This window comes from Aeromonas sp. ASNIH5, from assembly GCF_002902865.1.
In the GTDB taxonomy this organism is placed as follows: domain Bacteria; phylum Pseudomonadota; class Gammaproteobacteria; order Enterobacterales; family Aeromonadaceae; genus Aeromonas; species Aeromonas caviae.
In genome coordinates this window covers 3683553-3739339 of the sequence record NZ_CP026122.1, presented here as the reverse complement: position 1 = coordinate 3739339, position 55787 = coordinate 3683553, and the positions used below count along the sequence as shown (strand labels likewise).

At 61.6% G+C, this 55787-nt stretch carries 55 protein-coding genes and 2 pseudogenes (2 of these 57 cut by a window edge); 19 read left to right on the top strand and 38 right to left on the bottom strand.

Going from position 1 to position 55787, the window contains the following annotated elements:
- Both C2U30_RS17620 and glnK read right to left on the bottom strand, forming a co-directional pair.
- Window positions 1-230 carry the 5' end (the start) of a Fe(3+) ABC transporter substrate-binding protein gene (locus C2U30_RS17620; protein ID WP_039039971.1) on the bottom strand. 778 nt of this gene lie to the left of the window's left edge, so the window shows 230 of its 1008 coding nt (coding positions 1-230); its start codon is at window positions 228-230; its stop codon lies off the left edge, out of view.
- Between the two features lie 228 nt (window positions 231-458).
- Window positions 459-797: a P-II family nitrogen regulator gene (gene glnK / locus C2U30_RS17615; RefSeq protein ID WP_005332325.1), complete on the bottom strand. Its 339-nt coding sequence runs from the start codon at window positions 795-797 to the stop codon at window positions 459-461.
- 201 nt (window positions 798-998) lie between these two features.
- On the opposite strand from glnK, the gene arfB reads away from it, so the two are divergent.
- Window positions 999-1415: an alternative ribosome rescue aminoacyl-tRNA hydrolase ArfB gene (arfB, locus tag C2U30_RS17610; protein ID WP_010673067.1), complete on the top strand. Its 417-nt coding sequence runs from the start codon at window positions 999-1001 to the stop codon at window positions 1413-1415.
- A 26-nt stretch (window positions 1416-1441) separates the two neighbouring features.
- Complete coding sequence (locus C2U30_RS17605; RefSeq protein ID WP_010673066.1) at window positions 1442-1936, top strand: methylated-DNA--[protein]-cysteine S-methyltransferase; 495 nt, start codon at window positions 1442-1444, stop codon at window positions 1934-1936.
- 607 nt (window positions 1937-2543) lie between these two features.
- Here the strand turns inward: C2U30_RS17605 and C2U30_RS17595 are convergent.
- The 7 genes from C2U30_RS17595 to C2U30_RS17565 form a co-directional block, all read right to left on the bottom strand.
- Complete coding sequence (locus tag C2U30_RS17595) at window positions 2544-3740, bottom strand: NupC/NupG family nucleoside CNT transporter (protein WP_103244195.1); 1197 nt, start codon at window positions 3738-3740, stop codon at window positions 2544-2546.
- A gap of 182 nt (window positions 3741-3922) precedes the next feature.
- Window positions 3923-4858 carry a LysR family transcriptional regulator gene (locus C2U30_RS17590; RefSeq protein ID WP_199767384.1) on the bottom strand — a complete coding sequence of 312 codons (936 nt, stop codon included), beginning with the start codon at window positions 4856-4858 and terminating at the stop codon, window positions 3923-3925.
- Between the two features lie 82 nt (window positions 4859-4940).
- On the bottom strand, window positions 4941-5477 hold the full coding sequence (locus C2U30_RS17585) for a glutathione peroxidase (RefSeq protein WP_010673063.1): 537 nt from the start codon (window positions 5475-5477) through the stop codon (window positions 4941-4943).
- Window positions 5478-5536: 59 nt separating this feature from the next.
- Window positions 5537-6100 carry an NnrU family protein gene (locus C2U30_RS17580; protein WP_103244193.1) on the bottom strand — a complete coding sequence of 188 codons (564 nt, stop codon included), beginning with the start codon at window positions 6098-6100 and terminating at the stop codon, window positions 5537-5539.
- Between the two features lie 261 nt (window positions 6101-6361).
- Window positions 6362-7495: a glycerate kinase gene (locus C2U30_RS17575; RefSeq protein WP_042882141.1), complete on the bottom strand. Its 1134-nt coding sequence runs from the start codon at window positions 7493-7495 to the stop codon at window positions 6362-6364.
- Window positions 7496-7504: 9 nt separating this feature from the next.
- Entirely contained in the window at window positions 7505-8767 is a 1263-nt protein-coding gene (locus C2U30_RS17570; RefSeq protein ID WP_039039966.1) for a GntP family permease, read from the bottom strand.
- Between the two features lie 119 nt (window positions 8768-8886).
- On the bottom strand, window positions 8887-10002 hold the full coding sequence (locus C2U30_RS17565; protein ID WP_039039965.1) for a sugar diacid recognition domain-containing protein: 1116 nt from the start codon (window positions 10000-10002) through the stop codon (window positions 8887-8889).
- 206 nt (window positions 10003-10208) lie between these two features.
- On the opposite strand from C2U30_RS17565, the gene C2U30_RS17560 reads away from it, so the two are divergent.
- From C2U30_RS17560 to C2U30_RS17550, 3 genes are all read left to right on the top strand, one after another.
- Window positions 10209-10583 (top strand): YacL family protein, encoded by a 375-nt coding sequence (locus C2U30_RS17560; protein WP_039039964.1) that lies wholly within the window; start codon window positions 10209-10211, stop codon window positions 10581-10583.
- Window positions 10584-10632: 49 nt separating this feature from the next.
- Window positions 10633-10923, top strand: coding sequence for a hypothetical protein (locus tag C2U30_RS17555; RefSeq protein WP_039039963.1), 291 nt, complete (start codon window positions 10633-10635; stop codon window positions 10921-10923).
- 161 nt (window positions 10924-11084) lie between these two features.
- Window positions 11085-11915: a CPBP family intramembrane glutamic endopeptidase gene (locus C2U30_RS17550; RefSeq protein WP_103244192.1), complete on the top strand. Its 831-nt coding sequence runs from the start codon at window positions 11085-11087 to the stop codon at window positions 11913-11915.
- A gap of 34 nt (window positions 11916-11949) precedes the next feature.
- Here the strand turns inward: C2U30_RS17550 and C2U30_RS17545 are convergent, their stop codons facing one another.
- The 6 genes from C2U30_RS17545 to C2U30_RS17520 form a co-directional block, all read right to left on the bottom strand.
- A complete protein-coding gene (locus C2U30_RS17545) occupies window positions 11950-13152 on the bottom strand; it encodes an ISL3-like element ISAeme19 family transposase (protein ID WP_076611394.1) in 1203 nt (400 codons plus the stop codon).
- A gap of 150 nt (window positions 13153-13302) precedes the next feature.
- Entirely contained in the window at window positions 13303-13722 is a 420-nt protein-coding gene (locus C2U30_RS17540) for a DUF4426 domain-containing protein (RefSeq protein WP_029313762.1), read from the bottom strand.
- Between the two features lie 18 nt (window positions 13723-13740).
- Window positions 13741-14040, bottom strand: a complete 300-nt coding sequence (gene yggU, locus C2U30_RS17535) for a DUF167 family protein YggU (RefSeq protein WP_010673054.1) — start codon at window positions 14038-14040, stop codon at window positions 13741-13743.
- On the bottom strand, window positions 14040-14591 hold the full coding sequence (locus C2U30_RS17530; protein ID WP_010673053.1) for a YggT family protein: 552 nt from the start codon (window positions 14589-14591) through the stop codon (window positions 14040-14042). Before C2U30_RS17530 ends, yggU begins: the two co-directional genes overlap by 1 nt.
- Before the next feature lie 23 nt (window positions 14592-14614).
- The gene (proC, locus tag C2U30_RS17525) at window positions 14615-15439 is read right to left on the bottom strand and encodes a pyrroline-5-carboxylate reductase (RefSeq protein WP_041210938.1); all 825 of its coding nucleotides are present in this window, start codon (window positions 15437-15439) and stop codon (window positions 14615-14617) included.
- A gap of 122 nt (window positions 15440-15561) precedes the next feature.
- Window positions 15562-16263: a YggS family pyridoxal phosphate-dependent enzyme gene (locus C2U30_RS17520; RefSeq protein ID WP_042864460.1), complete on the bottom strand. Its 702-nt coding sequence runs from the start codon at window positions 16261-16263 to the stop codon at window positions 15562-15564.
- A 39-nt stretch (window positions 16264-16302) separates the two neighbouring features.
- On the opposite strand from C2U30_RS17520, the gene tapT reads away from it, so the two are divergent.
- The 3 genes from tapT to yaaA are packed head-to-tail and all read left to right on the top strand — an operon-like array spanning window position 16303 to window position 19276.
- On the top strand, window positions 16303-17337 hold the full coding sequence (tapT, locus tag C2U30_RS17515) for a type IVa pilus ATPase TapT (RefSeq protein WP_103244191.1): 1035 nt from the start codon (window positions 16303-16305) through the stop codon (window positions 17335-17337).
- Window positions 17338-17360: 23 nt separating this feature from the next.
- On the top strand, window positions 17361-18470 hold the full coding sequence (locus tag C2U30_RS17510; protein ID WP_041214461.1) for a PilT/PilU family type 4a pilus ATPase: 1110 nt from the start codon (window positions 17361-17363) through the stop codon (window positions 18468-18470).
- A gap of 32 nt (window positions 18471-18502) precedes the next feature.
- Entirely contained in the window at window positions 18503-19276 is a 774-nt protein-coding gene (gene yaaA / locus C2U30_RS17505) for a peroxide stress protein YaaA (RefSeq protein WP_103244190.1), read from the top strand.
- A 187-nt stretch (window positions 19277-19463) separates the two neighbouring features.
- Here yaaA and srmB read toward each other — a convergent pair whose 3' ends face one another.
- A complete protein-coding gene (gene srmB, locus C2U30_RS17500; protein ID WP_041210934.1) occupies window positions 19464-20684 on the bottom strand; it encodes an ATP-dependent RNA helicase SrmB in 1221 nt (406 codons plus the stop codon).
- Window positions 20685-20811: 127 nt separating this feature from the next.
- On the opposite strand from srmB, the gene C2U30_RS17495 reads away from it, so the two are divergent.
- Window positions 20812-21522: a tRNA1(Val) (adenine(37)-N6)-methyltransferase gene (locus C2U30_RS17495; protein ID WP_043153021.1), complete on the top strand. Its 711-nt coding sequence runs from the start codon at window positions 20812-20814 to the stop codon at window positions 21520-21522.
- Window positions 21523-21757: 235 nt separating this feature from the next.
- Window positions 21758-23020, top strand: coding sequence for a branched-chain amino acid transport system II carrier protein (gene brnQ, locus C2U30_RS17490; RefSeq protein WP_233720955.1), 1263 nt, complete (start codon window positions 21758-21760; stop codon window positions 23018-23020).
- 89 nt (window positions 23021-23109) lie between these two features.
- Here brnQ and C2U30_RS17485 read toward each other — a convergent pair whose 3' ends face one another.
- From C2U30_RS17485 to zur, 3 genes are read right to left on the bottom strand one after another with little or no spacing between them, the layout of a single operon-like run.
- Entirely contained in the window at window positions 23110-23337 is a 228-nt protein-coding gene (locus C2U30_RS17485) for a hypothetical protein (RefSeq protein ID WP_103244189.1), read from the bottom strand.
- Between the two features lie 5 nt (window positions 23338-23342).
- Window positions 23343-23804: a chemotaxis protein CheX gene (locus tag C2U30_RS17480; RefSeq protein WP_010673043.1), complete on the bottom strand. Its 462-nt coding sequence runs from the start codon at window positions 23802-23804 to the stop codon at window positions 23343-23345.
- Entirely contained in the window at window positions 23794-24252 is a 459-nt protein-coding gene (gene zur / locus C2U30_RS17475) for a zinc uptake transcriptional repressor Zur (RefSeq protein ID WP_039039955.1), read from the bottom strand. Before zur ends, C2U30_RS17480 begins: the two co-directional genes overlap by 11 nt.
- Before the next feature lie 136 nt (window positions 24253-24388).
- Here zur and dusA point away from each other — a divergent pair, with 136 nt between their 5' ends.
- Entirely contained in the window at window positions 24389-25375 is a 987-nt protein-coding gene (gene dusA, locus C2U30_RS17470) for a tRNA dihydrouridine(20/20a) synthase DusA (RefSeq protein WP_103244188.1), read from the top strand.
- 2 nt (window positions 25376-25377) lie between these two features.
- The gene (locus C2U30_RS17465) at window positions 25378-25527 is read left to right on the top strand and encodes a hypothetical protein (protein WP_080944170.1); all 150 of its coding nucleotides are present in this window, start codon (window positions 25378-25380) and stop codon (window positions 25525-25527) included.
- A gap of 83 nt (window positions 25528-25610) precedes the next feature.
- On the opposite strand, the gene C2U30_RS17460 is transcribed toward C2U30_RS17465, so the two are convergent.
- Complete coding sequence (locus C2U30_RS17460; RefSeq protein ID WP_029313758.1) at window positions 25611-26036, bottom strand: hypothetical protein; 426 nt, start codon at window positions 26034-26036, stop codon at window positions 25611-25613.
- A gap of 113 nt (window positions 26037-26149) precedes the next feature.
- The gene (hupA, locus tag C2U30_RS17455) at window positions 26150-26422 is read right to left on the bottom strand and encodes a nucleoid-associated protein HU-alpha (protein WP_005305063.1); all 273 of its coding nucleotides are present in this window, start codon (window positions 26420-26422) and stop codon (window positions 26150-26152) included.
- 338 nt (window positions 26423-26760) lie between these two features.
- Here hupA and C2U30_RS17450 point away from each other — a divergent pair, with 338 nt between their 5' ends.
- Together C2U30_RS17450 and C2U30_RS17445 are read left to right on the top strand one after the other, a co-directional pair.
- Window positions 26761-27243 (top strand): Rsd/AlgQ family anti-sigma factor, encoded by a 483-nt coding sequence (locus tag C2U30_RS17450; protein ID WP_029313757.1) that lies wholly within the window; start codon window positions 26761-26763, stop codon window positions 27241-27243.
- 102 nt (window positions 27244-27345) lie between these two features.
- Window positions 27346-27732 (top strand): PilZ domain-containing protein, encoded by a 387-nt coding sequence (locus tag C2U30_RS17445; RefSeq protein ID WP_029313755.1) that lies wholly within the window; start codon window positions 27346-27348, stop codon window positions 27730-27732.
- Between the two features lie 53 nt (window positions 27733-27785).
- Here C2U30_RS17445 and radA read toward each other — a convergent pair whose 3' ends face one another.
- Complete coding sequence (gene radA / locus C2U30_RS17440; RefSeq protein WP_010673036.1) at window positions 27786-29150, bottom strand: DNA repair protein RadA; 1365 nt, start codon at window positions 29148-29150, stop codon at window positions 27786-27788.
- 100 nt (window positions 29151-29250) lie between these two features.
- On the opposite strand from radA, the gene C2U30_RS17435 reads away from it, so the two are divergent.
- Complete coding sequence (locus tag C2U30_RS17435) at window positions 29251-31626, top strand: PilZ domain-containing protein (protein WP_103244187.1); 2376 nt, start codon at window positions 29251-29253, stop codon at window positions 31624-31626.
- Window positions 31627-31682: 56 nt separating this feature from the next.
- Here the strand turns inward: C2U30_RS17435 and C2U30_RS17430 are convergent, their stop codons facing one another.
- Together C2U30_RS17430 and serB are read right to left on the bottom strand one after the other, a co-directional pair.
- Complete coding sequence (locus tag C2U30_RS17430) at window positions 31683-32588, bottom strand: alpha/beta fold hydrolase (protein ID WP_041214455.1); 906 nt, start codon at window positions 32586-32588, stop codon at window positions 31683-31685.
- A gap of 28 nt (window positions 32589-32616) precedes the next feature.
- Window positions 32617-33621, bottom strand: coding sequence for a phosphoserine phosphatase SerB (serB, locus tag C2U30_RS17425; protein ID WP_103244186.1), 1005 nt, complete (start codon window positions 33619-33621; stop codon window positions 32617-32619).
- 193 nt (window positions 33622-33814) lie between these two features.
- Between serB and C2U30_RS17420 the strand changes: the two genes are divergently transcribed.
- Together C2U30_RS17420 and C2U30_RS23125 are read left to right on the top strand one after the other, a co-directional pair.
- Complete coding sequence (locus tag C2U30_RS17420) at window positions 33815-34423, top strand: AhpA/YtjB family protein (RefSeq protein WP_010673032.1); 609 nt, start codon at window positions 33815-33817, stop codon at window positions 34421-34423.
- A 66-nt stretch (window positions 34424-34489) separates the two neighbouring features.
- Window positions 34490-36736 (top strand): annotated as a pseudogene (locus C2U30_RS23125) (PAS domain S-box protein).
- Between the two features lie 64 nt (window positions 36737-36800).
- Here the strand turns inward: C2U30_RS23125 and deoD are convergent.
- The 7 genes from deoD to C2U30_RS17380 form a co-directional block, all read right to left on the bottom strand.
- Window positions 36801-37517, bottom strand: coding sequence for a purine-nucleoside phosphorylase (deoD, locus tag C2U30_RS17410; RefSeq protein ID WP_005341325.1), 717 nt, complete (start codon window positions 37515-37517; stop codon window positions 36801-36803).
- A 133-nt stretch (window positions 37518-37650) separates the two neighbouring features.
- Entirely contained in the window at window positions 37651-38859 is a 1209-nt protein-coding gene (locus C2U30_RS17405) for a phosphopentomutase (protein WP_039039948.1), read from the bottom strand.
- A 14-nt stretch (window positions 38860-38873) separates the two neighbouring features.
- Window positions 38874-40205 carry a thymidine phosphorylase gene (deoA, locus tag C2U30_RS17400; protein ID WP_103244185.1) on the bottom strand — a complete coding sequence of 444 codons (1332 nt, stop codon included), beginning with the start codon at window positions 40203-40205 and terminating at the stop codon, window positions 38874-38876.
- 82 nt (window positions 40206-40287) lie between these two features.
- A complete protein-coding gene (gene deoC / locus C2U30_RS17395) occupies window positions 40288-41061 on the bottom strand; it encodes a deoxyribose-phosphate aldolase (RefSeq protein WP_039039946.1) in 774 nt (257 codons plus the stop codon).
- 387 nt (window positions 41062-41448) lie between these two features.
- Window positions 41449-41619 carry a XapX domain-containing protein gene (locus C2U30_RS17390; protein WP_010673027.1) on the bottom strand — a complete coding sequence of 57 codons (171 nt, stop codon included), beginning with the start codon at window positions 41617-41619 and terminating at the stop codon, window positions 41449-41451.
- Between the two features lie 123 nt (window positions 41620-41742).
- A complete protein-coding gene (locus C2U30_RS17385; protein WP_045523157.1) occupies window positions 41743-43017 on the bottom strand; it encodes a NupC/NupG family nucleoside CNT transporter in 1275 nt (424 codons plus the stop codon).
- Between the two features lie 213 nt (window positions 43018-43230).
- Complete coding sequence (locus tag C2U30_RS17380; protein ID WP_010673025.1) at window positions 43231-44019, bottom strand: TatD family hydrolase; 789 nt, start codon at window positions 44017-44019, stop codon at window positions 43231-43233.
- 40 nt (window positions 44020-44059) lie between these two features.
- On the opposite strand from C2U30_RS17380, the pseudogene tppF reads away from it, so the two are divergent.
- A pseudogene (gene tppF / locus C2U30_RS17375) lies at window positions 44060-44675 on the top strand (type IVa pilus pseudopilin TppF).
- Here tppF and C2U30_RS22810 read toward each other — a convergent pair.
- The 4 genes from C2U30_RS22810 to amt all read right to left on the bottom strand — a co-directional run bounded on the left by C2U30_RS22810 (window position 44644) and on the right by amt (window position 48604).
- Window positions 44644-44814: a DUF5363 family protein gene (locus C2U30_RS22810; protein WP_164882078.1), complete on the bottom strand. Its 171-nt coding sequence runs from the start codon at window positions 44812-44814 to the stop codon at window positions 44644-44646. The pseudogene tppF and the gene C2U30_RS22810 sit on opposite strands and share 32 nt — an antisense overlap.
- Before the next feature lie 81 nt (window positions 44815-44895).
- On the bottom strand, window positions 44896-45405 hold the full coding sequence (locus tag C2U30_RS17370; protein WP_182958967.1) for a GNAT family N-acetyltransferase: 510 nt from the start codon (window positions 45403-45405) through the stop codon (window positions 44896-44898).
- A gap of 187 nt (window positions 45406-45592) precedes the next feature.
- Complete coding sequence (gene rlmD, locus C2U30_RS17365) at window positions 45593-46945, bottom strand: 23S rRNA (uracil(1939)-C(5))-methyltransferase RlmD (protein ID WP_045523151.1); 1353 nt, start codon at window positions 46943-46945, stop codon at window positions 45593-45595.
- 231 nt (window positions 46946-47176) lie between these two features.
- Window positions 47177-48604 (bottom strand): ammonium transporter, encoded by a 1428-nt coding sequence (gene amt / locus C2U30_RS17360; RefSeq protein WP_010673021.1) that lies wholly within the window; start codon window positions 48602-48604, stop codon window positions 47177-47179.
- Window positions 48605-49137: 533 nt separating this feature from the next.
- On the opposite strand from amt, the gene C2U30_RS17355 reads away from it, so the two are divergent.
- Window positions 49138-49506 carry a VOC family protein gene (locus C2U30_RS17355; RefSeq protein WP_045523149.1) on the top strand — a complete coding sequence of 123 codons (369 nt, stop codon included), beginning with the start codon at window positions 49138-49140 and terminating at the stop codon, window positions 49504-49506.
- Between the two features lie 671 nt (window positions 49507-50177).
- Here the strand turns inward: C2U30_RS17355 and brxL are convergent.
- The 3 genes in view from brxL to C2U30_RS17340 are tightly spaced (at most 5 nt apart) and all read right to left on the bottom strand, a layout consistent with a single transcriptional unit that may run on beyond the window.
- Window positions 50178-52268, bottom strand: a complete 2091-nt coding sequence (brxL, locus tag C2U30_RS17350) for a BREX system Lon protease-like protein BrxL (RefSeq protein ID WP_103244184.1) — start codon at window positions 52266-52268, stop codon at window positions 50178-50180.
- 5 nt (window positions 52269-52273) lie between these two features.
- Window positions 52274-54802: a PglZ domain-containing protein gene (locus C2U30_RS17345; protein WP_103244183.1), complete on the bottom strand. Its 2529-nt coding sequence runs from the start codon at window positions 54800-54802 to the stop codon at window positions 52274-52276.
- Window positions 54799-55787, bottom strand: the 3' portion of a protein-coding gene (locus C2U30_RS17340) for a DUF262 domain-containing protein (RefSeq protein ID WP_103244182.1). The gene runs 820 nt beyond the window's last position; the window shows 989 of its 1809 coding nt (coding positions 821-1809); the start codon falls outside the window, past its right edge; its stop codon occupies window positions 54799-54801. The genes C2U30_RS17345 and C2U30_RS17340 overlap by 4 nt, the downstream gene beginning before the upstream one ends.

The window sequence follows — 55787 nt, the reverse complement described above, 5'->3', positions numbered from 1 at the left end:
GTCAGCATCAGATCTGCCGGAGAGAGCTTGCCTTCCCGTTCCAGACGCTCGTTCAGCCCCTCTTTGGCAAACACCACATTGACCTTGATCCCGGTCTCCTTCTCGAACTGCTGGATGATGGGCTTGATCAGCTCATCCTGACGGTTCGAATAGACGTTTACCTCCTGGGCGGCGAACGCCGACTGGGCGACAAGCGTGGAGAAAGCCAGTGCCAACATCTTCATTTTCATCATCCGTTCCTTGTCTGCGTAAAGAGTGATAACCATTTTCGTTTGCATTCTGCATGAATCGGGAGGAGAGGATCAAGGCGGTTTGCTGGGTTGGAACGATCTATTTAATCAGCGGCCAAACAAAAAGACCGGATGGAATCCCATCCGGTCTTTCGACGACCACCCATTCACACTGTCGGCAGAACCTGCCCGGACCTTTGCCCGACCCGGCCGGGCAAAGGAGCGTACTCAGAGCGCCTCGTCGTCGCTCTCACCAGTACGAATACGCACCGCTTGCAGCAGGTCATAGACGAAAATCTTGCCGTCACCGATCTTGCCGGTATAGGCCGCCTTGCAGATGGCCTCGATCACCCCTTCGACGTTCTCGTCTGCGGTGGCGATCTCCAGCTTCACCTTCGGCAGAAAGTCGACCTGGTACTCGGCTCCCCGGTATAATTCGGTGTGCCCCTTCTGGCGACCAAAACCCTTCACTTCGGAGACGGTCAGGCCTTCCACCCCCAGGTTGGCGATGGCCTCGCGCACGTCGTCCAACTTGAAAGGTTTGATAATCGCAGTAATCAGCTTCATCTGGTTGCTCCCAATCCATGGTATGTCACGAATGGGTCATCAATTCTTGTGCCAAGTATTTTTATCGTTTATTTTCATATAGATAGACATGACACTCTGAGCCGGAAAGGCTCAGGATCACCAAGGAAGCGCATCTCGCCCCATAATGAGGCACCAAGCTGCACCAGACTCCCTTGATGCACCAAATGAGAGCATCACCCCATGTTAGTCATCTCCAACAGCGTGATCATCCCCTGGCATGAACTGCAATTCCAGACCATGCGGGCCCAGGGCAATGGCGGCCAGCACGTCAACAAGACCGACTCCGCCGTCTGGCTGCGCTTCGATTATCGCGACTCCCCCAGCCTGCCGCCGCTCTACAAGGAGGGACTGGAGCGGCTCAGCGACAGCCGGGTTCACGACGGCTTCATCCAGATCAGGGTCGAGACCCATCGCAGCCAGGACATGAATCGCAAGGAGGCCATGAGCCGCCTGACCGAGCTGCTGAAAAAAGCCGCGTGGCGCCCCAAGGCCCGCCACGCCACCAAGCCGACCCGCAGCTCCCAACGCAAGCGGGTCGATGCCAAGAAACGCAAGGGAGAGATCAAATCCACCCGCGGCAAGCCCGTGCTGGAGTGACCTGCCACAACCCCGAGGACAAGAGAATGCAGTACAGCTTTTGTGAATGTGCCAAGGGGCCCCTGCTCATCGCCATCGATGGGGCCGGGCTGCGCCACGTGGAATTCATGCAAGGGGAGCGCCCCGTCCTGCCGCAACCGGAGTGGCAGCGGGATGATGTCGCCCTGGCCCCTTTTGTCGAGCAGTTTGCCGCCTACTTTGCCGGCCGCCTGCGGCGCTTCGATCTCCCCCTGGCCGCCACGGGCACACCATTCCAGCAGGCCGTGTGGCAGGCGTTGTGCGACATTCCCTACGGCGAGACCGTCAGCTACCTCCAGATTGCAGAGGCCATCGGCAACCCCAGGGCGGTGCGGGCGGTGGGCGCCGCCAACGGCCGCAATCCCCTCAGCATCATAGTGCCCTGCCACAGGGTCATAGGGCGCAGCGGTGAACTGACCGGCTACGGGGGAGGCATCCCCATCAAGCGCTGGTTGCTGGCACTGGAGCAGGAGACCGCAGACCACTTCGCGCTGACTCCATGAAAGGGTGCGCCTCCTGTCAAATGCGGGTTGCGGGTGCAGGCACCACAGACCGCAGGCCACTCGCGCGGATCCTCTGACGAGCGGCATCTTCATCACATACGAGTTGCTGGGCCCAACAGCAGACCGCAGGCGGCGTTGCACTGCCCATGACGGACAGCATCCCCATCACATGCTGGTTGCTTGCCATCTGGCAGTATGGTTGCGTGATGTGTTGAGCCTGCACCGGGATAATCTGCCGCCGGATCCGCCCCATGGCAGGAGCATGCCCACCGCCCCGATTCATCTTTCCTTTGAGCCGCACAGCAAAATAAATCACTGATTATTTATTTTATTTCAGCATCAATCATTTAAAAATCACATTTCGGTAGCATTTTGAAAATGAACACAGTATGAAGACTCGCCTCAGAAGCGCTTCAGAGAGCATCAGGCATCATGGCTTCACACTTGGATGGGACGGCTCATCCCTCATTCAGGTGGCACCCATGTGACGCTTCCAATCTGTCTTTTCCCCGCGCCTCCCCAGAGGCGCTTTTTTTTGCCTGCAAGCGGGTGCAAAAAAGCCCGCCGAAGCGGGCAATGATTGGAAGGTGCTGACTTCCAGGGTCTATCAGAGGGCGAGGAACAAGCCTGCCAGGGAGGCGCTCATCAGGTTTGCCAGCACCCCCGCCAGGATGGCGCGCATGCCATAGCGGGCGATGAAGGACTTGCGCTCCGGCACCATGGCCCCCAGGCCGCCGATGAGGATCGCCATGGAAGAGATATTGGCGAAACCGCACAGGGCGAAGGTGACGATGGCCTTGCTCGACTCGTTCAAGGTCTGATCCTGCACCAGGGCGATGAAGGCGACGAACTCGTTGATGACGATCTTGGTGCCGATCAGGGCACCAGCCGCCTGGGCCTGATCCCAGGGAACGCCGATGAGCCAGGAAACGGGGGCAAACAGCCAGCCCAGGATGATCTGGAAGCTCAGCTCCAGCCCCACCAGGTCGCCGGCCCAGCCCAGCAGGCCGTTGAGCAGGGCGATTACGCCGACGAAGGCCAGCAGGGTCGCCCCCACGGCGACGGCGATGTTGAGACCCGCCATGGCACCATCGGCGGCCGCTTCAATGACGTTGGTGGCGCGGGGGATCTCCACGTCTTCGTGGTGATCTTCCTCTTGCGCGGCGGGCGGCACCAGGATCTTGGCCATGGCAAGCCCGGCAGGGGCGGACATGAAGGCCGCCGCAATCAGGTATTTCAGCTCGACCCCGATGCTGGCGTAGCCCACCAGGGTGCCGCCAGCTACCGAGGCCAGCCCGCAGCTCATCACCGCAAAGAACTGGGAATCGGACATCCTGGAGAGATAGGGTTTGACCACCAGCGGCGCTTCCACCATGCCGACAAAGATGTTGGCGGTGGCAGAGAGGCTCTCGGCGCGGCCGGTGCCCAGCAATTTCTGCAGGCCGCCGCCGAGCAGGGCGATCACTTTGGGCATCAGGCCGATGTGATAGAGGATGGCGATCAGCGCGGAGAAGAAGATGATCATCGGCAGCACGTTGAAGGCGAAGATGAAACCGAGTTTGAACTTGGCCAGATCCCCGAACAGGAAGGCAATCCCCTCCTGGCCGTAGCCGATGACGCTGCTGACGCTCTCGCTGACACCGTTCAAGACCTGCTGACCGGCGGGCAGCCAGAGCACCAGGGCGGCGAAGAGCACTTGCAGGCAGAGAGCAAAGCCCACTGTTCGCAACGGGATACGACGACGATTATCAGAGCAGAGTGCGGCCAGGGCCAGGATGCTCAGGATACCAAGCAGGGCAATCATGGGGATTCCATCCAGTGAGGCTGAAGATGGGCGCGGATTCTGCTCCCCTCCCCTCACCGCCGCAACCCTGCCGGGTTACAACCCTGTTAGCAAAAACGTTTGCACGATATCGGTTGCGCCAACTGACTGATTTGACACAACTTTGAAATCGCACTCACGCCAGTGTTCTTGTATGGAAACGATTATTCCTCAGTGCCGGACAATTTCCCCCCGAGCCAGGGTGCGAGTCGCTGCGCCCAGTAGGGCCCGGGTCCGAAGCTCTCCTTGAGGAAGTCGATGAAGAGGCGGATCTTGGGATCCAGATGCTCTCGCCTGGCATAGACGGCGTGCACCGCCATCTTCTGGTTCGGTTGCCACTGGGGCAGCAGAGGGATGAGCTGACCAGATTGCAGCTCCTTGTCCAGCAGGTAGTTGGCCACATAGGCGATGCCGAGCCCGGCCAGGGCGGCGTCCCGCACCGCTTCCGCCAGATCCACCCGATAGTTGCCCGCCACCTGCACCGTCTGGCGCTCCTTGCCCTGGCGAAATGACCACTCGTGGTAGCGCCGCTCCCGGCTCTGGTAGGTGATGCAATTGTGATGGGCCAGATCCCTGGGGTGCAGTGGCGTGCCGTGACTCAGCAGATAATCCGGCGAGGCCACCAGCACGAAACCGATGTCTGCCAGTCGCTGCCCGACCAGGGACTCGGGTTTGTCCTCGTAGGTGGTGATCCAGAGATCCAGCCCCTCATCCACCAGATTGGTGCGGTGATCGAACAGGGACACCTCCAGCTCCAGATCCGGATAACGTGCCTGAAACGCCTTGAGGCGCGGGATCACGTGCAATCGCCCGAAGGATTGACCAACCCCCAGATGGAGCACGCCGCTCACCTTGCCACGGCGCTCCGCCACCATGGATTCCGCCTCCAGCGCCACCACCACCAGAGCGCGGCAGTGGCGGGCATACTCCAGACCCAGTTCGGTGAGCCCGAAACGGCGGGTAGTGCGCTGTACCAGCTGGGCGCCGAGCGCGGTTTCCAGCAGGGCGAGTTGCTTGCTGATGTGGGATTTGGAAACCCCGAGGCGGCGCGCAGCCGCAGAGATGCCCTGTTCACGAACCAGGGCATCGAAGATCACCATTTGGGGAAGACGTTGCAGCACGGTGTCACCGGAGTGGATGGCGGGGCCGCATTATTCCAGAGCGGCCCGCCATGGGGTAGGGTCAGTGCCCCAGGGCATCGATGATCTGCTGTTTGAGAGGATCATCCGACGGATTCTGGTTGGCACCATAGCTCGCAATCAGCTTGCCGTCCCGCCCGACCAGGTACTTGTGGAAGTTCCAGTTGGGCGCATCACCGTCGGCAGCAGCGGCCAGCCCCTTGAACAGCGGCACCGCATCCGAACCCCGCACCGCCACCCGGTTGAACATGGGGAAGGTCACCCCGTAGTCCCGGCGGCATACCTCGGCGGTTTTGTTCTCGTTGCCCGCCTCCTGCCAGAAATCGTTGGAGGGGAAGCCCAGCACCATCAGTCCCTTCTCCTTGTAGCCCTGATAGAGGGCTTCCAGATCCCGGAACTGACCGCTGTAACCGCAGTAGGAGGCGGTGTTGACCACCAGCACCACCTTGCCCTCGGTCAACTGGCAGAGGTTGTGGCGCTGGGTGCTGTTGAGCTCCCGCATCTCCACGTTGAAGTAATCGGGGCAGGCGGCAGAGACCGCGCCCGAGCCGAGCATCAGCAGCAGGGTGAACCATTTCATCGACGTGACTCCCATTGTTTTGTCCATCATACGCAAGACCCCGGAATCTGGTTCAGGGATCAGAGCAGGGGGATCCCGGTCAGCCAGCCGTGTCCCCAGAAGATAAGCAGAGCCGTGAGCGCCAGCCCCGCCCCCAGACTGATCCCCGTCCCCTGCCAGGTGGCGGCGGCACGGGGGTGACGACCCCACTCCCGCATCGAAATCCAGACGATGCTGATGAGTGCCCAGAGACCGAGCCCGCCAAACAGCACCAGGGAACGCGCCTCGCTGTTCACCGCCAGATGGGCCCCCGACCAGAGCAGCACCCCGAGCAGCTGGGGATGCACCAGCCAACGGCGGAAATGATTGGCCCCCTGCCCCGCACACAGCAGTACAAGGGCGATCGGCATGATCCCCATCACCAGGGTGGGCCCCCAGACAGGCAGAAAATAGAGGGGCATGGGACTGGCACTGCGCCAGCCTGCGAGGATGCAGCCGATGGCGACGAACACCAGCAGCGAGAAGAGCCCCTTGTAGCGGTTCTCCCCCAGCCGCTCCCGCAGACGGGCGCGGTGCTGTGCCGCGAAACAGGGGTAAAGATGAGTCAGGGTGAACAACACCACCCCCAGGGTCAGCAGGATCATGGCTCGCTCCTCGCATATTGCCCCCCGGAATGGGAAGCCCTCCCTCAGGCGGGCCTTGTTTCTCGTGGCTCCCTCACTGTCGGGAGATCACTATGCCGCAAAGCCCCTTGTCAGAATACAAAAACCATATAAAAGACAGCAGGATAATAAAAAAAGCCGACCCAAGGATCGGCAAGTGCGTCAGAGGTGCCACGCCGGGCCGCTCACTCTGCTGCACGGGGCAGGGTCTGGCCGATGCACCGCATCGGCCAGGAGAGAGGGTCATTTGCGCAGCAGGTAGAGAGCCGCCACGTTGCGAGCCGTGAGCTGCAGGTTGGTGGTGGCGGTGGCCAGCGCCTCCGGCAGGGACATGGCCCGATTGACCACGGCGAACACCGCATCCAGCCCATGCTCGTGCACCACGCCGCAGTCATCGGTGAGGCATCCGGCGATGCCGATCACCGGCTTGCCGAACTGCTTGGCACAGCGAGCCACCCCGATGGGCGTCTTGCCATGGATGGTCTGGCTGTCGATGCGGCCCTCGCCGGTGATGACCAGATCCGCATCGGCCACCGCCTCGGCCAGGTTCAGCGCCTCGATGACGATCCGGATGCCGGGTTTGAGCTCGGCGCCGAGCAGCCCCACCAAGGCTGCCCCCATGCCGCCTGCGGCCCCCGTTCCCGGGATCTCCTTCACCTGCTTGCCAAGCGCCTGTTCGATGCAGTCCGCGTAACGGGCCAGATTGGCATCCAGCTCGGCCACCATCTCGGGAGTTGCCCCCTTCTGCGGACCGAACACGGCGGATGCCCCTTTCGGGCCGCACAGCGGATTGTCCACGTCGCAGGCCACCTCGATGTGGAGCCCGCTCAGACGGGGATCCAGCCCGCTCAGGTCGATGGTGGCCAGCTCGGCCAGACCGGCACCGCCCGGCGCGATGGGGGTACCATCTGCTTTCAGGAGCTTGCCGCCGAGTGCCTGGATCATGCCGGCACCGCCGTCATTGGTGGCGCTGCCGCCGATGCCGAGGATGAGGTGGTTCACCCCCATCTCCAGCGCGGCCAGGATCAGCTCCCCGGTGCCGACACTGGAGGTGAGCCTCGGATTGCGCAGCTCGGGCGCCACCAGATGAAGGCCGGAGGCCGCCGCCATCTCGATGACGGCGCGCTTGCCATCCCCCAGCAGGCCCACGAAGCCCTGCACCCTGTTGCCGAGGGGGGCGGTCACCTCGACCGGCAGGATGCGACCACCGGTGGCATCCACCAGAGACTGCACCGTCCCCTCGCCACCATCGGCCATGGGCAGCTTGACGTAGGTGGCATCCGGCAGCACCTGCTTGAAACCGGCCTCGATGGCATCGGCCACTGCCATGGCGCTCAGGCTCTCCTTGAATGAATCGGGGGCAATCACAATTTTCATATCAGTTCCTTAGGCGAGGCCAAACACGCCAAACATCAGGGTGGAGACAACGGCGATGGTCAGACCGACCGCGGTTTCGTAGGGGATGAGCTTGAGTCGCTCGCCGACGCCCATGTGGACGCTGCCGCCGGTGGCATGGAAGAAGGAGCCGTGGGGCATGTGGTCAAACACGGTGGCGCCGGCGTGGATCATGGCGGCCCCTGCCAGGCTGCTGATCCCCAGTTCAATCAGAGTGGCGCTGAACACGTTGGAGGCCACCACGGTCCCGGCCGTGGTCGAGGCGGTCGCCAGCGACATCAGGGCACCGGAGATGGGGGCCAGCAGATAGGAGGGCAGACCGGAAGCGGTCAGGCCGCTGATGAGCACATCTTTCAGGCCGGAGTTGGCGATGATGCCCGCCAGGGTACCCGTCCCCAGCAGCATGATGGCAACCGGCGCCATGCGGGCCAGGCCCGAGACGGCAAACTGGTTCACCTTGGTGAACTTGCCCATCATCAGGGCCCCCACCAGGCCGCCGAGGGGCAGTGCAATGAGCGGGTCCACCACGATGCCGGCGATGGGACGCAGGGCGAGCAGCAGGATGGCGACCAGGGGCGCACTGATGGCGGCGGCAAAGCCGGGCAACTTGGCACCGTCAAAGCTCACCACCTCGTCGGCGGCCACCTTGCTGCCTCGGTTGTTGAGGCGCTTGGCGAGCCAGTAGGCCATCACCAGACCGAACAGGCCGGGAATGATGCCAGCCGCCATCACCGAGGTGAGAGGCAGGTGGAAGGCATCGGCTGCCGCGATGGCGTTGGGATTGGGAGACATGACGTTGCCCGCCTTGCCACCGCCTATCATCGCCAGCAGGATGGCCGCCTTGGAGAGATCGGCACGGCGGGCGATGGCCAGCGCAATGGGGGCGACCGTGATGACGGCCACGTCCACGAAGACGCCGACCGCGGTCAGGATCAGGGTGGCCAGCGCCAGAGCCAGCAGGGCGCGGGTTTCGCCGAGTTTCTTGACGATGGTCTCGGCGATGGTGGTGGCGGCGCCCGATTCGATGAGCACCCCGGCCAGCACACCCGCCGCCAGGATCCGCATCACCGCCGTGGTGATCCCCTGGGCGCCGCCGATCATCAGGGCGACGGTCTGGGTCAGGTCGGCGCCACCGATCAGGCCACCGGCCAGGGCACCGACAATCATGCCGTAAGCAGGCGGCACCTTCTTCAGGATGAGGAAGATGGCGATGGAGAGCGCGGCGAGCGCGCCGAGCGCGGAGACTGGGATCATGACGGGCACCTTGTTGTTGTAATGAGTGGCGCCATTATGGGGATCCCCGCCTGGAATGCTTTGGCCATAAAACCAAAAAAAGCATTTACCGGCCTTGTATTTTTGTTGGAAAAGACAAATCAGCTATCGAGACTGAGCCCGAGATAGAGCAGAAACTTGTCATCTAACTTGTTGAAATTCAAACCGGTTATCTGCTCTATCCGGGTCAGTCGATAACGCAGGGTGTTGGGGTGAATGAACAGGGCTTCGGCACAGGGATGCAGATCACAATCCTGCAAGAAATATTGGCGCAGCGTCTTTTGCAGCGTTCCCTTTGTGTCCTCCTGCGCCAGCTTTTGCAGCGGAGCCCGCAGCTGATCCGCCTGCCAGGAGTCCGCCAGGGTGCCGAGCAGCACTGAGAGCCGGTAATCCTCGAAGAAATAGACCTGCTTGCGGGGCGACTGGCGCATGCCACGGCGCAAGGTGTCTCGCGCCGTCTGGTAGGAGAGCGCCAGCCCGGGGATGCCGGCGAAGTAATCACCCACCCCGATGCGAACCTTGAAATGGGGAATACGGGAGAGCAGCTGCCGGATCCGGCTGCGCTCCTGCGCCGACTGCCAGACGCCGTCGCTGAGCTGGGCGGGTTTGAGCACCACTATCTCGTCCAGGCCGTTGATGGCCACCAGGTTGTCCCGCTCCGGGTTTTCCAGCAGGTGAACCAGCTCCCTCACCTGGGCGGGCTCGGCCTCCTCCAGCGCCAGCACGGCCACCACCCGGGGCTGGGCGAGATCCAGCTCGAGGAAGCGGGCCACCTGTTGCAGTTGATCGGCCCGCCCTTCGCCGCGAATGAGCTGCAACACCAGCTCCTCCTTGTGGCGCTTGTCCCACTGCAACTGCTCGGTGAGTGCCGCCTGTTCCAGGATGAGCTCGGCGGTCATGCGCACCAGCTCGGCGTAAGCACGCACGATGTCCGGATCCCCCGAGATGCCGATGACGCCGAGCAGCTCCCCCTGATAGGCGATGGGCAGGTTGATGCCAGGCCTCACCCCCTTGAGCTCCCGGGCGGTGGCCTCGCTTATCTCCACCACCCGGTTCTCGGTCAGGGCCAGCACGGCCCCCTCGTGGCGCTGGTGCAGCCGCTCCGGATTGCCGGACGCAATGATGAGTCCCCGCTCATCCATGACATTGACCGAGAACGACAGGATCTTCATCGCCCGGCTGACTATCTGATGCGCGAGCGCGTCGTTGAGCTGCATTGCCTCTCCATACCATTCGTTGACAGGGTCCCCGGCGTGCGCCATCACCGGGATCACCCGTTAAAGATCCCACATCATCAAGACAAGCGCGGGGGGGATCGCTAGAATAGGCCACTTTACGCTATCAGTGCCCCACCATGGATCAAGGATCCGGCATCATGCCGCTTTGCGCCGTGGTGGTTTCACCCTCCGATATGGACTCCGCTATGGATTATGAATTTCGCCGCGACCCGTTCGGTGGCTATCGCGCCCGGTTCTCCATGGGCCATGAAGCCATCGGCCAGTGGTTGATCGACGAGGTGGGCAAGGACGAGGAGAAGCTCGACGAGCTGTTCGCCATCATCGACCAGCTCTCCAGCCGGGCCCGCACCGAATACCGGCTGCTGGGGGGCGACTACTCCCTGCTGCTGACCCACGAGGAAGCCGAGGTGAAGGCCAATGTCCTCAATATCGAGCAGGATGAGGATCTCGACGATCTCGCCTACTACGATGATGAACAGCTGGCCATGTGCGGGCTGGAAGATTTTGCCCAGGTACTCGGCTCCTGGCGCGCCTTTATCCGCAACGAGGATATGGGCTGATTACCCCCATTCGGGCGAGCATGCCCCTTGCAACCCAACAGGATTGACTATGTCCATTTACGATTTTGATGACGAACTGCCGGAAGACGAGCTGGATCAACCGAAGAAACCCGCCCAGCCCAAGAAGAAGGGCAAGCAGGTGCTGAACACCCAGGTCAACCTGAGCCCGCGCGATGCCAGCCGCCTGAACGGCATGCACGTCGAGGCCATCACCACCCTGGATGACGTCAGTCTGCCGAAGAACGTCATCTTCAAGGCCGGTCTCATCGCCCTGGGCGAGCTGGAAGCCAGCAAACGCGCCGACATCATCGCCCGGGTCATCGCCGAGTCCGGTCGATGATACGGGAAGGCCATCGCCTCTCTCGGTGACATCTTGCCGCCGCCCAAGCCGGAGCCCAGCTCCGGCTTTTCATTGCGCGTCTTCTGCCGGCCAGTCCCTTTTCCTTGAACCAGACCATGGGGATCGTTAAGGTGCGCCCTTCATTCATACAAGGAGACTCGATGTTACCACTCCCCGATATCCTCATCTGGCTCGTCCTGGGGCTCGCCGTACTCTGCTGCCTCGCCCGCCGGACCAGGCCCGGCATGCTCCTGCTGGGACTAGCCCTGCTCACCGCCCTCTGGCTTGAGCGACTCGCGCCCCTCGCCGCTCTTGTCAGCCTCACCGGTCTGCTGCTGGCCTGGCGTACCCCCACCCTGCCCCCACCCTGGCGCGGCGTCGCACTGACGCTGGTCCTGCTGTGGTCCCTCGCCCTGACGCTGCATCTGGTGCCCGGCTTTGACAATCTCAGGGTGCTCGACAAGGTACAGGCGGGCCCGGCCAGCGTGCCCTTCACCCTCTACCTCAATCTGGACAAGCCGCTCATTTTCTTCGCCCTGCTGCTGGCCATCCCCGGCCTGCTCGGCCCGGGTGGAACGATGCGCTGGCGGCCGCTGGCCCTGCTCATCCTGCCGCTCGCGGCCCTGCTCATCACCGCCTGGCATCTGGGCGCCCTCAAACCCGAAGCGGGACTGCCCCACTGGTGGTGGCTGTTCGCGTTCAACAACCTGCTGTTCACCTGTGTGGCGGAAGAAGCGCTGTTCCGGGGATGCATCCAGCAAGGGGTGGCAAGCCGAAGCACGCCCTGGGCAGGTCTCCTGGTCGCCAGCCTGCTGTTCGGCGCAGCCCATCTTGCCGGTGGCCCGTTGCTGGTGTTGTTCGCCGCGCTGGCGGGGGCCTGCTATGGCCTGGCGTTCCAGCTGAGCGGGCGCCTCAGTATCGCCATCCTGCTCCACTTCCTGTTCAACTTCGCCCACCTGGCCCTGTTTACCTATCCCCTGGCCAGCCACTGACGTCGAGCACAGGTTCACCGGGCAAAAAAATGGTTCATCGCGGCTTTCCGGGGAAGGCCGCCTTGATTTTCAGAAAAAAGTATTCTGAGTCCCTAAATCCATATGCCATACGCTTTATCACTTTGATCTTGTTGTTCACCCCTTCCAGCACACTCGTGTGCATCGGGTAGTTTGCACTCGCCAGGATCCCCCGCATATATTTCGATAAATTTCGACCAAATCGTTGCAGCGGCGCTAGCCCGCTTTCCTTCACCTGCCGCATCCAGCTCCGCCATCGTCGCCATCCTTCCCACACGCTCGGCGCATACCAGATGCCCTTCAACCCCTCTTTCAGCACGTACACCATCGCCAGCGGTTGATTCGCCGCCAACAGCTCCTGCAACTTCACATCCTGTTTTTCACTCAACTTCGCCCGATTACGTAGCAGCAACCAACGCGCACTTTTGACCACTTTTCGCGCCGGTTTATCGCTTTTCAGTGCATTCGCCTGCTCCACTCGCACCCGGTCCACCACCTCTCGGCCATAGCGAGCCACCACGTGGAACAGGTCGTAGACCACCTCCGCCTGCGGGCAGTGTTGCTTCACCTCCAGGTCGAACGCCGTGTTCATGTCCATCGCCACCGCTTCAATCTGCTGGCATCGCTCGCCGAGCTGCTCGAAGAAGGGACGGATAGCGGCCCGGCTGTTGCCGTGCCCCACCCACAGGACGCGGGTTCGCTCGGCATCCATGATCACGGTGGCATAGCGGTGTCCCTTGTGCAGGGCAAACTCATCCATCACCAGCCGCCGCACCTCCCCAAGTTCGATGGTGCCCACACTGGTCTGCAAACGGCGCTTGTCGATCTCCTTGATGGTGTGCCAACCGACCCCGGTGAGCTGGCTGACATGGCGGATGGGGAGGTACTGAACGAGCGCTTCAATCCAGCACTGCATGCGCCGGGTGAGGCGGGAGCCAGAGGGGAGCCAGTCGATATGTTCACTGACGCGACCACAGCGCAGACAGTCGACGCGGCGAACAGGCAGTTGTAACCAGACTTGTCGGTCAAATAGGTCTCGCTCACGCACCCGGCGGATACGTTGGTCGTGGATCAATGGCGTGGGTTGCAGGCATCGGCGACAACGGGGCAACAGGTCGGCGCGAGGCTCAAGGGTAAACAGGGTGTGATGGTTGGCAGAAAGCGCTTGGGCGATGACGGTATAACCTGGCCAGAAGGAGGCAATATCAATATGATGCACGGCGACAGCAGGGTGATGGTGGTGGTGTGTTTGGAGACAGCCAGTTTACCAGCACCCTGTCTGTCAACTTCCACTTCCCCAAGATCCCGCGAAGAACCAAAAAAATGCCCCGCCCCCGTGGGGGCAGGGCATCTGCATTCACCCTGCAATCTAGTCGACGTAGAAGGTCTGCTGGAAGGTCAGCGTCTGCTGCTGCCCCTCCCCCATGATCTTCAGGGTGAACTGGTAGGTGTCCTCATTGCGATAGGGCAGCACTGCCAGGTAATAGATGGCATTCCCCTCTTTCACCTCCTGAAAATTCAGGGTGCGAAGGGTGCCGGTCAGATTGCGGGCTTCGCCGCTTATCCCCACCGCCTGTGCCACCCCCTGCTTGTTCTGCACCGCGATATTGACGATGCCGTTATAGCGGCTGCGCTCCAGGCCATAGGTCCTGGCTACCTCGGGGGTGAGGAAGCTGGAGTTGAACGCGCTGTAGTGCACTTTCCAGGGGCCCAGCTCCTGCATCTGCTCAGCCCGCAGCGGCAGCGTCATCAGGAGCGCCAGCAGGCAACTCATCCAGGCAGTTTTCATGATGTCATCCCTCTCGTATCAACCCTGATTATCGAGCAGAGCGGCAATCTCGGCGGGGATCTGCTTTGGCGCGTCGATGGCGACCGTCTTGTGCCGACCCAGCTCCCCCCGCAGGATGCGAACCTGCCCCTTGGCCACCTTGCACTGCTTGGCCAGGTACTTGATCAGGTGACTGTTGGCCTGACCATCCACCGGCGGTGCCGTGATGGCCACTTTCAACTCGTCACCGTGCAATCCGATGATCTGATCCCGGCTCGCCTTGGGCTGGATCATCAGATGCAACACCAGCTCGTCCCCTTCCAGCAGGACGGCGGGCATCAGATCATCCACCACAACTGGCCGAACAGATCCCCCATCAGGTAGTTGATGGCCTGCAGCGCGATGAAAGCGACCAGCACGGAGAGATCCAGCCCGCCCAGTGCAGGCAGGATGCGGCGAATGGGGGCCAGGAAGGGTTCAGTGAGCTGGTGCATCACGTATTCAATGGGGTTGCGACCCTGGCTGACCCAGCTCAGGATGGCGCGGATAAGCAGGATCCAGAAGATCATGGAACCCGCTTTCTTCAACACGGTGAGCGTCGCAAACAGACAGAGAGTGAGCCAGTCCGCCTGCAGCACATTCATGCTCTTGAGCAGGACCAACTTGCCAAAGGCGATCAGCAGCGCCAGCAGCACAGAGGCCATGTCCAGCCCGCCAAAACCCGGGATGACGCGGCGCAGGGGCACCACCAGCGGGTTGGTCAGCTTGACCACCATCTGGCTCATGGGGTTGTAGAAGTCGGCCCGCGCCCACTGCAGCCAGACCCGCAGCAGCACCACCATGAGGTAAAGATCAAAGACAGTGTTAATCAAAAAGTAAGCCGTGTTCATCCGGGCTCCTTGCTAAAAGGGATTCAGAAAAGGGTTTCCATTTCGCCGGCCCGGGTAACGGCCGCCTGCATGGCTCTTGCGGTCAGCGGCATCAGCCCCTGCTCCTGGAATGTCTTGACGGCCTCGGCCGTGGTCCCGCCCTTGCTGGTCACCTGCTCGCGCAGGGTCTGCAGCGACAGCTCGGGATTTTGCTCCACCATGGCGGCCGCCCCCAGGGCGGTTTGCTGCACCAGCAGGCGGGCCTGCTCCGGCGTAAAGCCCATGGCCTCGGCCTCCTCGGCAATCGCCTGCATGAACAGGAAGAAGTAGGCCGGGGCACTGCCCGCCGCCGCGATGACGCCGTTGATGCCGGCCTCCTCATCCACCCAGAGGGTCTTGCCCACGGATTGCATCATCTGTTCGGCCACCGCCCTATCGGCCTGCCCGATGGCGGGCGGTGCATAGAGCCCGGTCATCCCCAGCCCCAGCAAGGAGGGGGTGTTGGGCATGGTGCGAATGATGCGATCGTGACCACCCGCCATCTCCTGCAAGCGCGCGACGCGAATGCCGGCAGCGATGGAGATGAGCAACTTGCCATCCAGCGAGCCAAGCTCGGCCACCAGCGCCGTCAGCATGCCCGCCATCAGCTGGGGCTTGACCGCCAGCACGATCACCTCGGCCTCCCGGGCCGCCTCGGCGTTGTCCTGGGTGATACGGATGCCGAACTGGCTGGCCAGTTCGTCCAGCTTGGGGCGGCTGGGATTGGCGGCGATGATACGCTCTGCCGGGTAGCCCGCCTGGATGAGGCCGGCAATGATACTGCGGCTCATGTTGCCTGCCCCGATGAAGGCGAGGGTTCTCTGCTGCATCAAACACTCCTGTTACTGACATCGCAGCGGATGCCGACCCAGCCTGTGCGGGCTGACAGCATCACACGCGCCTGTTTACCTGAAAAAAGCACGACCGGGGTGTTTCTCGCCCCGGCTCTTGCTCATGAATAGTCACGGGCCCCGAAGATGGCGGTCCCGACCCGCACCATGGTGCTGCCATGGGCAATGGCCGGCTCAAGATCCTCGGTCATCCCCATCGAAAGGGTGTCGACGCTCGGGTATTGTTGCGCAAGCTCGGTGAACAGAGCCTGCATGCGCGCCATCTGGGCCGCCAGCACCCCCTCGTCGCGGGTATGCTCGGGGATGGCCATCAGGCCGCGCAACCGCAGCCGCTCGCTTTGGGCCACCAGGGAGGCCAGGCGGAAAATCTCTTGCTCCGACGTACCGGATTTGCTGCTCTCTCCGCTAATATTGATTTGCAGACAGATATTTAGCGGCGCGAGCCCACTCGGTCTCTGGTTGTTGAGGCGTTCGATGAGCTTGTCACGATCGACACTTTGAACCCAGTCGAACCGCTCCGCCACCAGCTTGGACTTGTTCGATTGCAGCGGGCCGATAAAGTGCCACTCTATGTCTGTACAGGCATTCTGCTCGCGCAAGGCATCAATCTTGAGCGCGGCCTCCTGGGCGTAGGATTCGCCAAAGCGCCGCTGGCCGGCGGCATAGGCAGCCTGAATGTCCCCCAGCGGCTTGGTTTTACTGACAGCAAGCAACTGGATGTGATCTGGGCTGCGGCCAACACGCCGGGCAGCCTCTACAATACGTTCCTTTACCTGAAGCAGGTGCTGGGCAATCTGGCTCATATTTCGTTCGTAATCTTGTGATGGGAGAATAACAAATCTATGGATATCACAGAGTTATTGGCATTCAGTGTAAAGCATAAGGCATCGGATCTACACCTCTCGGCCGGGGTCCCCCCGATGATCAGGGTTGATGGGGAGGTTCGCAAGATCAATTTGCCCGCCCTGGATCACCGGGAAGTCCATGCTCTCATTTACGACATCATGAATGACCACCAGCGCAAGGAGCTGGAGGAGAACTTCGAGGTGGACTTCTCCTTCGAAGTACCCGGCATGGCACGCTTTCGGGTCAACGCCTTCCAGCAGGCGCGCGGCTCGGGCGCCGTGTTTCGTACCATCCCGAGCACCGTTCTGACCCTGGACGATCTGGGGGCGCCGGAGATATTTCGCAAGATAGCGGAGTACCCTCGCGGCCTGGTGCTGGTGACTGGACCCACCGGCTCGGGCAAATCCACCACCCTGGCCGCCATGGTCGATTACATCAATGACAACTTCCACCACCACATCCTCACCATCGAGGATCCCATCGAATTCGTGCACGAGAACAAGCGCTGCCTGGTGAACCAGCGGGAAGTACACCGCGACACCAAGAGCTTCAGCAACGCCCTGCGCTCGGCCCTGCGGGAAGACCCGGATATCATCCTGGTAGGTGAAATGCGGGACCTCGAAACCATCCGCCTCGCCATGACCGCCGCCGAAACCGGTCACCTGGTGTTTGGCACCCTGCACACCTCCTCGGCTGCCAAGACCATCGACCGTATCATCGACGTCTTCCCCGGCTCGGAGAAGGACATGGTGCGATCCATGCTCTCCAAATCCCTGCGGGCGGTCATCTCCCAGACCCTGCTCAAGCGTATCGGTGGCGGCCGGGTGGCGGCCCACGAGATCATGCTGGGGATCCCGGCGGTGCGAAACCTCATCCGGGAAGACAAGGTGGCCCAGCTCTATTCCGTCATCCAGACCGGGATGACCCACGGCATGCAGACCATGGACCAGAGCCTCAAGCAGCTGGTCAACCGGGGGGGCGTCGCCTCCCTCGATGCCAAGGCCAAGGCGGTCGATCCCAATACCATTTAAGCTCGCACACCCAAGGAGTCGCCATGAACATGGATGTTCTGCTCGCCGCACTGGTTGAACAAAAGGGCTCGGATCTCTTCATCACGGTCGATGCCCCCCCGACCCTCAAGGTCAACGGGCGTCTGGTGTCGCTCGGGCCGGCTCCCCTCGACAAGACGACGGCGCTGGCGTTGATCAGAGAAAGCCTGGACGAGACCCACTTCGAGCGCTTCCTGCACACCCGCGAGGCCAACTACGCCATCCAGCGAGGCTCGCTGGGGCGCTTTCGGGTCAGCGCCTTCTGGCAACAGGATATGCCAGGCATGGTGCTGCGCCGCATCGAGACCCGCATCCCCACCTTTGACGAGCTGGTGCTGCCTCCCATCCTGCAGGAGGTCGCCATGGCCAAACGCGGGCTGGTGCTTTTCGTCGGCGCCACTGGCGCCGGCAAGTCCACCACCCAGGCGGCCATGATAGGCTTTCGCAACCAGCACGGTGACGGCCACATCCTGACGGTGGAGGATCCGGTGGAGTTCGTCCATCAGCACGATCGCTGTCTGGTGACCCAGCGGGAGGTGGGGATCGACACCGCATCCTTCGATGTCGCCCTCAAAAACTCCCTGCGCCAGGCCCCGGATGTCATCCTCATCGGTGAAATCCGCTCCCAGGAGACCATGGAGTTCGCCATCCAGTTCGCCGAGACGGGGCACCTCTGCCTCGCCACCTTGCACGCCAACAATGCCAACCAGGCGCTGGATCGCATCCTGCATCTGGTCCCCCAGGAGAAGCACCGCCAGTTCCTGTTCGATCTCTCCTTCAACCTGCGCGCCATCGTCGCCCAGCAGCTGCTCCCCTCCGCTCACGGGCAGCGCCGGGTCGCCGCCTTCGAGATCCTGCTCAACACCCCGCTCGTCACCGACATCATCCGCAAGGGAGAGATGCACAGACTCAAGGAGGTGATGACCAAATCCGGCGAGCTCGGCATGCAGACATTCGATCAGGCGCTGTTCGGCCTGTTCTGCGCCGGCCAAATTGGCTACAGTGAGGCCCTTGCCCATGCCGACTCCGCCAACGACCTGCGACTGCTCATCAAGCTGTCGGGTCGCGAGCAGCTGGGCGCAGGCACTCTCGACAACGTGACCCTGGATGAATGAGGGGTGTGCGTCACCGCTAGTAAAGGACAGTTATGCTGATTGTGGTTTCCCCGGCCAAGACGCTGGATTACGAGTCACCCCTGGTGACCTCCCGTTTCACCCAACCCGAACTGCTGGACCACTCCGCAGCACTGATCACCCGGGCTCGTCAACTGAGCCCGGACCAGATCGCCAGCCTGATGAAGATCAGCGACAAGCTCGCCGGCCTCAACGCCGCCCGCTTTGCCGAGTGGCAGCCTGACTTCACGCCGGCCAACGCCCGCCAGGCGCTGCTGGCCTTCAAGGGGGACGTCTACACCGGTCTGGCCGTAGAAGATTTCAGCGAGGCCGACCTCGACTTCGCCCAGGCACACCTGCGCATGCTCTCCGGCCTCTACGGGGTGCTGCGCCCGCTTGATCTGATGATGCCCTACCGGCTGGAGATGGGGATCCGCCTCGACAACCCGCGCGGCAAGGACCTCTACCAGTTCTGGGGCGACATCATCACTGAGCACCTGAACAAGGCGCTGGCAACCCAGGGGGACGACGTACTGATCAACCTCGCCTCCGACGAGTATTTCAAGTCGGTGCGCCCGAAAGCCCTGCAGGGGCGCATCATCACCCCGGTCTTCAAGGACGAGAAGAACGGCCAGTTCAAGATCATCAGCTTCTACGCCAAGAAGGCCCGCGGCATGATGGCACGCCACATCATCAAGCATCGGCTCACCCGGGTGGAACAGCTGACCGGTTTCAATGCCGACGGTTACTACTTTGTACCGGAAGAGTCCGACGCCAATACCCTGATGTTCAAGCGCGCTGAAAATTAATTACACATTCAAGGGAACCAAGTCGGAGATCCTCGGGTCTGACTCTGTGAATCCTCTGTTGTAAGCACTTTTTGTTGGCCGACGTCCTTGCGTCGGCTTTTTTCTGCGCCTTTCTCAGGCCACTCCCCAGGCAGCAGACAGCAAAACGGCCATCCTGGGATGGCCGTTTCAACTGTGCTCGGGGGCATTACTTCTTTTTCTTCTTTGCCGACTTCTTGGCATCCTTCGGCTTTTTCTTCTTCACCGGCACCCGCGCTTCCTTGTGTCTGGGGCGCAGCTCATCGATCACCCGGCGCTTGAGGCGCTCCTCGGTGTAGCGTTCGATCTTGGCGACCATGGCCATGTCGTGAGCTTCCACCAGGCTGATGGCGCAGCCGCGGTTGCCGGCACGACCGGTACGACCGATGCGGTGCACATAGACATCCGCGCCGTAGGGCATGTCGTAGTTGATGACATGGCTGACGTTCGGCAGGTCGATACCGCGGGCGGCCACGTCGGTGGCGATGAGGAAGGGCACCTCCCCTTCGTGGAACTTGCGGATAGACTCGATGCGCTTGGCCTGCTCCATCTCGCCACGGATCCAGGCGCAGGGCACGCCTGCCGCCTGCAACTGGCCGGAAAGCTCCGCCAGTCGCTCACGGGTCTTGACGAAGATGATGGCCTTCTGGGTTTCCGGGTTTTTCAGGATATGCACCAGCAGAGCCAGCTTGTGGGCGGCATCATCGGCCAGGTGGATCCACTGGGTGATGGGGCGGCGCTCGCTGCGGGGCGGCTCGGCGTGCAGCTCAACCGGGTCTTTGAGGATCTCGCTCGCAAACTTCTCGAGGCCGGCCCCTTCCAGGGTGGCGGAGAAGAGCATGGTGTGCTTGCGGTAGCGCGCCTCTTCCACGATGCGGTTCACGTCCTTGATGAAGCCCATGTCCAGCATCCGGTCCGCTTCATCCAGCACCAGCACCTCGATGTCATGGCTCTCGAACTCCTCTTTCTCGATGTACTCGAGCAGACGGCCCGGGGTGGCCACCACGATGTCGGTGGTCTTGGTCAGGGCAGGCAGCTGCTCTTCATGGCTGACGCCACCGATGATGGTCTCGATGCTGAGATGGGTGTGCACCGCCAGGGCCTTGGCGTGAGCACTCACCTGCAGCGCGAGCTCGCGGGTCGGAGTCAGGATCAGCATGCGGCACGGACCCGGCTTGCGACGCGGGAAGTCCAGCAGGTGCTGCATCGCGGGCAGCAGGAAGGCGGCGGTCTTGCCGGTTCCGGTCGGCGCAGAGGCCAGAATATCGCGGCCGTCCAGGGCTGGCTCCAGCACCATCTGCTGGATGGTGGTGGGGCGGGTGAATCCCATCTCGGCCAAGGCCCGACTGAGGGCTGGATTCAGGTCGAAATCATCAAAGGACTGGCTCATGGCAATACTCGGTCATTAAGGAAGCGGCAGATTATAGGCGATTATGCCGCCGGCTCCTATGGTGACTGTGGCTTAGCCGCTATAATCGCCGGCCATTTTCCGCGGGCAGGCACAGGAGGAGGGCCGAATGGGGCGCAACAACGGTTTCACGTTCAAGCAATTTCACATCGATCACGACCGCTGCGCCATGAAGGTCGGTACGGACGGCATTCTGCTGGGAGCCTGGGCGCCGGTCGACAACGCCCGTCGGGTGCTGGACATCGGCACCGGCAGCGGCCTCATCGCCCTGATGCTGGCCCAGCGCAGCACGAACGACTGCCACATAGACGGGGTGGAGCTGGATAAGGATGCAGCCATGCAGGCCCAGGAGAATGTGGCGGCCTCCCCCTGGCGTGAGCGGGTCACCATCATAGAGAGCGCCATTCAGGATCACCTCGCCCCCCCTTACGATCTCATCGTCTCCAACCCGCCCTATTTCCCGGCAGGCCAGACACTCCGCGATCCGGCCAGGGCTCTGGCCCGTCATACCGGGGGGCTCGACCCCAGGGGATTGCTGGCCGCCAGCGATCGCCTGCTGAGCCGTACCGGGCAACTGGCCCTGGTGCTGCCCACGGCGATGGCGGATGAAATTTTATGCATTTCGTCGAGTTATGATCTGTATGAGCGTTGTTATCTGGCTGTTACCACCAGAGAGGGGAAAGAGGCAAATCGTGTTTTATTGCTGCTTGGCAGAGGATTAAACAAGTGTGAGAGGGGTGAAATTGTGATCCATTCTGCCACAGGAGGCTATTCCGACAGATATATCCAACTAACCAGCCCCTTCTATTTGAAGATGTAAATTTTGCCTTGAACTATTTTTTCACATCATTATGCTGACTGCTAAATGAGCGCCCGCTCAAGACCAGTTCAAACCACTGGTCGCGATGAAAAAACCAGCGGGGCTCTTTTTTTTACCCCCGGAAAGTGCCGGTCACTGACAAATAAAAAACTATAACAAGCAATAGTTTACAAGACAGACGAGGTTGAACTTGACGAAATCACTCACATTGTCCGATGTACTCGGATTGGGCTTCATGACCTTTGCGTTCTATCTGGGCGCAGGCAACATCATCTTCCCGCCCCTGGCCGGCTTCATGGCGGGTGAGCACCTCTCTCTGGCCATGCTGGGCTTCCTGGTCACCGCCGTGGGCCTGCCCCTCATCACCATCATCGCCGTCGCCAAGGCTGGCAACGGCTGGGCCGGCATGACCAAGCTGCTGCCGGTCGGCGTGGCCACCGCACTGGCCGTCGCCATCTACATCATCATCGGCCCGGCCTTCGCCGCCCCCCGTACCGGCCTGGTGGCCTACGAGATGGGCCTCAAGCCCTTCCTTGGCGACATGGGACCATCCGGTCTGGCTGCCTACACAGTACTGTTCTTCGGCGTGGCCATCCTGGTCTCACTCAACCAGGGCAAGCTGATGGATGCCATCGGCAAGTACCTGACCCCGCTGCTGATGCTGCTGCTGCTGACCCTGGCCATCGGTGTCTTCGTCGCACCGCAAGGAAGCATGCCTGCCGCATCCGGTGACTACCAGAGCACCCCCTTCGTGAAGGGCATTCTGGAAGGCTACAACACCATGGATACCCTGGCGTCCCTCATGTTTGGCGCCCTGATCGTCGACCTGCTGCGCCAGAAAGGCATCCATGACTACCAGAGCCAGTTCAAGTACCTGGCCATCGCGGGCATCATCTCCGCCATCGGTCTCTCCGTGGTCTATGTCTCCCTGTTCCAGCTGGGCAACACCGCTGCCGGCGTTGCCACAGACGTGAGCAACGGCGGTGCCATCGTCAACGCCTACGTGCTGAGTCTGTTCGGCCAACCGGGTCAGTTCATCCTGGCTGCCATCATCACCCTGGCCTGCTTCACCACGGCCGTCGGCCTCATCTCCGCCTGCTCCGACTTCTTCCACAACCTGACCGGCATGAGCTACAAGAAGTTGGTCGTGCTGCTGGGTGTCATCTGCGGCATCGTGGCCAACGTGGGCCTGAGCCAGCTCATCAGCCTCTCCATTCCTGTGCTGGTCGCCATCTACCCGGTTGCCGTGGCGCTGGTACTGGTCACCTTCCTGAAGGGTTACTTCGGTCGCCCCCGCCTGGTGTTCCGCTCCGTGCTGCTGGTCGCCTTCCTGTTCGGCTGCCTGGACGGCCTGGGCGCCGCCGGCATGAAGATGGATGCGTTCGCCTTCCTGCCGCTGTTTGACAAGGGCCTGGCCTGGTTGCTGCCGACCCTGCTGGCCTGTGGCCTCGGTGTCATGGTGCGTGGCAATGGCAAGCTGGCTGCAGAAGCGGCCTGATAACAGATCTTGACCAAATAAAGAGGCCAGCATTCGCTGGCCTCTTTTTTGTTGGTGCAATCTGATCCATCCGTTGTGGAGAGCGCTCGTCAGAGTACGGTTGCGGGCTTGGATTTGCCTGCAAGACCGTACCAGTGATGCTCAAACCGGCCCGCATGCCAGCGCAGGGTGCCCCAGGGCTGGTCAGCCTGCCAGCGCGGGAAGTTGATCTCCACGCGGTTGTCTTCGTACTTGTAGAGAGAGGTGCTGATCTCGATATCCGACAGGATAAGCAGCACCACCCCACAGATGACACTCCATTTCAGCATCTTCCACATGGCGATTACTCGAAGCAGATCTCGATGGTGGCACGGCCATACTCCGATTCGAACGGCATCATGATCTTGGCGCCGTCGGCCCGGTGAGTGATGGTGTGATTGGGACCGGAGACGATGACCGGGGTCGCCATGTCGAACTCATAGCCCTTCTCCCCCAGCATGCGTTTGGCGCCGCCCGTCACCATGTTGGTGATCTCGCCCACCATGTCGGTCACTTCCTCGTTGATGGTGGCCGGCGCCTCCCCCAGCATGCGACGCATGATCTCCAATGCCAGCCCCTTCTCGAAGCTGATGGAGAGGGAACCCCGGGTCTGCGGACCCACCATGCCAATCAGGCCGGAGACATCTCCCCGAGCCAGCTCGTCCGTCTTGCGCTTGGGCGCACCCGGTTTGAGTTCCAGCTGTGCCATGGTGGAGAGCACGTTGAGCAGGGAGAGCAGGAACGGGTTTACAAAATCAGCCTTCATCTTGACTTCCTACGGTAGCGGAACAGCGGGCACATTGACCATGGGCTTCTATGGTCTTGTTGGTAATAGTAAAACCATGCTGATGAGCCTGCTCGGAAAAGGCGCCGTCGATGGCGGGATCGTGCAGCTCCACTACCTCACCGCAACGATCGCAGATCAGCAGTTGCATCGGGTGGGCATGGTCGAAGTGGCAGCAGAAGATGAAGGCGTTGAGCGACTCCACCTTGTGGGCAAAGCCCTGTTCGAGCAGGAAGTCGAGCGCCCGATAGACGGTAGGCGGTTTGGCATGAGCCTCGGTCTGCTGCAACTGGGCCAGCAAATCATAGGCACTGATGGCATTGCCGTGGGCGGCAAGCAGCCGGAACACCTGGCGCCGTGTCGGGGTGAAACGGATCCCGCGCTGCTCGCAGAGGCGTTCCGCTCGTTGTAGAAGTTGGTCTTGATTCATGTTCACGCAGATACCCTGTCAATTAGCCGGATACTATCACAGGGCCCCCAGTGCGCGGCGACAAAATTCATTTTCTGGGGCTGTCTCACGTTGTGATAGAATCCCGCCCCTTGTTTGGCCAACCCGGATGATTTTTATGCAGGCGCAGCGCTTTTCCATCGCCCCCATGCTGGACTGGACCGATCGGCATTGCCGTTATTTCCACCGTCTGATGACCCGCCAGACCCTGCTCTATACCGAGATGGTGACCACGGGCGCCATCATCCACGGCAAGGGCGACTATCTGGGCTACAGCGAGCAGGAACACCCTCTCGCCCTGCAACTGGGTGGCAGCAACCCGGCAGACCTGGCCCGCTGCGCCAGGCTCGCCGAGGAGCGCGGCTATGACGAGGTCAACCTCAACGTCGGCTGCCCTTCCGATCGGGTGCAAAACGGCCGCTTCGGCGCCTGCCTCATGGGCGAACTCGCGCTGGTGGCTGATTGCGTCAAGGCAATGCGCGACGTAGTCGACATTCCGGTCACCGTGAAGACCCGTATCGGCATCGACGAGCAAGACTCCTACGAGTTCTTGCAGGCCTTCATCGAGCAGGTACGGAACGCCGGTTGCGATACCTTCATCGTCCACGCCCGCAAGGCCTGGCTGAGCGGCCTGAGCCCGAAAGAGAACCGCGAGATCCCGCCCCTCGATTATCCTCGCGTCTACCAGGTCAAGCAGGATTACCCGGAACTGACCATTGCCATCAACGGCGGGGTGACCAGTCTGGAACAGACTCTTGAACATCTGCAGCACCTCGACGGGGTCATGATGGGCCGCGAAGCTTACCAGAATCCCTACATTCTGGCCCAGGTGGACAATCTGGTGTTCGGCGAGAACCATGCCGTGCCAAGCCGCCACGAGGTGGTGCGGATGATGCTGCCCTACATCGAACAGGAGCTGGCCAAGGGCAACTACCTCTCCCACATGACCCGCCACATGCTGGGGTTGTTCCAGAACATGCAGGGGGCGCGCGCCTGGCGTCGCCATCTGAGCGAGAATGCCTGCAAGCCGGGGGCCGACATTCAAGTGGTGCTGGACGCCATGGCCAAGGTGCCGGAGTTCGCGCCGGCCGACGCGGTGGAGTGATCATGTACCGCTTCACCGGATCCTGGCTGCACAAGGCCCTGGTGCGTCTGTGCGCCGGCCTGCTCACCATTCTCGGCATCAAGCTCAGCGCCTTCTATTTCATCGGGCTGCTGATCGTGCTGGGGCTGCACCGGGACCAGATCCTGGGCTAAGCGCCCCACGCTCCCGAACAAGAAAAAGCCGGCGCCCCTGCGCCGGCTTTTTTGTCACCACGGAGGTGACCCGACAGTCTGGCTTACTCTTCCTGAACCATGAACTGGAGTTCAGGGGGAGAAGAGGTCAGCACATCGGCGCAGTAATCCCAGGTCGAGATGCGGTAGTGCTGCAAATCTTCATCCAGGTGCAGTCCATCGGATTCCTGATGGAACCAGCTGGCGAAACGGGACGGGGTGATGAGCTGGATCTGCTCCTCGATGACGTGGCTGTCACGCCCCTCCGCCAGATCGCAATCCTCCATCACCCGCACTGCGAAGATGTGGCGAAAACTCACCCGGCACAGGGGCAACGGAGGCAGATCGATGCTGCGAGCACGCCCCAGCATGACGGTCAGGGTGTCGCTCCAGATATCCTGATGCAGTTCGGCCACGACCAGGCCGGGAGGGAGTTGACGAGAGGGTGCCCAGGGGACGGCTACCTGCCGAATGGCATTTTTCTGTTCCATATCCACCTCGCTACAGCGCATGCCATATTCTGAGTGTATCTGAAACAAATTTTGACGAAGATGGCAAGAAAAAACCCGGCACAAGCCGGGTTTCATTTGATTACAAGACGATCTTATTTGACGGCGTCTTTCAGCGCCTTGCCAGCCACGAAGGACGGCACATTGGCGGCTGCAATCTGGATCTCTTTACCGGTTTGCGGGTTGCGACCGGTACGGCCCGCGCGATGGTTGACCTTGAAGGTACCAAAACCCACCAACTGAACGGCATCGCCCTCTTTCAGGCTCTGGGTAATACCATTGATGATCTCTTCCAGAGCGACTTTGGCCTGAGCTTTGCTCAGGTCTGCTTTGGCGGCAATTGCATCGACAAGTTGAGCTTTGTTCATAACATTTCCTTTATGATCGGGCATTTAGCACCGGGCCACTCTATTCAAAAAAAAACACTCAGGCAAAGGCTTTATCAGCCGGATTGGCTTGAATGCTGGGGTTTTCATCAAGATCTGCGGAAATAGTCACATATATCGCCCCCTTGTCCCCTGGATGGGCGACAGGATGCGAAGTACCGGTGGGGAGAGGCATGCAAATCCCCGCCTGATGTAACAATATCCCTACACTCCTATTGACGGTCAACTGGATTTTCCCTAGTTATAGGAGTGTCGTCAGTCGATGAGAATGACCGGAGGCGTGCGACCCGAGAGCCGCATGCCATGCCCATGGAGGGACTATGTTAACTGAACTGGAAAAAACCAAGCGCGCGCTGGCAGGCAAGCACAGAGCAATAGATGACTGGCTGGATGCCAGACAGGCGTTGCTGGTCGAGTACATGCGACTGGCAGGCCTCATGCCCGCCAAGTGCAAGCAACGCACCCTCCCAGGCCATGTAGAACTGCAACGTTTTTGCGAACAACTGGTCGACTACGTCAGCGCAGGCCATTTCGAGATCTACAACCACGTCGTCACCGCCTTTGAGCAAGCCAGCGGCGACAAACTGGAGCTGGCCAAGCGTATCTACCCCCATATCCGTGCCTGTACCGAATTCGCGCTGGAGTTCAACGACAAGTACAGCAACGCCGACGAAGCCCAGTTGCTGCAACTGGACGAGGATCTGAACCAGCTCGGCCCCGTGCTGGAGGACAGGTTCAAACAGGAGGATCGGCTGGTCAAGGCGCTGCAGGTGGTGGAATCCCTCAGCCATCAGCAGGTCTGATATTCAATATCGGAGCCAGTTCAATATCCTGGCGTGCCAGCTGGATTACACTCTGCAACATGAAGGATGAGCATCTTGCTCGCACGCAGACCGGAGACGACCATGGCCGAGCGCCGCCACTTTACTCGGATTTTCTATTTGACCGCCGCCAAGCTCACCCAGGGTGAACACCAGTGGCGCACCCAGCTGGTCGATGTCTCCCTGCAGGGAGCCCTGCTGCTTAGACCCGAGGATTGGGTCGCCAGCGAGGACAAGGAGTACGAAATCTGCTTCGTGCTCGGGGGCAGCGACATCGAGATCAAGATGCAGGTCGAGCTGACCCACGAAGCCAGCAAGAAGCTGGGGTTTTACTGCCACCACATCGACATCGACAGCGCCACTCACCTCAAGCGGATGATCGAGCTGAACATCGGAGAGGAACAACTGCTCCATCGCGAGCTGGAGCAGTTGCTGCAAGAGCACCGAGACCACGTCCCCCCCGAATCCTGAGCGGGCGGGCAGAAAAACAAAGGAGCGTCCATACGCTCCTTTTTCATGATCGGTTACAGGGCCTCGAGGGCATCGGAGAGTTTCTTCACCGGCACCACCTCCATCCCCTCGATGGGATGTTTGGGCGCATTGGCATGCGGGACGATGGCTCGGCGGAAACCGTGCTTGGCCGCCTCCTGCAGTCGCTCCTGACCCGAGGGCACGGGCCGTATCTCGCCGGAGAGCCCCACTTCGCCAAAGACCACCAGATCCTTGGGCAGGGCCTGATCCCGGAAGCTCGACACCATGGCCAGCAGCAGCGCCAGATCCGCACTGGTCTCCTCGACTTTGACGCCACCCACCACGTTGATGAACACATCCTGATCCGCCATCTGCAACCCGCCGTGACGATGCAGCACCGCCAGCAGCATGGCGAGACGGTTGTGGTCCATCCCCACCGCCACCCGGCGCGGATTGGAGAGCTGGGAGTAATCCACTAGCGCCTGCAACTCCACCAGCAGGGGGCGCGTGCCTTCCCAGATCACCATGACGATGGAGCCCGGAGCCTGCTCCTCCCCGCGGCTGAGGAAAATCGCGGAAGGGTTGCTCACCTCCTTCATTCCCTGCCCGGTCATGGCGAAGACCCCCAGTTCGTTGACCGCACCGAAGCGGTTCTTGTGGGAGCGCAGGGTGCGAAAACGCGAGTCGTGCCCGCCATCCAGCAGCACGGAGCAGTCGATGCAGTGCTCCAGCACCTTGGGGCCCGCCAGGGTGCCGTCCTTGGTGACGTGGCCCACCATGAAAATGGCCACATGATTCTGCTTGGCATAGCGTGTCAGCAGCGCCGCCGACTCCCGCACCTGGGAGACGGACCCCGGCGCAGACTGCACATCCGCCACGTGCATCACCTGGATGGAGTCGATGACCATGATCTGAGGTTGCTCCTGCTGGGCGATGAGGCAGATCTGCTCGACACTGGTCTCGGACAACATGCGCAGCTTGTCCGTGGGCAGACCCAGCCGACCGGCCCGCATCGCCACCTGTTGCAGTGATTCCTCACCGGTCACATAGAGGGTCTTCATGCGCTGCGCCAGGCCGCACATGGTCTGCAGCAACAGGGTCGACTTGCCGGCCCCGGGGTTGCCGCCGATGAGAATGGCCGAACCAGGGACCACGCCGCCACCGAGTACGCGGTCCAGCTCCTTGAAGCCCGAGCTGAAACGGGGGATCTCCGTGGTGGCGATCTCCGCCAGGGTCTGCACCTGGCTGCCGACGGCGCCCGCATAACCGGTATAGCGAGCGCTCTTGCCGGGTGTCGTCACCCCCAGTCGCACCTCGGTGATGGTGTTCCATTCCTTGCACTCGCTGCACTGGCCTTGCCAGCGGGTGAAGTCGGCTCCACATTCGGAACAAACATAGGCGGTTTTGTTTTTGGCCATGGATAACTCGGGGACAGGATGAATTCCTGCTTGATATACTTGTTTGCGACCGGCAGATCAAACCCAGAATCGGAAAAGTGACTTTCCGCGGCAGGAATACATGGATTCAGAACAACCACTACATCTGATAGAACAACTTGTCCCCCTGCTCCGGGAAAAGGACTTCGACGAAATCTTCAACCGTCTGACCCAGAACGAAAATACGAACAGCCGGTTCCTGCTGAAGATGGAACTCAAACGCAAGTGCACCCCCTGCCGGCGCGTCATCGACATGCGCAACGAGCTGGGCGCCCTCTGTCAGGTGCATGAGTTCGACGGGGTGACCCACTTCATGCCCGCCGAGGCCATCGAGCTGTTTCAATCCCAGTGCTACCTCTACCGGGACAGCTACACCCTGGGGGTCTACGAGGCGCTGCAAGCCTGGTACAAACTCAACCAGGGGCGCAGCGACAATCTGGCGCTGCCCATCAGCCCGTTTCGTCCGTTCGATGTCAGCGCCATCCCCTTCGCCAGCCATTACGGGCGACAGGAAGAGCGCATGCACTTCAGCTCTCCCATGGTGCTCCAGCTCGCCAACGGCGAGAAGATCCTCGCCAAGAGCTCCGACATCTCCCTCGGCGGCATCCGGGTATCCGTGCCCTATCTGCCCGACTACCAGACAGGCGACCTGATAGCCGTCTTCTTCACCGGACTGGAACGCGATCATCCCCATCCCCTGCTGCGTGACCCGGTCAGCTACCAGATCCTGGGGGAGGAGAGAAAAGAGGACAAATTCTGGCTAAGGCTGCTCAAGAACGGCGAGCATCCGGTGTTCGACGAGTTCCTGCGCGACTTCATCGAGCGCAACCGCAGCCGCTATCGCGTCAGCGTCGACTACCTGCTCTCCGCCGCCGTCATCAAGGGGTATGAGCAGTTCTATCTGCCGCGCATGACCGGCATGCCCCTCTATTTCGGCAAGGGCAGCGTCCCCGCCCTCGAGATCGCCCTGCGCACCGAGAACAACCAGCACATTCTCGAATACTGGCGCGACGCCAAGAACCGCGACATGCTCGCCAGCCTCTTCACCGCTGCCCGCATGCCCTCGTTGCTCCCGGGCAAAGAGGGGCTGTGCGAGACGCTGATCTACAGCTTTACCCATGCGGTACGCAGCCACCTCTACTTCTTCTCCGCGACCCGGGAGGAGCTGGAACAGAGCGGACTGACCGCGCTCTTCTTCCAGATCGGCGCCCGCCGCCCCAGTTGGCGGGTGTACAAGTTCAGCATGGAAGCCTGCACCCTGCGGGAGGCCGACCTCGACAACCCCCAGGGCGGGGCGAGCCAGTTGCAGGACAGGCTGCTGCGCGAGCGCCTGGCCCAGCTCGGTTACGTGGGCATGCTGCAGGAGATAAACCTGGACAACCAGCGCGACGAGTTCCAGCGAGAGACCAGCCAGGAGCCGCTCAACGCCAACGCCTTGCAGCGCTTTGGCCATGACATCCATGCCGCCCCCTTCGAGATAGAGACGCTGCACTATGTGCAACTGCGCAAGGAGGCGCGCTACATGCACAAGACGGCCATCGTCTTGCATCACAAGGAGCGATCCTGGGTCGGCTGGACCCGAGACATCTCTGCCCACGGCATGCAAATCGAGCTGGAGGAGCCGTTCGACGGGGAGAAGGGAGACATCATCACGGTGGCCCTGCCCCGTTTGCAGGAGCTCGCCAGGAACATGGACCTGCAACGCCTGCCCTATCGGCTGGTCAGCCTCAACCTGAGCAGAACCGTGCTGCATCTGTGCATCGAGGGGACGGCCGAGCGCCATACCGGCCACCAGTTCTTCAGCCTGCTGATCGAAAGCAACCAGAACAAGCTCAAGACCACCCGGGAGTTCAATCGCTATCGCGGCATGGCCAGGGCGCTGCGCAACCTCTACACCCACCACCTGTTCAACACCCCCGTCTATGTGAACAAACTCAAGGCCGCCCCGAAACTGGCCGCGGCCGGCCTCTCGCCACAACCACGCAGCCTTTCCCGTCTGCTGCGCATCTGTGCCGAGCAGGATCAGCAGTTGAACCTGTATCCCCTGTTCCAGGGGGCGCTGCTCAAGGCCCTGCTGCTCAATCCCCTGCGCGCCATCGAGCGGGAAGACAAGCCGGAAGAGGAGGAGGTCTACATCGCCGCCCTCCACTCCCAGGGGGGAACCCCCCTGTTTCGCAGCCACCTGGCCAGCAGCTTCAGCTCACCGGATCAAAAGCGCCGCTTCATCGAGCTGGCTCGGCAACAGGGAGAATTCTATTCAGTACTGGTGGGCATTTCGCGCACCGGCCGCCCGGACACCAGCTTCATCGCGGGTGAACTGGACTACATCGCCAAGTTCGCCATTCACAAGGCCAAGAAGCTGGAAGAGGAGCTCTGGAGTGTCGTGGGCGTGGGTGAACTGACCGATACCACCGAGGCGACCCTGTTCCGCCTTGGCATACCATCCGGGCCCCGCTAGCCAGCAGGGCAGGGAGACAACAAAAAACGGGCACGCAAGTGCCCGTTTTTTGTCTATCAGGCAGCCTGGGGGTTGCGCAGCCAGGCGAGGATGTCGGGGAAGTGATCCTCCTGTGCCTGGGGCGCCGTCAGCATGTTGATGTGGTCGTAATCGAGCCGGTTGCCGTTGTCCCGCCCAAGGCGGGTGTGGCGGGCGGCCGAGCCCATCTCGTCGCTGAAGCGGCGCACGTCGACGGGGTGGCCAAGTACCTTGTCCGCCTTGGCGGAAATCATCCAGAGCGGGGGCCAGTTGACCCGGCTCGCCGCCTCGTCATAGGCGAAACCGTCAAAGGGATCCTGCCAGGGCCCGCACTTGACCCAGGGAATGGTCTCCTGCAGGTAGCGCAGGGGCTCATCATCGGCCCCTATCTTCAACCGGCGGGCGGCCAGAAATCCCCGGCGGCGCGCCAACCAGGGGGCGAGCCGGTTCCAGATCAGATCCACCTTCAACCAGCGCTCCGGGTTCTGCACCGAGACCCCCCGCTTGGTGCCGAAGAACACCAGGCTGGCAACCTGCTCCGCCAGCTCGGGGAAGCGCACCAGGGTCGAGGCCATGATGACGCCGCCCCAGGAGTGGGCCATCCAGTGCACCCGGGCACCGGCATGGCGGGCCGATACCCAGCGCTGCAGAGCGGGCAGATCCTCGGTGATCAGCTCATGCTGACCGTGGCCGGCCCGCTCGGCGATGGTCGGTGTGCTCAGACCCCGACCACGCAGATCCGCCACATAGACCTGATACCCGTGGCGAGCCAGAAAGCAGGCCAGCCCCTTGCCCGATTCGGTGTAGAAGATGCGGCCGTTCTCGATGGCCCCGTGCACCATCAGGATGGGGTCGGCATGCACCGCGACACCGGGCTGGATATGGCGCACATGGAGTCGATGCTCACCGCAGGGGACAAACAGGGATTGCTGTAACAGTTCCATCTCGTGATCGACTCCTCCTTGAGCGGGATCAGCACCAGCGTCGGTCGCGACAGGCCAGGGCGCCGAGCAGGCAGAGCACCCCTTCCAGATCGTGGTGATTGAGGGTCGCCGCCGCCTGGGCACGTACCAGGGGTTTGGCATGAATGGCAATGCCAAGCCCCGCCACCCCCATCATCTTGAGATCGTTGGCACCATCGCCGACCGCGACCGTCTGGGATGCAGCCACCCCGTACTCCGAGGCCAGCTGTTGCAGTGCCTCGGCCTTGGCGGCGGCATCGACGATGGGGCCGCTCACCTTGCCGGTCAGCAGGCCCCCTTCCATCGCCAGCTCGTTGGCGAAAATGGCATCCAGACCCAGGGCACGCTGCAACTCGCCGGCAAAGCGGGTGAAGCCACCGGAGGCGATCGCCACCTTCCAGCCAGCCTGCTTGAGGGTTTCGACCATGAGTGGCAGGCCCGGCATCCAGGGCATGTCGGCCGCCACCTCGTCGAGGATGGTGATCGGCGCCCCTTCCAGCAGCGCCACCCGGGCACGCAGACTGTCGGCAAACTCCAGCTTGCCCTGCATGGCCGCCGCGGTAACGGCCGCCACCTGCTCACCGACCCCGGCCAGCCGCGCGATTTCGTCGATGCACTCTATCCTGATCGCGGTGGAATCCATGTCCATCACCAGCAGACCGGGCTCACTCAGGGTAGGCAGGGCGGCCAGATGACACAGGTCGATGTCCCACTCCTGGGCTTTGAGCACCTGCACCAGCTCGGGGGAGAAGCGGTTGGTGCCAAGCAGCAGCAGCGGAATATCGGCCTGCTCCCCTGCGGGATAGAGGCTTGACTCAAGCCCCAGGGCATCCAGCTGCTGGGCCAGGCGGGCCAGATGACCGGCCTCCAGCCCCTTGCCAAACAGGACAATCCAGGCGCTGTCGTGGGCGTTGGTCGCGGGCAGCAGGGCTTCGTTGGTAAGCTGCCAGCAGGGGGCACAGCTCAGGGCCCCGGACCAGTCGTGCAGGGAGCGGGGAAGTTGGGACAACAACATAAGAGAGACGCCTTCCTTGGAAATCATGGGGTTCATCATGCGGGCCCAGAGTAGCGTATTGCTTTTTGTACAGGCAAGCGCCAAGATCCCGCCTGCGGTGCGGGCAGACATAGAAACAGACCACCCTGTTTCCCGCTTCGCAGCACCGGGGCACCAGCCAGCCCCGCTCATCCATTACCAGAGGCCCGGTTCTGTGCGTCATCTTCCCATCAAACGTGTTGTCAGTCTGGCGGCGGGAGTCCTGCTCGGTCTCTGGGTGCTGGTGCTGCTCATCCACATGCAGGGAGAGAGCCAGGCCGCCCTGCACGCGGCGGCACGGGACAGGGCACAGGCGCTGGTCGCCTATGCCGCCCGGGACATGCGCCGCTGGATCAAGGAGGACAAGGAGAGCGAGCTGGAGAGACTGGCGCAGGATCTGGCCGCCGAGCCTGACATTCTGGATGTCACCCTCTATGACGCCCGCGGCATTCCCCTCGCCCAGTCGGACAACGCCCTGCCGCTGGACAGCCTGCTACCCATCGGCAGCGACAACAAATCCCTGCCGGAGCAGGGCAAGGGGCGCATCCAGTTTGTCCAGGAGATCCAGGACGGAAACCTGACCCTGGGCTATCTGAGGATCACCCTGGAAGAGCAGAAACTGCTGGCCGCACAAGATACCCATCTCAAGGTCAACCAGGAGAAACAGCGCCTGATGCTGCTGGTGATGCTGCTGGCCGGCCTGCTCATCTCCTACGGGGTGCGTCGCAACTACATGCGGGTGCGCAAGCACAAGAAACAGAGCAAACCCGCCGCTCCGCAATAAGCGGGGGGTGGATCCCATCCTCCGGCTTGTATATAACACTGGCAAGATCACTGGCAGGAGAGCCACATGATTGCCCCCCCCTTGCCGCTGGATGAACACAGTCGACTGGAACGACTGCGCATCCTCGGCCTGCTCGACCACGAGCCCATCGATCAGCTTGATCGCCTCACCCGGCTCATCACCCGGCATTTCGCACTCCCCATCGCCATGGTCTCCCTGACCGACGTGAACAGGCAGTGGTTTCTCGCCCGCACCGGGATCGATATGTGCGAGATCAACCGGGAGCACTCCTTCTGCGGTCATGCCATTTTGCGCCCCGACATCATGCAGGTACCGGATGCCAGACGGGATCTCCGCTTTGCCGACAATCCGCTGGTGACCGATGATCCCGGCGTGGTCTTCTACGCCGGCCGACCCCTGCGCGCCCTCGATGGCGTGGTGCTCGGCACCCTCTGCCTGGTGGACCATGTGCCGCGCCATCTCGACGAAGATGCCTGCCGGGATCTCGACGACTTCGGCCGCCTGGTGGAGAACACCCTGCACGATTTGGAGCGCCACCACCAGGTGCGCACCCTCAACCAGGTGCTGGAAGACAAGGAGCATCTCTTCACCCTCACCTTCAACCAGTCGTCGGTGGGCATGGCCCTCTCCTCCCTCGAGGGGAAATGGCTGAGAGCCAACCCGGGGCTGGAGCGGCTGCTCGGTTACAGCGAGCACGAGATGCTGAGCCGGACCTGGCTCGCCATGACCCATCCCGAAGATCTGCAACGGGAGCAGCCCCTGTTCGATGCCCTGATCGCGGGGCAACGGCAGGATTACCGGCTGGAGAAGCGGATGATCCGGGCCGATGGCACCCAGTGCTGTGTCCAGCTCAGCGTGACCCTCTGCCAGAGCCGCACCATGGCCCCCCACATGATCGCCGTGTTTGCCGACCTCACCGAGCGCAAACAGGCCGAAGCCGAACTCGTGCGGCTGCAGCAAGGGCTCGAGCAGCAGGTGCAGTCACGGACCCGGGAGCTCTCCCGCACGGTGGAATAGCTGCATCAGGAGATGCGCGAGCGCGGCGCCATGCAGCAGCAGCTGTGGCAGGAGCAGCGCCGCCTGCAGCACATGCTGGAGCACACCAGCAACGCCTTCCTCGAGCTCGATGCCGATTTCATCATCACAGGCTGGAACCCGGCCTCCACCACCCTGCTCGGCTGGCACGCCGACGAGATGCTGGGCCGTCCCCTCTTCGGGCTGCTCGGCGCCGAGCATCCCCTGCTGAGCCTGTCAGGCAACCCGCAGAGTCCGCCACGGCGGCTGGAGTGCGACATCATCACACGCACAGGCCGGCACATCCCGGTCGAGGTGATTGCCGAGCGTTACCAGTTCGACGGCAAGGTGCGCATCGCCCTGTTTTTGCACGACATCACGGCCCGCCGCCAGGTGCTCGCGGAGATCGAGCGTGGCCGTGCCCGACTGCGGGCCATCACCGATGGCCTGCCGGTCACCATCAGCATGGTGTCGCCCGAGGGGCGTTACCTGTTCGCCAACCAGGCCTATTGCCGCTACTTCGGGCTCGATACCGAACAGATGCGGGAAATGAGCGTGCGGGACGTCATCGGCGAGGAGGCCCACGGCAGGGCCATGGCCTATGTGGCAAAAGCCCTCGCCGGTGAGCAGGTGAGTTTCGAGCACCGTTTCGATCTCCCCATAGGCCGACGCGACCTCAGGATCACCATGATCCCGAGCCGGGGCGACGAGCCCGGGGTCTACATCCTCGGCAGCGACATCACCGAGTTCAAGGCGCTGCAAAGCCAGCTGGAACACGAGGCGGCTCACGACCCCCTCACCGGCCTGCCCAACCGGCGCGCCTTCACCCTGCGCCTCTCCCGGGAGCTGGAGCGGGTGCGCCAGAATGCCGAACCCCTGGGCCTGCTGTTCCTCGATCTCGACGGCTTCAAGGGGATCAACGACAGGCTGGGACACCACGTCGGCGATGCCCTGTTGCAACGCTTCGCCCAGGTACTGAGTGCCGAGGTGCGCCCGGGGGACATGGTGGCGCGCCTGGCCGGCGACGAGTTCACCATCATACTGCCCGCCCTGCGCCAGCCGGAACTGGAGCTGCCCGCCCTGTGCGAGCGGCTGCTGGCGGCCATGGCGGTTCCTGGGGACGTGGCTGGTCATCGGCTGCCCCTTGCCGGCAGCATAGGAGGCGCCCTCTGCCACTCGGGCCAGTATTGTCACATCGACGATCTGCTGCACCGGGCCGATGCAGCCATGTACCGGGCCAAGCAGTCGGGCAAGGGGCGCTTCGCCCTCGATCTCTGACCGTGCTTCGCAAAAATGCAAAACGGCGGCCCGAGGGTCGCCGTTTTTTTATGCGCGAGGGGGATCAGTTGTCACCCAGCAGGACGGAGTCCAGCGCGATTTCGATCATGTCGTTGAAGGTCAGCTGACGCTCTTCGGAGGTGGTCTGCTCACCAGTACGGATATGGTCGGAGACGGTGCAGATGGTCAGCGCCTTGGCACCGTACTCGGCGGCCACGCCATAGATACCGGCGGCTTCCATCTCGACACCCAGGATGCCGTATTTTTCCATGACGTCGAACATGGAGGGGTCCGGGGTGTAGAACAGATCGGCGGAGAAGATGTTGCCCACGCGCACGGCCACGCCCTTGTTCTTGGCGGCCTGAACGGCATTGGCCACCAGGTCGAAGTCGGCGATGGCGGCGAAGTCGTGGTCCTTGAAGCGCAGACGGTTCACTTTGGAGTCGGTGCAGGCACCCATGCCGATCACCACGTCACGCAGTTTCACGTCTTCACGCACGGCACCGCAGGAGCCCACGCGGATCAGGGTCTTCACGCCGTAGTCGGTGATCAGCTCTTTTGCGTAGATGGAGCAGGACGGGATGCCCATGCCGTGACCCATGACGGAGATGCGACGACCCTTGTAGGTGCCGGTGAAACCGAACATGTTGCGCACGTCGCACACCTGCTCGACGTTCTCCAGGAAGGTTTCGGCGATGTACTTGGCACGCAGGGGGTCGCCCGGCATCAGCACGGTATCAGCAAAGGCGCCATCTTTCGCATTGATATGAGGAGTTGCCATTCTCTTTATTCCTTCACACTAGGTTGAGTTTTATTGTCTTTATGGATTGTCCGCTGCCTGCGCGGCGGCGGTACATTACAGGAAACCGGGGCCCTGTGGCGCCCCGGGCAGGCGAACCGGCCCGGGGTCACCATCACAGGAAGCTGGTACCATATTGCAGCTTGGGCAGGCCGTGGTAGGCCGCGATGCTCTGGCCGATGTCGGCGAAGGTCTCGCGACGACCGACGGAGCCCGCCTTGACCGGCTTGCCGTAGAACAGTACCGGAATGTATTCGCGGGTGTGGTCGGTACCGCTCCAAGTCGGGTCACAGCCGTGGTCGGCGGTCAGCACCACCACGTCGCCATCCTGCAGCAGGTCGAACAGCTCCGGCAGGCGGGAGTCGAAGTACTCCAGCGCATCGGCGTAGCCCTTGACGTCACGGCGGTGACCGTAGGAGGAGTCGAAGTCCACGAAGTTGGTGAAGACGATGGTCTGGTCACCGGCCGCTTTCACCTCTTCCAGAGTCCTGTCCCACAGCTCGGTCAGACCGGTCCCCTTCACCTGCTTGGTGATGCCCTGCTGGGCATAGATGTCGGCGATCTTGCCGATGGAGACCACCTGGCCACCCGCTTCCTTCATGTAGTCCAGCACGGTCGGCGCCGGCGGCAGCACGGAGTAGTCGTGGCGGTTGCCGGTGCGCTTGAAGTTGCCCTTGCCGCTGCCCACGAACGGACGCGCGATGACGCGGCCGATGTTGTAGGGCTCCAGCAGCTCGCGCACGATGTGGCACAGCTCATAGAGCTTCTCGAGGCCATAGGTCTCTTCGTGGCAGGCGATCTGGAACACGGAGTCGGCAGAGGTGTAGAGGATCGGCTTGCCGGTGCGCATGTGCTCTTCGCCCAGATCGTCCAGCACCTGGGTGCCGGAGGCGTGGCAGTTGCCCAGATACCCGGGCAGACCGGCCTTCTCGACGATGGCATCCAGCAGCTCCTGCGGGAAGCTGTTGTGATGGTCGTGGAAATAACCCCACTCGAACAAGACGGGCACGCCGGCAATCTCCCAGTGACCGGACGGGGTGTCCTTGCCGGAGGAGAGCTCCTGGGCAAAGCCGTAGGCACCGATCACCTCGACATCCTTGTTCAGTCCGGCCGGGAAGGTGCCGCTGGCGAGCTCGCCCGCGTGGCCCAGACCCAGCTTGCTGAGGTTTGGCAGGTTGAGAGCGCCACGGCCCTCGATTTCACCGGCGGCGCACGCCTTGGCGATATGGCCAAGGGTATTGGCACCCACGTCGCCGAACTTGTCGGCATCGGCGGCAGCACCAATACCGAAAGAGTCCATCATCAGAATAAAGGTACGTTTCATGGGACTTCCCCTTGTTACAAATCAGCCAGACCGATGCGACGGTAAACCTCGGGCAGCGCCTCTGGTCGGGTGTCGCCGATCTTCACGGCAGCCTGCACCATGCGGGCTGCCTCGGCAAATTGAGCTTCTGTCTGAGCGTGGATCAGGGCGAGCGGCTTGTCAGCATCGACGCTCTGACCCAGGCGGATAAAGTCGGTCAGACCGACGGCATAATCGAGTTTGTCGGCGGCGGCGCGGCGACCGCCGCCCATGGCGACCACCGCCAGGCCTAGTTCACGGGTGTCCATGGCGGTCACAAAGCCGCTGTTGGCGGCATACACGGGGCGCACGATGGCGGCTTTGGGCAGGTAGGCGTCGTAGCGCTCCATGAAGTCGGCGGGACCACCGAGGCCGGTCACCATGCGCCCGAAGATCTCGGCTGCCTTGCCGTTGTCGAGCACCGTCTGCAGCTTGCGACGGGCATCGTCGTCATCGCTGGCAAGACCGGCGGAGATCAGCATCTCGGCACACAGGGCCATGGTCACTTCGTGGATGCGCGGGTTGCGATACTCACCGGTCAGGTAGCGCACCGCTTCGCGCACTTCCACGGCGTTGCCAGCGCTGGAGGCCAGCACCTGGTTCATGTCGGTCAGGAGTGCAGAGGTGCGGCAGCCGGCACCGTTGGCCACGGCGACGATGCTCCTGGCAAGCTCTTCAGAGGCTTCAAAGGTCGGCATGAAGGCGCCGGAGCCCACCTTCACGTCCATCACCAGGGCTTCGAGCCCGGAGGCAAGCTTCTTGGAGAGGATAGAGCCGGTGATCATGGCAATGGACTCGACGGTGGCGGTGATGTCCCGTACCGCATAGATACGCTTGTCGGCCGGGGCGAGATCGCCGGTCTGGCCTATGATGGCAACACCCGCCTCTTTCACCACTTTCAGGAAGCGGTCGTTGTCGACCGAGGTCTGGTAGCCGGGGATGGCATCCAGCTTGTCCAGGGTACCGCCGGTGTGGCCGAGACCACGGCCGGAGATCATGGGCACGAAACCGCCGCACGCAGCGACCATGGGGCCCAGCATCAGGGACACGACGTCACCCACGCCGCCGGTGGAGTGCTTGTCGACGATGGGGCCGCCCAGGTTGAGGTGGTCCCAGGTCAATACCATGCCGGAGTCGCGCATGGCGCAGGTCAGGGCGACCCGCTCATCCATGGTCATGTCCTTGAAGTAGACCGCCATGGCCAGGGCCGCGATCTGCCCCTCGCCGATGGTGTTGTTGGTAATGCCCTGAACGAAGAATTGAATCTCTTGGGTACTGAGCGCTTCACCGTTGCGCTTCTTGCGAATAATTTCTTGAGGTAAAAACATCTTTCATTCCCTCCGTGCATCACGCACGAACACAGACCGAACCAGATCCGGAAGGGGGCGGCGCACCGCCCCCTGCCACCGCTTAGTAACCGCTGGTATTGGCAGGCTTGTCGCCATGCCCCAGGGTCGCCAGCAGGCTGGCCAGCAGGCTGGAGGCGCCGAAGCGGAAGGTGCGGGCGGATACCCAGTCCTTGCCCAGGATCTCTTCAGCCATGGCCAGGTACTGACCCGCCACGGCGGCGTCTTTCACGCCACCGGCCGGCTTGAAGCCCACTTTCGGGTTCTTGGCCTTGATCACTTCCATCATGATGCGGGCAGCTTCCGGGGTCGCGTTCACCGGCACCTTGCCGGTGGAGGTCTTGATGAAATCGGCACCGGCGTCGATGGAGATCTCGGAGGCGCGACGGATCAGCGCCTCTTCCTTCAACTCGCCGGTCTCGATGATCACTTTCAGCAGTACCTTGGCGCCGCAGGCTTCCTTACAGGCTTTGACCAGATCGAAGCCAACCTGTTCATTGCCGGCCATGAAGGCGCGGTACGGGAAGACCACGTCCACCTCGTCGGCACCGTAGGCCACGGCGGCGCGGGTCTCGGCCACGGCGATCTCGATGTCGTCGTTGCCGTGGGGGAAGTTGGTCACGGTCGCGATGCGCACGTCGGCTGCGCCGATGTCACGCAGGGTCTTGCGCGCGATGGGGATGAAACGGGGGTAGATGCAGACGGCGGCGGTCAGGCCGGCCGGAGACTTGGCCTTGTGGCACAGGTCGATCACCTTCTGATCGGTGTCGTCATCGTTCAGGGTGGTCAGGTCCATCAGGTTCAGGGCGCGTTGGGCGGCCACTTTCAGATCAGTCATGCTATGTCTCCAAAGTCTTGTTAAGCCCCATCACCCGCGAGCGGCTTCACCGAACACCAAGGGTCGGCAGAGACGTTCCCGGAGCAACGGGATATGGAATTGCAGCGCAAATGCACAGGCAATACGGCTGCAAATAAGGCAAGAGCCCTGTCACTTTCTTACAAAAGTGCGGACTTGGTTCCATGAAGACTTGAGAAAGGCCGACTACGCAGACCCGACTTCCCAATCAATTCCATTTGACCGCCAACACCCGGATTCACCGGGCATTAGTCAATGCCAGCACCCTGCTGGCATCGCCTATTTCAGCCGAGATACCCCGTGTTTGCAAGCCGGATTTGCCAATTTCAGAGGTACCTCACACCCGGCAAATCCAGCGCTGGAAGGCGCTTAAGAGAAGAAGCGGGTCAGGATCCAGGAGTAGGCAATGCCCCCCAGATAGACCCCCACGATCCCCATGACGCCGGAGAGGACGGGCGGCGCCGGTATCGGCAACTTGAGGAAAGAAAACAACACCCCAACGATAAAGCCGGCCGCCATAGCCAGTAGCACTTCATTCATAGAACCTCCGATTTGACTCACTTTATTATTAGTCTTGACAGGAAAACGGTTGTCACCACCCCAAACGAGAACGCCACAGCAAATCGCTGTGGCGTTCGTCTTTATCCTGTCAGTCAGGCGATGTTACATGCCGGACAGCGCCAGGAAGAAGCCTGCGATGGTCGCAGACATCAGGTTGGACAGGGAACCTGCCAGCACGGCCTTCAGACCGAACTTGGCGATGGTGCCGCGACGGTTCGGTGCCATGGAGCCCAGACCACCCAGCAGGATGGCGACGGAGGACAGGTTGGCGAAGCCGCACAGGGCGAAGGAGATGATCGCCTTGGTGTGCTCGGACATGGCCACACCGTTGATCAGCACTTCATCCTTCAGGTAGGGGGCAAAGTTCAGGTAAGCCACGAACTCGTTGACCACCAGCTTCTGACCGATGAAGGAACCGGCCACGACCGCTTCGCTCCAGGGCACGCCGATCAGGAAGGCCAGCGGGGAGAACAGCCAGCCCAGCAGCAGCTCCAGGGAGAGTTGCGGGTAACCGAACCAGCCGCCCACACCGGAGAAGATGCCGTTGATCATGGCGATGAGGCCGATGAAGGCCAGCAGCATGGCACCCACGTTCAGGGCCAGTTGCAGACCGGCGGAGGCACCGGCGGCGGCGGCGTCGATCACGTTGGCAGGCTTGTCGTCCAGCTCACCTTCTGCGGCGTTCTCGTCGTAGCTCGGGGTCTCGGTTTCCGGTACCAGCAGCTTGGCGAACAGCAGACCACCCGGGGCAGCCATGAAGGAGGCGGCGATCAGGTATTCCATCTTGACACCCATGGAGGCGTAACCGGCCAGTACGGAGCCGGCAACGGAAGCCAGACCACCACACATGACGGCGAACAGCTCGGAGTCGGTCATCTTGGAGATGAAGGGACGTACCACCAGCGGGGCTTCGGTCTGACCGACGAAGATGTTGGCAGTGGCGGAGAGGGATTCGGTACGAGAGGTGCCCAGCACCTTCTGCAGACCGCCGCCCAGCAGCTTGATCACCCACTGCATGATGCCGAGGTAGTAGAGTACCGCGATCAGGGAAGAGAAGAAGATGATGACGGGCAGGACGCGGAAGGCGAAGACGAAGCCACCGCCACCGAATACTTCGAACATCTTGTTGCCAACCAGACCACCGAACAGGAATTCGATGCCGTTCTGGCCATAACCGATGACGCTGGAGACGGCGTCGGACACGCCCACCAGGATGTCACGACCGACCGGCACGTAGAGCACGAAGGCCCCCAGACCGGCCTGGATGGCAAAGGCGCCACCTACGGTACGAATTTTGATTGCCTTGCGGTTGCTGGAGAACAGCACCGCAATCAGGATGAGCGTCGCCATCCCTACCAGACCCATTATCAGATTCATTATTAACACTTCCTCTTTAGTAGCACCTGCCAGCTTGTTAACGATTTGTGTATTGAAGCCGCTAATCAAGGGTGCGCATTATACTAATTACGGTGCGACAAAATAGAATACTGGTCACATTTTATAAGCCACAAACGGCCTGAACATCGTTTAATTAGACCGCAAACGATTTTTATGGGCCCTGTTTTTTATCACTCGGTCATCATTTGATAATCAAATGTTAATTTCATGATTTCCTGGGGGGAACAGCCGCCGGGTGGAGTCATGTAACACCGAAATAACATCCTCCAGCGGTTGCTGCCGCAATTGTGCCAACAAGCGGGCTATGGTCGGCAGGCTGGCCGGCGTGTTCACCTCCCCCTGCTGGCCTTGCAGCGGCATGTCGGGAGCGTCGGTTTCCAGCAGCAAGGCCTCCAGCGGCATCTGGCGTATCGCCTCCCGGGTCTTGTTGGCCCGCTCATAGCTGATGACCCCCCCGATCCCCAGCCTGAAACCCAGTTGCCAGAACACCTCCGCCTGATGCAGGGAGCCGCTGAAGGCGTGAATGACCCCCCCTTGTGGCGGTGTGAAGCGCCGCAGGATCTTGGCGACCGTGTCGTTGGCACGCACCGAGTGGACGATGAGGGGCAGCGCATGCGCCATGGCCAGCCGCACCTGCGCCTCGAACATCTCGACCTGCCCCTCCTGCGACACATGGGAGCGCAGATCCAGCCCGCACTCCCCCACGGCCACCAGCCCACGGGGCCGACTCGCCAGCAGGGTCTCCAGCCGGGTCAGTGCATCCCGGGGCTGCTTGCCCACATACCAGGGATGGATCCCCAGGCCATAGCGGATGTCGTCGTGGCGCCCGGCCAGCGCCATCACCCGCCCCCAGTTTTCCTCTCCCACGGCGGGGATGATATACTCGCCCACCCCCAGCTGGCGCCACCGGGTCAGCAGCGCCTCCCTATCGGCGTCAAAGACCGGAAAATCGAGGTGGCAGTGGGTGTCTATCAATTCCATGTCGCGCTTACCTGTCTGTCGTACTCAATGGGTTCATTCCATGCCAACACACGTTTCCCGAGGCTTTACCCTGATAGAACTGGTGCTGGTCATCATCGTGCTGGGGATCCTGGCCGTGACCGCCCTGCCCCGCTTCATCAACATCCAGGACGACGGGCTCAAGAGCAGCGTCTCGGCCACGGCGGGCAGCTTTGCCAGTGCCGCCCGGCTCGCCCACGCCGGCTGGGCGGTCAAGGTAAAGGGGGGAGCCCCTGGCACTCTACAACTTTAGCGGCATGGGCAGGCAGGATCTCGACATCAACAGCCATGGCTGGCCGGTGGGCACCAAGGAGGACCAGGGAGGTCAGGGGCCCGATACCGTCTTCCCCGGTGGCGACAGCGATCAGATCTCCGTCAGCAGCCGGGACGACTGCGAGAGCCTGTTTGGCGCCCTGCTCGATACCGACCTGACGGTGGCCGATGAGTTGCACCAGGATTCGGACAGTAACTACATCTCCCGGCTCATCCCGGCAGACGCTCAGGCTGACGGCGCCCTTCGTCACGACAACTGCCGCTATACCCTGCGCAGCTCCGTTGGCCGCTTCCCGGCATACCCCGATGGGCTATCGTTCGACTACAACAGCGTCACTGGCGCCGTGACCCGCCAGTTCCAGTGAGGTCGTCGCCCTTCTCCGGGCGCTTCTCGTCTTCATCATGGCGTACCGGCGCGCAGCAGCGCCGGTTCTCCGGTGTGAGTCCCCACTCCTGGCACCAGGCATCGTAGCGAGCCAGCCAACGCAGCAATATCCCCTTCATGGGCGCCTCCTTGTCTTGATGGTTTCCCCACAAGCCTGCCCCAATCCAGCGCCCCAGACCAGCATCTCGGGGCCAGCGGCGTCATGGCCTGTCCAGCGGCAGCAGCAGCCCCATGGCAATCTCGTCCACATAGCCCTCGTCCAGCCGATAGGCCTGCCGTCTCACCCCTTCCTCCACGAACCCGCACTTGCGATACAAGGCGTGGGCCACCTCGTTGTGGGCCATCACTCCCAGCTCCAGCCGGTGGATACCGAGATCCCTCGCGGTCGCGATCAGGGTACGCAGCAACCGTTCACCCCATCCCTGCCCGCGCGCCGACGAACGCAGCCCCATCACCACCAGGGCGCAGTGGCGGTTGCGTGCCAGGCCGCCACCAAGGAGCGCGGCAAACCCTTGCACCTCCCCCGCCAGCTCCAGCAACCACATGGCCTGATTGGGGGCCGCGGCCATGGCCTCGAGCCGCCTGCGCTGCCCCGCGATGTCCGAGGGGCGCTCTCCCGCTTCATACAGCATGAAGCGGGTCTCCCTGTCCAGTTGCCCGAAGAAGCTGTCCAGCGCCGCCGCATCCTCCACCCCTGCCATACGAATCATCACGCCGACCTCCCTGCCTGGTGGCTCTGCCGACCACGACCATAAAAAAACGACTCCCTCAGGAGTCGTTTTTATCAGAGCCATCTGGCTAACGCCACGCCCTCGGCCCGATCAGGCTTTCGCTGGCAGGCTCAGGCAGGCGACCGCTTCCACCTGCATCGCGCGAGGGGAAGATCCCGAGCGACGATCAGGCCTTCGCTGGCAGGCTCAGGCGAGCAACCGCTTCCACGTGCATGGAGTGCGGGAACATATCGACCGGCTGCACCTCGTCCAGCACGAAGCCCTGCTTGACCAGCCAGGCGAGATCGCGGGCCAGGGTCTGGGGGTTGCAGGAGACATAGACCAGACGGCGCGGCGCCATGGCCACCAGGGTCTGCAATACCGCCTTGTCACAGCCCTTGCGGGGCGGATCCATCACCACCACGTCGGCACTCACCCCGTCGGCATGCAGGGCAGGCATCAGCTGCTCCGCCTTGCCCACGTGGAACTCGGTCTGCTCGATGCCGTTGAGGGCCGCATTGCGACGGGCGTCGCTGATGGCGCTCTCCACCGACTCAATCCCCACCACCTTGGCGGCCTTGCCTGCCAGGAACAGGGAGATGGTGCCGATGCCGCAATAGATGTCGAACACCGTCTCGCTGCCGGTCAGCTCGCAATACTCCAGCGCCTTGGAGTAGAGCACGTCGGTCTGGCTCGGGTTGTTCTGGAAGAAGGAGAGGGGCGAGATCTCGAATTCGAGCTCGTGGATCTTGTCGCGGATCACACCGCTGCCCAGCAGCACCCGGTTCTTGTCACCCAGGATGCGGTTGGTGCGTGCCTCGTTGATGTTCTGCACCAGAGTAGTGACCGGCAGATCTGCCAGGGCCGCCAGCAGCTCGGCTTCGAACGGCAGCGCTTCGCCCAGGGTCACCAGCACCACCATCAGCTCGCCGCTCTTGAAGCCCTTGCGGGTCATCAGGTTGCGCACGCAACCGGTGTGGGCCACCTCGTCATAGGCCGCGATGTCGTGCTCGCGCATCCAGTTGCGTACCCGGGCATTGAGCTCCACGTGCAGCGAGTCCTGCACCGCGCAATCATCGGCGGTGATGAGGTCATGGGAGTGCTTGCGGTAGAAGCCGATCTCGGCGCCCGCCTCGCTGCCACGCACCGCGTACTGGGCCTTGTTGCGGTAGGCAAACGGCGTCTCCATGCCGAGGATGGGGTTGACCACGGCCTCACCCAGCCCGACCTGCTCCAGTGCGCTCTGCACCAGGCTCTGCTTGAGGGCAAGCTGGGCCGGATAGGCCAGCGGGCGCACCTGGCAGCCACCGCATTCGGTGTTGGGGCAAAAATCCGGCACCCTGTCGGCGGACGGCTGGGTCAACTCGACCAGCTTGCCGTGCAGGTAGTTCGGTTTGACCTCGGTCAACTCGACCAGCGCCTGCTCACCGGGCAGCAGACCCTCGACAAACAGGGGGCGATCGAACAGGCGACCCTTGCCATCCCCCTTGTCGGTCAGTTCCAGAATATCGATCTGATGTTGGTGTCCCACTAACGGCATGAGCGGCTCCGAAGGCATGAAAGAGAGGGTGACGACGGGGCAGACCCGGCGACCCCGAATAAAGGGTGGCAGAGTTTAGCGGAGATCCGCCCAAAATGCAGGCATAAAAGACCCTGCAAACACAAATAGCGACCCCGGCCACCAGCGGCCCGGTCCGGGCAGCCTGGCCAACCCGCCCCAATAAAAAAACCGCCGGACGGGGCCGGCGGTATGACATTCATGGCAGCAGGATCAATGGCTGTAGGCTTTCTCGCCGTGGCTGGTCACGTCCAGCCCTTCGCGCTCGGCATCTTCCTTCACCCGCAGACCGATCAGCAGGTCCACCAGCTTGTAGGCCACGGCCGAGACCAGGGCGGTCCAGACCACGGTCACGCCCACGCCGATGACCTGTACCTTGACCTGGGCCAGGATGGAGTATCCCTCGGCCACCTGGTTGGTCACATAGTCCCACACCCCGGTGCCGCCCAGATCCGGGCTGGCGAACACCCCGGTCAGCACGGCCCCCAGGATCCCGCACACCCCGTGCAGGCCGAACACGTCCAGGCTGTCATCGGCCCCCAGCAGACGCTTGAGACCGTGCACGCCCCACAGACCGGCCACACCGCTGAGCAGGCCGATGATGAGGGCGCCCCCCACACCGACGAAACCGGCGGCAGGGGTGATGGCGACCAGGCCCGCCACCGCACCGGAGACAGCGCCAAGCAGGGAGGGACGGCCCTTCATCGCCCACTCGGCAAAGGTCCAGGAGAGGGCGGCAGCGGCCGGTGCGATCCAGGTGTTGGCGAAGGCCAGGGCCGCCGTGCCGTTGGCTTCGAGGGAAGAGCCAGCGTTGAAGCCGAACCAGCCGAACCACAGCAGGGCGGCACCGATCATGGTCATGGTCAGGCTGTGGGGGGTCATGGGGTCACGGCCATAGCCAACCCGTTTGCCCACCATGAAGGCCCCAACCAGACCGGCCACCGCAGCGTTGATGTGCACCACTGTGCCGCCGGCGAAGTCCAGAGCGCCGTGCTGGAACAGATAGCCTGCGGTGGCACCGGCCGCTTCGGCGGCGGCCGCATCCGTGTAGGCATCCGGACCCGCCCAGTACCACACCATGTGCGCCATCGGGATATAGGCGAAGGTGAACCAGATCACCGCGAACAGCAGCACCGCCGAGAACTTCATCCGCTCGGCAAAGCCGCCGACGATGAGCCCGCAGGTGATGGCGGCAAAGGCGCCCTGGAACACCACGTAGATGAACTCGCTGATCCCGACCCCCTTGCTGAAGGTGGCGGCGATGGAATCCGGCGTCACCCCCATCAACAGCACCTTGTCGAAGGAGCCGTAGAAGGCGCCGCCCTCGGTGAAGGCCAGGGAGTAGCCGTAGACCACCCAGAGGACGGTGATGAGGCAGAACAGGGTGAACACCTGCATCAGCACGCTCAGCATGTTCTTGGCGCGCACCAGGCCGCCGTAGAAGAGGGCGAGGCCCGGCACGGACATCAGGATCACCAAGGCCGCCGCCACCATCAGCCAGGTATTGTCCCCCTTGTTGATGGTCACGGTCGCGGCCGCCTGTACCACATCGGCCTGCGCGGCCACCTCTTCGGCCCAGCCCGGGGCGGCCATGGTGGCGGCCAGCGCCAGCAGGCCAGTCATTACGAGTCTCTTGAACATACAGCCCTCTCCTTGTCGTCCCGGCATCCGGGTCCATTTCCTGATATGCATTTCCAACCTGGCCACCTGCCCACCGTACCTGTGTGGCTCACGGAGACATCATGGCGACATGACATGGGGAAAGCATAAAGCAGGCCAAGAAAAATAATCCTTTTATTTCATGGTGTTATGTTTTCATCACATTCAACACGCACCATCTTGGCGCACGATGCCCGGTTACAGGGGGAAAATCGCACTTTGGCTGTGCATTGCCGGGAAAATGCACCAGGATGACCCAACCACCTCACAATGACGGGGCGAACCCGTGGTGATGTCACCTTGGCAGGCTTATCTATCCCGCTAAGGTATTTATGAAATAAATGAAATGGGCCATACCATGGTGAAATCAAATGAGGCTGACGGCCAATATCCCCCCACCCGAGGGGCACAAGCACGATAAGAGTGCAAACTCGCGCCATTCGTCTGGCTTGCCCCGAAATGCCCGGTCATACTGGCAAGCCATCTTCCCCTGTTCCCAGCGCCGCGAGGAGCCCATGCCTAATCTCAACGTGACCGAAATCAAGGCCTTCGTGCCTGCCCGGGATTTCACGCTGTCAAAGCAGTTCTATCAGGATCTCGGCTTTACCCTGGCCTCCGATGGCGACGGCGTGGCCTATTTTCATCTCGGCAACGCAAGCTTCCTGCTGCAGGATGGCAACCCCCCGGGGCTGGCCGAGCAGCTCATGATGCACCTCCTGGTGGAGGACGTGGCCGCCTGGCAGGCCCAAGTGGAGGCGAGCCAGGTCGCCGCCCGCTACGGCGTCCGGGTCACGGAGCTCGTCACCCAGCCGTGGCGCATGAAGGAGTTCTGTCTGTACGACCCCTCAGGCGTGCTGTGGCGTATCGCGCAGAATATCGACTGAGGGGATGGCAGTCCGAGAGGCTGATGGCCTGACAGCCTGTGGGTCTGAAGGTCTGAAGGTCTGAGGGTCTGAGGGTCTGAGGGTCTGAGGGTCTGAGGGTCTGAGGGTCTGAGGGTCTGTGGGTCTGTGGGTCTGTGGGTCTGTGGGTCTGTGGGTCTGTGGGTCTGTGGGTACACCTCTTAGCACCGCCCGGAAAAACAAAAGGCCATCCGCGAGGATGGCCTTTTGTCATGGAATCTGATGGTGCCCGGGGTCGGACTCGAACCGACACGTATTGCTACGGCGGATTTTGAATCCCGAATCAACGGTTGAGTTAAAATTCTGGCAGTTATAAGCCGTTGATTCAAGCTGGTTAGGTTGATTTTGGTTAGGTATGGTTTTAGCTGGTTTGCACTGAATTACACGAAATTGCACGAAAATAGAGGCACCAAAAAGGGACTCAAATTGAGGCATCATACTCAGTACCCTAGGGATCAATATCAAAGACTAGGCAGGCCTTTCTTCAGCTATCTATCCGTAGCATGTTGATGGTCATGTGCCACATCGTTACCAAATTACCTCCTGTTGCCCACAAGCCAGAACTGACTGGAATCGACGACCAACTCGATGAGATCATCAGCTAAGTGACTTGGTGGAAAGCAGAGGTTGCTCTGCTTCTCTACCCTTCCAGTTTACGCACGGAAGATATCCACCTTTGTTTCAAGGCACTTGCGCAAGCTCAGGTCGTTCGCCCCCACCTCGAACCTGCCTCCTGGCTTCTGGTAGAAGTCGAGGCCACGCCCGATCTTGATGACCCAGTTGTTGTCCAGGCGGATCTCTCTGTCATGGATGTTCGGGTTTAGCTTCACCTCCAACTCGACATCCAGCTCCAGCAGGCTCTGCTTCAACTCATCAAGCTTCTCGGCGATATCGGCCAACTGGGTTTTGTCATCGTAGCCAGTGATCAGGCTGATCTTCTTCACAGTGCCGGCCTTCAGCACCGTTTCGCAGAAGCGCACGAAGTTCTGAATTTGGTGTTGCAGCCGGATGTACGGATCTTCGATCACGACAGACTTCGCACCCTGCAGATACGGACCGATGATCGACTCATAGCTGTACCCGGTATCGCCATAGAGAATGGTGAAGTGCTGTTCCTTGAGTTCGACCAGTGGCCGCGAAATTACAATAGGGGCCGGTGATATCGGTGCCGGTACTGCTGGAGATTCCGTAGTAGCAGGCACCGGTTGCTCAGTGGGTTGCACCGCAATCACCTCTGCAGGCTGCCCATCCGCCTGATTCAAGCGACGGCGAGCTGGCTCCTGTGTTGCCGATGCATCCTTGGACTCAGGGCAGAAGACCACCACCTCCTCACCGCTGGCCTTGAAGTAGGACAGATTGATCCGGGCAAACTCGTCATCCGGTTTGCGCTTGTTCATCTGCTCCTTGACGCGGCGGCGGCACTCGGTGGCATAGGCCACGTATTCCTCAAACTCCTCGTCCGTGGGTGGCCCATTTGGATGCAGGACCTTCAAGAACGCACAGACGGTTTTCTTGATACCTTTTTCGTCGCGCCCCTCGATTGATTTGCCGAGCCGAATGCGCTTGCTCACTTCCTCATACCGATTCGTGTGCTTGAACTGGTAGTGGAAGGCCTCGGCCAAGTAATCGGTGATGAATCCGTAGTTGCTCGTCAGAAACTCGCTACTGTTCTTCGGCATCTCCCAGCCCGGGATATAGGCAGCGAAACGGTCCATCACAGCCAAGTCGAGCTCTGGCGGCAACGGCTGGAAAAGATCGTGCTCGTTGGAGTTCACCACCTGCTGCACGGACACGTCGATGTTGCCAACGAAGCTCAAACTGGCATCAGCAATAACCTCAGCCCCGCGCGAAAAGCGCCCGTTGGCCATGAAGTCCTTCATGATCTGGATGGTGTCCGGATCGCGCACTTTGATCCCGCCAACCTCGTCAAAGGCAACCGTGTCCCAGAAGCCAACCAAGCCCACCTTGCGGCGCGCGTTGTTGTAGAACAGCGTTGCCTTGGTCGCTTGGCCGCCCGAGATCAAGGTGGCGTAGGGCGAGAATTCACTGAAGAAATAGGACTTGCCGGTACCGCGTGGTCCCAGCTCGATGTAGTTGTAGTTGGGCTCAACCAGCGCAGCCAACCTGGCGATGAAGTGCATCTGCACGCGCTTCGAGAGCTTGCTGGGTTCCAGTCCCACAGAGCGTAACACCGCCGCGAGCCACTCATCACGCGTGAATGCCCCGCGCCCCTCTGCATAACGGTCGAAGTCAAAACGAGTCAGCTGGATCGGCCGCAGATCCTCAATGGAAAACGCATAGTCGTCTTCATCTATATCGTTGTGTGCCAGGGTCACTTCCGCCCAAATGCCGCCTTCCAGCAACCTGTCGTTGTCGCGGTAGAACTTCTCACCAATCGCGATACGTTGCGAGTTGAAGTTCTCCAGTGATGCCCAGTGGCGCTTTTCCTTTTCTACGTAGCGAACGTGAACCTTGTCGATGAACCGGTGCTTGCCCTTGGTGGCCACCTTGGACTGCGCCGCATTGGCCTCGTCGGGCCGCACGTAGTTTTCCTGCAGCGACGACAGCACGGCCTCCATGCCGGCGTCCATCTCTGCCTGGTCATTGCTGGCGCAATACTTGGCGAGCAGGAACTCCAGGACGAACGTCGGGACGTTGGTGCCTTTCTTGATTCGATGCAGCAGATCCTTACGAAGGACTTTGCCGTCGAAAGTGGCGTTTAGTTTTTGGTCGAGTTCGTCCATAGGGCTCATTCCGTATAGTCGGTTTCAAGCGCCAGATTGCTATAGGCCGACAGGGTTGTTGGATTCAGCGCCTTGACCGAGAACTTGCCTCTGAACTCATCATCCATTCGCAGCGCAATCTGCTTGCGCTGACCTGGCATCAGGGTCACGGTTCTGGTTGCGGGGTTCACATCGCCGCCTAGGCGTGGCTCTCCCACCACATTGCCCTTGCTGTCTTGTGCTTCCAGTAAGATCTCCACGCTCATGTCTTGCGAGAACATATCGTCGGCCACCAGTATCACTTCGATGACCGGCAATCTCGTGGTTATTCGTTTGGCGCCATTCTTGTAGCTCAGCTCCACCACCACCTTGCGTAATTCCTCATGGGCGGCGGTATCCAGCCTAGCCACCAGCACCGGCACGACGGCCTCGGCCAGGGATGCTCCGCCGTGGAAATACAGGTGCCCTGAGCGATAGGGAGCCATGCTGCGAGGTAGCGCCACTTGGGTGAAATCACCGCGAATGCCGAGCTTCTCTGCACTGACCACCAGACTGTGACCATCCGCTGTGCCGTCGCCCAACATGATGCGGTCATGGGCGTTCACCGGCCATTTCCCTTGGGGTTTCACACACACATCGCCAGCCTCCGCTTGTGCGTTCAGGAAGAAGCCATGGTCGGTGACGATGACCGCCTCTTTGAAGCCCATACCACGCAGCTTGTGCAGCGCAACCCGAATCAACTTCAGCGTGCCGGGGATCAGCCCCAGTGTTGTCTCTGGATTGCTCTCCAGTTGGCTATCGATCTCGGTGGAGCGCAGCACCAGCAGGTCGACGGTTTCGGCAAACTTCGGATTGCCGCGTACAAATTCGTTGAGAGGCATCTCCTCGAAGCGGTCGCCGTACTTTTTGCTCAGGACGCCCATTCGCTGCGCAACATTGCTCACCGGTGCCCCTGCCAGCTTCGGCACCAGGGAATCGTTCTCCAGCGATAGGGTTAGTCCCGTGCGAGCACTCGGCAGCAAGCTCGCCATGCCCACCAGAGTGATGGTCGGTAGCTGCGCATAGGCCGCTTGCAGCTCGACGGGACCGTCTTCCGCCAGCAGCTTTTCGAGGGCCACGCCCAACTCGTAACGCAGGGCGTCCACCATCAGGTAGGCCACCTTGCGCCCGCTTTCCTTGAGGCGATCTGCCACAAGGCGATCAAAGGCATCGGCGTTGGCCAGTCGCCCAGTCGGCGGCCATCCCGTAGTCTCGACGTGCTTCACGAACACGCCCTGGACCTTTTCGGCCAGGCGCCGGTAGCGGGCCCGAGCCTGGCCGATAACCTCATGCATCAAGCCATGTGGGTCAAGGAAGTCGCCCGCCGCTTGCTCAAACTCGCGCTGCAAGCGATCTGCCTCGCGTAGGCTGCCCAGGTAGAAGTCGACGAGCTCCGCTTGCGAGCGGGAGTGATCCGGTAGCTGGCGCTCAAAATCGTCGCAGGCCTCAACCAGGCTCAAGCCAGACCGCACCAACTCCCACTGGGCCTGGCTTTCGCCCTTGCCGAGCCATACCGAGCTCTTATGGCGAGTGAGCACACGGCGCGTGGCATCGGTGTCGCCGCTGACAATGCCGTTGATCGCGGTGCGTAGGAAGGTCCGCTCTTCGAAGGGGAAGGTGTCGCGCTCGCCCAGGTCTTCAATCGCACCGCACAGATCGGTCAGGTTGAGTTCCGCCTCGGTGGTCTCGGCGCGCTCGATGTATATCGCGCGTGACTTCGGGTCGCTGCGCAGACGGTCGCACACATCCTCGACGATGGGTCTAGCTTCCATCGGTGCGTGCGGCACATCCTTCAGTGTGTCTGGCAGTGCCACTGGCAAATCAAACACGAATTCACTGAACAGCACATAGCGCCACAGTTCATCCGCCAGCGCGGACCACGTCTTGCCGCGCGTCTTCACGCTCAGACCCAAGGTGGCGCGGAGGAAGTCGCGTGCTTCCTGCACCCAGCCTTCCTGCCCCTTGAGCGCTTCGGATTGGCTGGTACTCGGGGCCAGCAGTGCGGCCAGAATCTCGCGGCCAGACTCCACCCGCAGCGTGGCTCGCAGCTGGGGCCAACTCACGCCGCCGCCAATGGCATCGATCACGGCAAAGGTCGGCCCAGAGGGAGAAGTGGCAAACACCTGCCGGATCTCGGTCGCGTGATCCGGCCTCGCGCGCAGGCACAGGCTCAGGTATTCGTCGCCATCGTCTTGCGGGAACACCGCGCCGCATTCTGCGTACAGGGCGAATGGGTCAGCCTGCTTTTGCTCGTCGGTTGCGGGTCGCTTGGTGGGCACATAGATCAGCACACCTTCCAGCGGTGCCTTGGGCTGCCCCACTTCGCGCAACGCCAGCAGTGCCGACTCTCGGCTTTCAATGCTACTTTCAGACGCATCCACCACTCGCACCTTGTCGGCGGCGAAATCGAAACACTGCTCGCGGTAGCGCTTGTCGGCGTCGTATACCACCAGGGCACCCGCTTGCTTCAGGCGCGGCCGCAGCACGCTTTCTCGAATGAATTCGGCAATCGTCATTTGTCACCCCGCAGGCTCAGGATGGACATCACCTCCTTGAGCATCTTTTCTGTTCGCGCCGTAATGGCGGCCTCGTTCCAATCATCTCGGCTGGCCAAGTCGGCATTCAGGTACAAGCCGTTGCGGTAACCGATGAAGTCGCCCTGGTCGTTCTTGCGATCGCGCTTCTTCAAGAATTCCATCGTACCGAGCTTGGAGTTGTAGCCACTCAGGGTCAGGTTGCCGAGCTGGTGAGCACAGCGCTCGCGAATGGCAGACGCAGTGCCTTTCTGGTCCCCTTCGAGCATCGTCACCCAGCCCGGTCCCAAGTTCTCGGTCTTCGGCAGGATGTGTTCGACGGTGAATACGGGGCGATCGTTGGGGTCATGCGCCCACAGGTCGCGTTTGTTTTCCCGGGTTTGGTGGGTCTCTTCCAGCTTGCACAGCATGAACCGCGTGGCCTCGTAGTTTTCGAGATACACGTCGCCCTTGAGGCACGACTCGCAAACCTCCTGCGGGGCTGCCCGTGCCAGCAGCCAATCGCTGGTCTGCTGGACGAAGCCGTCCAGCGTCTTGGTTTTGCCTTCTCGAATCTGCGTCAGTAGGTGGCCAACCAGTTCCATGAACATCGGGTCGAGTTCGCGGGTGGGTGGCATATCGGTGAGGTTGCGCCAGAAGAACCACTTGGTGAACAAAGCGGCCAAGCGGCTCAATGCGTCGCCCTCATTCCACTTCTGGCTCTGCGCGACCTGGCTGGCCCACAGCAAGAATGCATAAGCCGGCGCGGCCCCCAGGCGCTGCAGGTCTTGCAAGGCAGATGCGGCGGCATCTCCCCATTCGCCGCGAGCCACGCCAGGGTTGAGCAAGGCAGAGTAGGTTTTGCCCTTGGCCTGCAACGCGCCGAACAGCCAGACCGGGCGTTTGCGCAACAGGGTGTCGTAGATGGTGATCAGGTTCGAACGCGTGGCGCGGGTGCAGCCTTTGACCTCGACCCGCTTGAGGTATT

Coding starts and splice junctions, on each gene's coding strand:
- glnK (WP_005332325.1), bottom strand. CDS start 797: ATGAAGCTGATTACTGCGATTATCAAACCTTTCAAGTTGGACGACGTG.
- arfB (WP_010673067.1), top strand. CDS start 999: ATGTTAGTCATCTCCAACAGCGTGATCATCCCCTGGCATGAACTGCAA.
- C2U30_RS17605 (WP_010673066.1), top strand. CDS start 1,442: ATGCAGTACAGCTTTTGTGAATGTGCCAAGGGGCCCCTGCTCATCGCC.
- C2U30_RS17595 (WP_103244195.1), bottom strand. CDS start 3,740: ATGATTGCCCTGCTTGGTATCCTGAGCATCCTGGCCCTGGCCGCACTC.
- C2U30_RS17590 (WP_199767384.1), bottom strand. CDS start 4,858: ATGGTGATCTTCGATGCCCTGGTTCGTGAACAGGGCATCTCTGCGGCT.
- C2U30_RS17585 (WP_010673063.1), bottom strand. CDS start 5,477: ATGAAATGGTTCACCCTGCTGCTGATGCTCGGCTCGGGCGCGGTCTCT.
- C2U30_RS17580 (WP_103244193.1), bottom strand. CDS start 6,100: ATGATCCTGCTGACCCTGGGGGTGGTGTTGTTCACCCTGACTCATCTT.
- C2U30_RS17575 (WP_042882141.1), bottom strand. CDS start 7,495: ATGAAAATTGTGATTGCCCCCGATTCATTCAAGGAGAGCCTGAGCGCC.
- C2U30_RS17570 (WP_039039966.1), bottom strand. CDS start 8,767: ATGATCCCAGTCTCCGCGCTCGGCGCGCTCGCCGCGCTCTCCATCGCC.
- C2U30_RS17565 (WP_039039965.1), bottom strand. CDS start 10,002: ATGCAGCTCAACGACGCGCTCGCGCATCAGATAGTCAGCCGGGCGATG.
- C2U30_RS17560 (WP_039039964.1), top strand. CDS start 10,209: ATGGATTATGAATTTCGCCGCGACCCGTTCGGTGGCTATCGCGCCCGG.
- C2U30_RS17555 (WP_039039963.1), top strand. CDS start 10,633: ATGTCCATTTACGATTTTGATGACGAACTGCCGGAAGACGAGCTGGAT.
- C2U30_RS17550 (WP_103244192.1), top strand. CDS start 11,085: ATGTTACCACTCCCCGATATCCTCATCTGGCTCGTCCTGGGGCTCGCC.
- C2U30_RS17540 (WP_029313762.1), bottom strand. CDS start 13,722: ATGAAAACTGCCTGGATGAGTTGCCTGCTGGCGCTCCTGATGACGCTG.
- yggU (WP_010673054.1), bottom strand. CDS start 14,040: ATGCCCGCCGTCCTGCTGGAAGGGGACGAGCTGGTGTTGCATCTGATG.
- C2U30_RS17530 (WP_010673053.1), bottom strand. CDS start 14,591: ATGAACACGGCTTACTTTTTGATTAACACTGTCTTTGATCTTTACCTC.
- proC (WP_041210938.1), bottom strand. CDS start 15,439: ATGCAGCAGAGAACCCTCGCCTTCATCGGGGCAGGCAACATGAGCCGC.
- C2U30_RS17520 (WP_042864460.1), bottom strand. CDS start 16,263: ATGAGCCAGATTGCCCAGCACCTGCTTCAGGTAAAGGAACGTATTGTA.
- tapT (WP_103244191.1), top strand. CDS start 16,303: ATGGATATCACAGAGTTATTGGCATTCAGTGTAAAGCATAAGGCATCG.
- C2U30_RS17510 (WP_041214461.1), top strand. CDS start 17,361: ATGAACATGGATGTTCTGCTCGCCGCACTGGTTGAACAAAAGGGCTCG.
- yaaA (WP_103244190.1), top strand. CDS start 18,503: ATGCTGATTGTGGTTTCCCCGGCCAAGACGCTGGATTACGAGTCACCC.
- srmB (WP_041210934.1), bottom strand. CDS start 20,684: ATGAGCCAGTCCTTTGATGATTTCGACCTGAATCCAGCCCTCAGTCGG.
- C2U30_RS17495 (WP_043153021.1), top strand. CDS start 20,812: ATGGGGCGCAACAACGGTTTCACGTTCAAGCAATTTCACATCGATCAC.
- brnQ (WP_233720955.1), top strand. CDS start 21,758: ATGACCTTTGCGTTCTATCTGGGCGCAGGCAACATCATCTTCCCGCCC.
- C2U30_RS17485 (WP_103244189.1), bottom strand. CDS start 23,337: ATGTGGAAGATGCTGAAATGGAGTGTCATCTGTGGGGTGGTGCTGCTT.
- C2U30_RS17480 (WP_010673043.1), bottom strand. CDS start 23,804: ATGAAGGCTGATTTTGTAAACCCGTTCCTGCTCTCCCTGCTCAACGTG.
- zur (WP_039039955.1), bottom strand. CDS start 24,252: ATGAATCAAGACCAACTTCTACAACGAGCGGAACGCCTCTGCGAGCAG.
- dusA (WP_103244188.1), top strand. CDS start 24,389: ATGCAGGCGCAGCGCTTTTCCATCGCCCCCATGCTGGACTGGACCGAT.
- C2U30_RS17465 (WP_080944170.1), top strand. CDS start 25,378: ATGTACCGCTTCACCGGATCCTGGCTGCACAAGGCCCTGGTGCGTCTG.
- C2U30_RS17460 (WP_029313758.1), bottom strand. CDS start 26,036: ATGGAACAGAAAAATGCCATTCGGCAGGTAGCCGTCCCCTGGGCACCC.
- hupA (WP_005305063.1), bottom strand. CDS start 26,422: ATGAACAAAGCTCAACTTGTCGATGCAATTGCCGCCAAAGCAGACCTG.
- C2U30_RS17450 (WP_029313757.1), top strand. CDS start 26,761: ATGTTAACTGAACTGGAAAAAACCAAGCGCGCGCTGGCAGGCAAGCAC.
- C2U30_RS17445 (WP_029313755.1), top strand. CDS start 27,346: ATGGCCGAGCGCCGCCACTTTACTCGGATTTTCTATTTGACCGCCGCC.
- radA (WP_010673036.1), bottom strand. CDS start 29,150: ATGGCCAAAAACAAAACCGCCTATGTTTGTTCCGAATGTGGAGCCGAC.
- C2U30_RS17435 (WP_103244187.1), top strand. CDS start 29,251: ATGGATTCAGAACAACCACTACATCTGATAGAACAACTTGTCCCCCTG.
- C2U30_RS17430 (WP_041214455.1), bottom strand. CDS start 32,588: ATGGAACTGTTACAGCAATCCCTGTTTGTCCCCTGCGGTGAGCATCGA.
- serB (WP_103244186.1), bottom strand. CDS start 33,621: ATGTTGTTGTCCCAACTTCCCCGCTCCCTGCACGACTGGTCCGGGGCC.
- deoD (WP_005341325.1), bottom strand. CDS start 37,517: ATGGCAACTCCTCATATCAATGCGAAAGATGGCGCCTTTGCTGATACC.
- C2U30_RS17405 (WP_039039948.1), bottom strand. CDS start 38,859: ATGAAACGTACCTTTATTCTGATGATGGACTCTTTCGGTATTGGTGCT.
- deoA (WP_103244185.1), bottom strand. CDS start 40,205: ATGTTTTTACCTCAAGAAATTATTCGCAAGAAGCGCAACGGTGAAGCG.
- deoC (WP_039039946.1), bottom strand. CDS start 41,061: ATGACTGATCTGAAAGTGGCCGCCCAACGCGCCCTGAACCTGATGGAC.
- C2U30_RS17390 (WP_010673027.1), bottom strand. CDS start 41,619: ATGAATGAAGTGCTACTGGCTATGGCGGCCGGCTTTATCGTTGGGGTG.
- C2U30_RS17385 (WP_045523157.1), bottom strand. CDS start 43,017: ATGAATCTGATAATGGGTCTGGTAGGGATGGCGACGCTCATCCTGATT.
- C2U30_RS17380 (WP_010673025.1), bottom strand. CDS start 44,019: ATGGAATTGATAGACACCCACTGCCACCTCGATTTTCCGGTCTTTGAC.
- C2U30_RS22810 (WP_164882078.1), bottom strand. CDS start 44,814: ATGAAGGGGATATTGCTGCGTTGGCTGGCTCGCTACGATGCCTGGTGC.
- C2U30_RS17370 (WP_182958967.1), bottom strand. CDS start 45,405: ATGATTCGTATGGCAGGGGTGGAGGATGCGGCGGCGCTGGACAGCTTC.
- rlmD (WP_045523151.1), bottom strand. CDS start 46,945: ATGCCGTTAGTGGGACACCAACATCAGATCGATATTCTGGAACTGACC.
- amt (WP_010673021.1), bottom strand. CDS start 48,604: ATGTTCAAGAGACTCGTAATGACTGGCCTGCTGGCGCTGGCCGCCACC.
- C2U30_RS17355 (WP_045523149.1), top strand. CDS start 49,138: ATGCCTAATCTCAACGTGACCGAAATCAAGGCCTTCGTGCCTGCCCGG.
- brxL (WP_103244184.1), bottom strand. CDS start 52,268: ATGGACGAACTCGACCAAAAACTAAACGCCACTTTCGACGGCAAAGTC.
- C2U30_RS17345 (WP_103244183.1), bottom strand. CDS start 54,802: ATGACGATTGCCGAATTCATTCGAGAAAGCGTGCTGCGGCCGCGCCTG.